This is a genomic window from Phreatobacter aquiterrae (genome assembly GCF_053471285.1).
Genome location: NZ_JBJPHW010000004.1, coordinates 55,053 through 110,002, shown reverse-complemented (window position 1 = coordinate 110,002; position 54,950 = coordinate 55,053). Strand labels below are relative to the sequence as shown.

The window sequence follows — 54,950 nt, the reverse complement described above, 5'->3', positions numbered from 1 at the left end:
GGCGCTCTCGGCGGGCACGGCCTCCCGGTAGGCGGCCGAGAAGGCGTCGCGGTAGCGGGCCATGAGATCGCCGGCCCGGGCAGGCCCGTGGATCAGCGCGATGGCCTCGCCCAGTCCGTCGCTCCAGGTCCTGACGATGCGCGCCACCGCCGCCTCGAGGTCGGCCCGGTCGATGCGCGGCGTCTCGCCCTCGCTGCGGCCGATGATGAAGTGGACGCGCGTCAGCGGCCCGTCGGGGAAGAAGGGATAGAAGGCCGAGACGCGGCCCTGATAGACGGCGGCCAGATGCTGGCCGATGGCGAGACGGACCGTCGTGTCGAATCGGTCGCGCGGCACGTAGACGAGGATCGAGACGAAGCGGTGGAAACGGTCCTCGCGGGGCAGCACGCGCACGCGCGGCCGGTCCTCGAGCTGCATCACGGCGGTCGCGTGCGCAAACAGCGTCTCGTCGTCGATCTGGAACAGTTCGTCGCGGGGATAGCCTTCCAGCACGTTGACCAGCGCCTTGCCGGAATGTCCGTCCGGATCGAAGCCGGCGCGGGTGAGCACCCGGTCCACCTTGCGCCTCAGATAGGGGATGGTGCGCGTTGAGCGGGTATAGGCGGTGGAGGTGAAGAGCCCGACGATGCGCGCCTCGCCGATGAGCTGGCCGTTCCGGTCGAAGCGCTTGACGCCGACATAGTCCATGTAGATGCGGCGATGCACACGCGAGCGGACGTTCGCCTTGGTGATGATCAGCGGAACGGGGCGCATCAGGAACTCGCGCAGTTCCGGCGTCATAATGACGAGATCGGTGCCACGCCTGAGAATGCGGACGTTCTCGTCGCGCAGGATGCCAAGGCCGGAGGTGAATTCCGGCTCCATCTGCCCCTCGGCGACGCCGCCGACATAGGAATAGTCGCGGATGCCGAGCAGGGTGAAATTGTTCGCCGCCAGCCATTCAAGAAACTGGATCCCCTCCGCCATCTCGGTCACGGGCAGGACGGGGTTGGACTTGAGGTCCTCGATGATGGCGCGGACGCGCTCCTGCATCGGTTTCCAGTCGGCGACGCAGATGCGCACGTCGGCGAGGGTGGTCGCGAGTTCTGCCTCGAGCGCTGCCCGCCGCGGTTCGTCGCCGATCCGGTCGATGTGGACGTGAATGAGGCTTTCACGCGTGGCCTGGTCGCTCTGGTCGAGGCCGCGATAGGCGGACAGGGTGCCCTCGTGCTCGCGCTCGACGGTGAGGATCGGGTGGACAACGAGGCGCACCCTCAGGCCCTGTTCGCTCAGCACGCCGAGGACCGAGTCGACCAGGAATGGCATGTTCTCGTTGACGACCTCGATCACCGTGACCGAGGCGAGTTGCGAGGCCGCCGATGTCGGTTCCGGGTCGAACAGCCGGATCGCCGACTGGCCCGGGGGGCGCCTGGCAAAGGCGGCATAGCTCTGCGCGGCGAGGGAGGCCAGGTCGCGGGCGTCGTAAGCGACGACGTCCTCGGGGTCGGCGCGGCCGAACAGGTCGGCGACGTAGTCGGCCGGCACGCTGGCTTCCGTGCCGCGGAGGATGATCCCCGCCTGGTCGATGATGGCCGCGGCCCCCCGCGCGTCCTCGGCCCGATTGCTCATACTGATCTCCTCGACGGGGGATTCGTGTTGTTGCAGGCAGGATGACCACGCGGGCCCTCGGTCGTAAAGACAATTTCGCCCGCCGCAGGGGCCATGCTACGAGCCTTGCGACGCGGTGATGACGGAGCCGGATCGGTCTCGGCCGCGACGACATCGGGAGATGGGTCCATGGCTGCGCGTGCTGCAAAATCCGCTACCAAGCCGGCTGCAAAACCCGGTGAAAAGTCTGCCTCAAAGCCTGCGGCCAAGCCTGCCGCGGCTGCCATGAAGAGCGCCGAGAAGCCGACGAAGACGCGCAAGGCAGTCGCCGAGCCGATCATCGCCCTCGATCTGCCGCAGGCGCCACTCGACGCGGAGATCGAGGCCTATTTCCAGAAGTGTCGCGACAAGATCGGCTATGTGCCGAACGTGCTGCTCGCCTACGCGCACGACCTCGCCAAGCTGAAGGCCTTCGCGGCCATGTACAACGACCTGATGCTGGCGCCCTCGGGTCTCAGCAAGCTGGAGCGCGAGATGATCGCGGTTGCGGTGTCGTCGGTGAACCGCTGCTACTATTGCCTGACCGCCCATGGCGCGGCTGTCCGCCAGCTCTCCGGGGACCCGGAACTGGGCGAACTGATGGTCATGAACTACCGCGCCGCCCGGCTCGATGCGCGCCAGCGCGCCATGCTGGATTTCTCCGTGAAACTGACCGAGGCGCCCTGGACGGTCGACGATCCGGACCGCGAGGCCCTGCGCAAGGTGGGCTTCACCGACCGCGACATATGGGACATTTCGGCCACCGCCGCCTTCTACAACATGTCAAATCGCATGGCGTCCGCCACCGACATGCGGCCCAATCCGGAATATCACTCCACCGCACGCTGATTTGACACAGTCCGGGGCTGGCAGCCGCCTTCGACGCCCCTAGATGACGAGATTGATCCCTGTCGTGGCGCCACGGAGCTGAAGACCATGGGAACCAACGTCACCTATCGCGGCCCGGCCGATCTGCCGGACGTCATCCCGGTGTTTCCGCTGCCGGGAGCCCTGCTGCTGCCGCGCGGCCAGTTGCCGCTCAACATCTTCGAACCGCGCTACCTCGCCATGATCGACGATTCCTTCCTGGCGGGGCATCGGCTGGTGGGCATGGTGCAGCCGGTGCCGGCGGACGAGGATGCGAAGCGGCCGGCCCTGTCCACGATCGGTTGCGTCGGCCGCATCACGCAGATCGCCGAGTCGGGTGACGGGCGCTACATGCTTAGCCTGACCGGCATTTCCCGCTTCCGTATTGTCGAGGAACTGGCGGCAACCACCGCCTATCGGCAGTGCAAGGTCGATTTCGAGCCCTTTACCGGGGATTTCGAGCCGCGCGTTGGCGAGGATGACGTCGACCGGGAGGGCCTCCTGAAGACACTTCGTGAGTTTCTCGACGTCAACGACATGGAGGCCGACTGGGACGGCATCCAGCGAGCGCCGACCGAAATCCTTGTCAACGCCCTCTGCATGATGTCGCCCTGGGGCCTGAAGGAGAAGCAGGCCCTGCTGGAGGCGCCCGACCTGAAGACCCGGGCCGCCCTGCTGGTCGCCGTCACCGAGGTGGCGCTGGCCAAGGACAAGCCGGCCGACGTGAAGCCACCGCTGAACTGAACGGCTGGCGCGCGCGGCGCCGGCAGGCTAGATCAGTCCACAGACGCTCCTTCGAGGGATCGCACCACCATGTCCGAACCATTGCAGCCCGCCGCAGAACCGAGGACCGCCGTTCCGCAGACGCGGCCGGGAACCGTTGATCCGCGCCTGCTCGAGGTGCTGGTCTGCCCGGTCACCAAGGGTCCGCTGGACTATGACGCGGAGGCGGGCGAACTGATCTCGCGCGGCGCGAAGCTCGTCTATCCCATCCGGGAGGGCATTCCGATCATGCTGCCGGAAGAGGCGCGTCCCCTGGACGACTGAGGCTCCTCAGAGCATCGCCGCGCCGGGCGGATGCTGGTCGAGCAGCGCCCGACGCAGCTTCTCCATGGCGCGGCTCTCGATCTGCCGGACGCGCTCCTTGGAGATGCCGAGCTTTTCGCCGAGCGCCTCGAGCGTCGCCGTCTCGTCGCTCAGACGACGTTCCCGGATGATGCCGAGTTCCCTTTCCGACAGGACGTGCAGCGCCTTGCGCAGCCAGACGACACGCCGGTCGCTGTCGATGGCCTCGCCCACCACCTCGTCCGGCAGGGGCGCCACATCGGCGAGATGGTCGAGGCGTTCGGCCGAACCCCCGCCGTTCCCTTCGTGGCTCGGGGCATTGAGCGACAGGTCGGAGCCCGAAATGCGGGCATCCATGACGGCGACGTCAGCCTGCGACACCCCGACGGCCTCGGCGATATGCCGGTGAATGGTGGCGGAGCCGACGCCCGCGCCCATGGTCTGCGACAGCTGCGCCCGCAGCCGGCGCAGGTTGAAGAACAGCGCCTTCTGCGCCGATGAGGTACCGCCGCGCACGATCGACCAGTTGCGCAGGATGAAGTCCTGGATCGAGGCGCGGATCCACCATGTCGCATAGGTGGAAAAGCGCACCTCGCGCTCCGGCTCGAAGCGCGCGGCCGCTTCCAGGAGGCCGACATGACCCTCCTGGATGAGGTCGGCCATGGACAGGCCATAGTGGCGGAAGCGCGAGGCGATGGCGAAGACGAGGCGCATATGCGCCTGGGCCAGCCGGTGAAGGGCTACCTCGTCGTCGCGATCCTTCCAGCGGACGGCCAGGGCGTACTCCTCCTCGCGATCGAGGAAGGGCGCATCCTTCGCGGCCTTCGCCAGATGCGACGCAACGCCGGTACCCTGTGCCATGCCGAATCTCCCTGGGATCGATGCGGCAGGTAATCCTGCTCTTGGCAATCCGGAGGGATTACGACCGTGTTGGCCATGCGGATCAACCGTCAATCACCGTCTTCGCCTCGGTTTTGCGACCTTCTGCCGCAGAGGTGATGGTGGTCGCGCGGGTTGGACTCACGAGTTGTTCTGCAACAGCGCGGGCGACAAAAAGAAAACCCGGCGCGAGGCCGGGTTTCCACTGGTCTTGATCGGAAGGCCGGACTGCGGCCGCGCCGTATCAGGCGGCTTCGACTTCCGGCTCGTCGCTCTCCTCGGCCTCCTCGGCCTCCGCCTTGGCGGGACCGCGGCGCGGACCCTTGGCGAGCTGCGCCTCGATCAGCTTCACGGCCTCGGCCTCAACGACACGCTCGACGGCGGCGAGTTCACGCGCCATGCGGTCGAGGGCCTGTTCGTAGAGCTGACGCTCCGAATAGGACTGCTCGGGCTGGGCGTCGGAGCGGAAGAGATCGCGGACGACCTCGGAGATGGCGATGAGATCGCCGGAATTGATCTTCGCTTCGTATTCCTGGGCGCGGCGGGACCACATGGTGCGCTTGATGCGGGCGCGACCCTTAAGAACCTCCATGGCCCTCGCCATCAGATCGGGCTCGGCAAGCTTGCGCATGCCGACCTGCGCGATCTTGGCGGTGGGAACCCGAAGGGTCATCTTGTCCTTCTCGAAGGTGATGACAAACAGTTCGAGCTTGAAGCCGGCAATGTCCTGCTCCTCGATGGAGACGATCTGGCCCACCCCGTGGGACGGATAGACGATGTACTCGCTCGTCTTGAAGCCCTGACGGGTCTGCGCGTTCTTCTTCACGGTCATGCTGCGCCTTACTCCTCGCCGGCCGGCAACGGCCGCTGGTGATGCCCGTTCCGCGGCTGGCGCCGCATGGGGGCCCGCGGTCGCCCGAGGGCGCCGCGGCGTTTCGCGCGACAAGGGGCTCTGGACGGGAATGCCCGGCGTCCCCTGACGTCAGACGATGAAAAACGACCTTCGGCGGCGCGATCAGCACCCATACGGGCCCTTCGCGACAGTTCATCGGAGTTTTCCGAAAAATAACGCCCCGCACTGAAGGGAGCGTACCGGTGGGACCGCTTCTGTTCGACTGTAGTGGCACCATACCACAAATTTCGCCGAAATCAAAGGCTTGGGCGCAAGACAGCCTTGACCCCGTGGGTTCGCGCCGCCGTTTTGGCGCATGTGGTTACCGCAGGGGCGATCAGTCGCCCTTGCCGGGCTGCTGCGACAGGAGGGGCTCCTTGCCGGCCTTCCCGTCCCAGTCCTTGGCATCGGGAAGGGGGTCGCGCTTCTGCGTGATGTTCGGCCACTTGCCAGCAAGGTCGGTATTGATGGCAAGCCACTTCTCGAGCCCCGGCTCGGTGTCCGGCTTGATGGCTTCCGCCGGGCATTCCGGCTCGCAGACGCCGCAGTCGATGCACTCGTCGGGGTGGATGACGAGGAAGTTCTCGCCCTCGTAGAAGCAGTCGACCGGACAGACCTCGACGCAATCGGTGTACTTGCACTTGATGCAGTTCTCGGTGACCACATAGGTCATGCAGGGTCTCCGGCAGCGAGGCGTCGGTCGATCCCGCCGATTACCAGATCAGGTCGTTCGTACGCAAGCGATCTCGTGGTGCGACGCACGCGCCTCTTGCCGGCGTGTCGCGCGAACACGATCTATGTGCGGAATTCCATGGGGAACGCGCCATGAACTACATGAAGACCGCCATCCTCCTCGCCGCCATGACCGCCCTGTTCATGGGCATCGGCTTCCTGATCGGGGGGCAGGCCGGCATGCTGATCGCGCTGGCCGTCGCCGCCGCGATGAACTTCTGGAGCTACTGGGGGTCCGACAAGGCCGTGCTGAACATGTACGGCGCCCAGGAGGTCGACCAGCAGTCGGCGCCCGACCTCTACCAGATGACCTGGGAGATGACGCAGCGCGCCGGCATGCCCATGCCGCGGCTGTTCATCATCCACGAGGACCAGCCCAACGCCTTCGCCACCGGGCGCAATCCGGAGAATGCCGCGGTCGCCGTCAATACCGGCCTGCTCAACACCCTGACGCGCGAGGAGGTGGCCGGCGTCATCGCCCATGAACTCGCGCACATCCGCAACCGCGACACGCTGACCATGACGATCACGGCGACGCTGGCCGGCGCAGTGTCCATGCTGGCGAACTTCGCCGCCTTCTCCGGCGGCAACAGCGACAACCGCAGCGGCTTCGGCATCATCGGCTCCATCGCCATGATGATCCTCGCCCCGCTCGCCGCGGCCATCGTGCAGATGGCGATCTCGCGCTCGCGCGAGTATGAGGCCGACAAGCTGGGCGCCGAGATCTGCGGCAATCCGGTCTGGCTCGCCTCGGCGCTCGCCAAGATCGCCGGAGCCCATGACCAGACGGTCAACAACACCGCCGAGCATAATCCGCAGACGGCGCACATGTTCATCATCAATCCGCTGTCGGGTGAGCGGATGGACAACCTGTTCTCCACCCATCCGGATACGGGCAACCGCATCGCCGCGCTGCAGCAGCTCGCCCAGGCCTGGGGCACTGGCGGCTATGTGCAGCACCAGCAGCCGCAGGCGGCCCCCTGGGGCAGCAACGCCCGCCGCGGGGGCCCCTGGGGCTGACGCCCTTCCGGCCTGCCGCCTTGCCGCGGGACGGGGCGGGGTCTAGACGGGCGCCATGACCAAGCGCCCGTTTCACCCGGCCCGGCCGAAGACCATCAAGCCAAAGCCTGCCGCCCATCCCGGCCTGCCGGCGCGCAGGCGGGCCTGTGACCTCGTCGAGGCCGTCCTGCTGCGCCGCCGCCCCCTCGACGAGGCGCTGGAGACGCCGACCGAACTGGAGCCGGTCGACCGGGCGCTCGCCCGCAAGATCGCCGCGACGACCCTGCGCCGTCTCGGCACCATCGACCGTCTGCTGGCCGAGCGTCTCGCCAAGGGCCTTCCCGACGGGCTGCCGCGGCTGCAGACCGTGCTCCGGACGGCGGCCTGCCAGATCCTCTTCCTCGACGTCCCCGACTACGCCGCCGTCGACAGCGCCGTGCGCATGGTGGAGGCCGACCGCAAGGCGAAAGGCTTCGCCGGGCTGGTCAATGCGGTGCTGCGCGGCCTCGGGCGCGACAAGGCGGAGGCTCTTGCCTCCCTCGATCCGCTCGACGATCTCGCGCCCTGGCTGCGCGAGCGATGGACGACCGCCTATGGCGCTGAGGTGACCCGCGATATGGCGGCGATCCTCGCCAGTGAGCCGCCCCTCGATCTCACCGTGAAGTCCGATCCGGAAGGCTGGGCCGCCCGGCTGGGCGGTTTCGTGACACCGACCGGATCGGTGCGGCTGAAGCCCGAGGGCGCCATCCCGGAACTCGCCGGCTATGCCGATGGCGAATGGTGGGTTCAGGATGCTGCGGCCGCGTTGCCGGCCCGTCTCCTTGGTGACGTGAGGGGTCTCGCGGTCGCCGATCTCTGCGCCGCACCAGGGGGCAAGACCGCCCAGCTCGCCTGCGCCGGCGCCCGTGTCACCGCCGTCGACCGCTCGGCGCGCCGGCTGGAGCGGCTGACCGAGAACATGGCGCGGCTGAAGCTGGCCGTGGAGACGCGCGCGGTCGACGCGCTGGAGCTCGAAGGGACCTTCGACGCGATCCTGCTGGACGCGCCCTGCTCGGCCACCGGCACGGTGCGCGGCCATCCTGACGTGATGCAGTTGAAGGCGATGGCCGATGTCGAGGGTCTCGCCCGCCTGCAGGCGCGCCTGCTCGACCGCCTTGCCGGTCTGCTGAAGCCCGGCGGCAGGGCTGTCTACTGCACCTGCTCGCTGGAGCCGGAGGAGGGCGAACTGCAGATCGCCGCGCTTCTCGCCCGCGAACCGCGCCTCGCGCTCGATCCCATCCGCCCGGACGAGATCGCCGGCATCGCACCCTTCGTCACGCCGGAGGGGTTCCTGCGGACGCTGCCGTCCCACTGGCCGGACACGGACCCGGCGCGTGCCGGGCTCGACGGCTTCTTTGCCGCGCGGCTTGTCCGCGGGGGCTGAACCGGGGCCGGCACCGCCGACCCCGATCCTCCTCGCCGATCAGGCGGGGCGGTCGCCCTTCTTCATCTTCACCGCGCGGTTGTCGACGCCTGGCAGCATCTTGGCGGGGTCGCGGGTGACGACGACATCGACCACCGACGGCCCGTCATGGGCCATGGCCTCCTGCAAGGCGCCGGCGAGCTGGCCCGGTTCCTCGACGCGCAGCCCGTGGCAGCCGAGCGCGTTGGCGGCCACCGCATAGTTCGTCTCGGCGAGGTCGGAGGCGTGGTAGGCGCCGGGGCCATAGACGAGGTGCTGCAGCGCCTTCACGTAGCCAGACGCGGCGTTGTTCACGACGATGACCGTGAACTTCAGGCCGGTGCGGCGCGCCGTCTCCAGTTCGCCCAGCATCATGTTGAAGCCGCCGTCGCCGGTGAGGCTCATCACCTGCTTGCCCGGCGCGGCCATGGCGACGCCCAGCGCGCCGGGCAGGCCATAGCCGATCGAGGCGAAGCCGCGGTCCGGCACGAAGGCGCGTCCGGCCTGCTTGGTGTCGAAAAGGAGGCCGCCCCAGTGCGCCGCGAAGCCGCCATCAGCGACGAGATAGCCGTCGGCCGGCAGGGCGCGGTTGATCTCGGTGAGCAGGCGGGCCATCGACACCGGCGTCTCGTCGGAGTTGAGGCGCTCAGAGACGCCCTCGCGCCACTCCGCCATCTTCGCCGGCACTTCGGCGGCATAGCCGGAAAGGCGGGCGCGGATTGCGGGAGCGGAGTCCTTCAGGGCAGCATGGAGATCGGCGATGCCGGCGCGGACGTCGCCCCAGAGCGCAAGCGCGGGCTCAAGCGTGCGGCCGAATTCTTCGGCGACAATATCCATATGGATCACCGTCTTGCCCTTGGGCGGCACGGTGAAGCGCTTGGTGGCGATCTCGCCGAGCTTGCAGCCGAGGACCAGGATGAGGTCGGAGGCTTCGATCAGGGCGTTGGCGATGCGGTCGTAGCGGCCGAACAGGCCGGCGCTGATCGGGTCGATGCAGGGCACGGCGCCCTTGCCGCTCATGGTGTGGGCGACCGGGATATTGAAGGCGCGCGCGAAATCGGTCAGCGCCTGCGCCGCGCCCGACAGGTGGACGCCGCCGCCGGCGAGGATGATCGGCCGCTTGGCCTCGGCGATCATGCGCGCGGCCCGCTCGAGATCGGCTAGGTCAGGCCGGCAGCGGATCGAAGGAGCCGCGCCATGGCGCGGATTGACCTTGAAGTCCTCATCGGAGAAGCCGTAGGTGCCGTGGCAGATGTCCTCCGGCACGTCGACGACCACCGGGCCGGGCCGGCCGGAGGTCGCCACCGCGAAGGCGCGGCGCATCAACTCGGGGATACGCTGGATCATCTCGACGCGGATGACCTCCTTGACACAGGGGCGCAGGATGTCGAGCTGGCGGCTCTCCTGCGTCATGTTCTTCCAGGAATGCTCGCGGTTGGTGTCGCCGACCAAGGCGACCATGGGCGTGCCGGCATTCAGCGCCTCGACGAGACCGGTGACGAGGTTGGTGGCGCCGGGTCCGAGCGTCGCGTCGGCAAGGCCGACCTTGCCGGAGACCTTGGCATAGGCGTCGGCGGCAAAGACGGCGGCGCGCTCGTCGTTGATCAGGTGGTGCTGCAGGCCGAGACGTCGCGCGGCGTCATAGAAGGGCAGCAACTGGAAGCCGCCCATGCCGAACATCGGTCCGCCGTCGAAGGCCTGGATCATGCGGGCGAGCGCCTCGCCGCCGGTCATTTCGTTGTCGCTCATTGTGGTTTCTCTCCCGTTGGAATGGATGTGGCGTCGCAAAGCCGCTCAGGCGGCCGCGACGCGCGGATATCTCAGATGGGCGGCGACCACGGCCGCCTCGGCGCGAAGGGCCTGGACGAGTTCGGGGATGCGCTCGGGCGTCATCCGGTCCCGGATCGCAGCGATGGACAGGGCGGCCAGCGGCTGGCCGTCGGCATCGAGGACGGGAACCGCGACGCCCGCCATGCCGGAAACGATGCGGCCGTCGTTCTCCGCGTATCCGCGCGCCCGCGTCTCGGCGACCCGTTCGCGTAAGGACGCCGCGTCGAACCCCTGGAAATCGCGCAGCCAGGTCTCGTTGCGCTTCAGGGCGCGCTCGATGGCCTCGTCCGGCAAGGCGGCCAGCAGGGCCAACGATCCGGCGCCGACGCCGAGCGGCCGGCGGTCGCCGACGGACAGGGTCAGGGTGCGGATCGGGAAGTCGCCGACTTCGCGGGCGACGCAGATGGCAGCGGGTCCCTCGATCGCCGAGGCGAAAGCCGTGTCGCCGCTCAGGCCCGCCAGCCGGACCAGCGAGGCGCGCGCCGCACCGGCGATATCCTGTTCGAAGGCGGTGCGTCCGAGAACGGCTGCCGCGTGGCCCAGGCGATAGTTGCGGGTCGTCATGTCCTGGAAGACGAGGCCGTTGTCGGTCAGCGCGGAGAGAATGCGGTGGGCCGTCGGCTTCTTGAGGGCGAGCGACTCGGCGATCGTCTGCAGGGAGGCGCCACGGTCGTCGCCTGCGGCCAGCACGCGCAGGATCGCCGCGATGCGCTCGACCATCTTGGCGGAAATGTCCTGCACGCGGCGTCCCCGATCCAAGGCGCAGCGAACCCGATGCCGGCCTCGCTCCTTGATATTCCAATTTTCTGGCGCGACAAGCGTCTGTTTTTGGAATTGTCTCTTCCTGCAGGAGTTCGCCCAGCGATCGCAGCCGAGGCATTCCGCGGGCGCATGGCGAGCGTGAAAGCGTCGGAGCGATCGCTGGGGCATCGGAAACGGCAGCGATAAGCACAGCGGAACGCCGGTTGGGAATCCCTGCCGCCGATAGCCGCGAGGGCGCGCACCGACCCCGACCGATCTTTCGTCTTGCATTGCCTGATGAATGAATGAACATTCAGTCAGTGAAAGAAGAGACCGTCGAATGATGCTGCTTAAGGACCGCAGGGCGATCGTGACCGGAGGCGGCCATCCGGCCGGAATCGGGCAGGCGACGGCCCGTCTCCTCGTCGAGCACGGAGCGAAGGTCATCGTCCTCGACCGCGACTTCGCGGAGCCGTTGCTGCCGGCGGGCCAGGTCGGACGGCGGGTCGACATCGCCGATCCGGAGGCCTGTCGCGCCGCCGTCGCGGAGATCGCGGCGGCCTTCGGCGGGCTCGATATCCTCGTGAACAATGCCGGGATCGTGGCGCCGACGCGCATTCCCGACCTCACCGCCGAAGAGTTCGCACGCATGCTGGAGGTGAATCTCATCGGCACGTTCAACATGACGCAGGCGGCGCTTCCGCACCTCAGGCAGAGCCGGCTCTCGCCGGCCATCGTCAATCTCGGATCAATTGCCGCCCAGCGCGGTGGTGGGCTCCTCGGGGGCTCGCACTATGCGGCGGCCAAGGGCGGCGTCATCAGCTTCACCAAGGCGACGGCACGGGAATGCGGGCCGCTCGGCATCCGGGCCAATGCCGTGGCTCCCGGCATCATCGAAACCGGCATGACCGAGGGCAAGTACGACGCCGACCGCAGGCGGGCGATCTGCGAGACGATTCCACTCGGCCGCTTCGGCACGGCGGAGGACGTCGCCCGCGTCATCCTGTTTCTGGCGAGCCCGCTCGCCGCCTACGTCACCGGCACGGTCGTCGACGTCAACGGGGGCTATCACATCCACTGATCGTGCTGCGATGGCACCTGTCGGCCGGATGCGGCCGGCCTACGACAAGAGACGCTCCTGAAGAGCGCGACCCCTGACAGGAAACCCGAGGAAAGCCCGATGTCGAACCCCCTGGCGCTGCGCCCCTATGACCTGACGGGCCGGCGCATCCTGCTGACCGGCGCCGCCGGCGGCATCGGCCGCGCAACGGCTCGTCTCCTGGCTGAACTCGGCGCCGAACTGGTCCTGACGGATCGTGCCGAGGCGTCAGACCTCATGAATGGCCTCTCGTCCGAAGGGCGGAGCCATCGTTTCCTCCCTTGCGACGTGACGTCCCGCAAAGATATCGACGCGCTCTGCGCCGCAGTTGGTCCGATCGATTGCGCGGTGCTCAATGCCGGCATCTTCCCGACCTCGGCCTGGACCGAGGAGCGCTGGGAGGCCGACTTCGATGCGGTCATGGCGGTGAACGTTCGGGCCCCCGCCCAGTTCGCCAGGGCGCTGCTGCCGGGGATGAAAGCGCGCGGTCAGGGCCGCATCGTGCTGATGGGCTCGGTGGCGGCCCATACGGGCGGGACCTATGCCCATTCGCCGCTCCCCTATGCGGCGTCCAAGGGGGCTGTCCACACCATGGTGCGCTGGCTGGCCCGCCGCGCTGCGCCGGAAGTGCTGGTGAACGGCGTCGCTCCGGGTTCGGTGCGCACGGCGATGACCGCGACAGCGGATCCCAATGCCCTGAAGGTCATGCCGGTTCCGCGCTTCGGCGAGCCGGAGGAGGTTGCCTGGCCTATCGCCTTCCTCTGTTCGCCCGGTGCGAGCTTCATCTGCGGCGCGACGCTCGACGTCAACGGCGGCGCCTACATGCACTGACGCAGACCCGGCCATCATCCCCGCCCATTCTCCCCACCCGACACGGATCGTCCCATGACCGATGCACGCACTCCCGCCCTGCCTCTCGCCGGCAGGACCGCCCTCGTCACCGGCTCGGCCCGCGGCATCGGCTGGGGCATCGCGCTGGGGTTGGCGGCGGCTGGCGCCCATGTCGTGCTGAATGACCTCGATCCCGCGGCACTCGAGCCGAGGCTCGCGGAACTGAAGGCTGCGGGCTGGAAGGGCTCGGCGGAGGCATTCGACGTGACGGACGAGGCCGCCGTGACGAAGGGCATGGCGGCGATCGCGGCCTCCGTCGGCGGTCCGGACATCCTCGTCAACAACGCCGGCATCCAGAAGCGCAAGCGCTTCGTCGACTTCAGCTACGACGAATGGCGCGCCGTCATCGACACGCATCTCAACGGCGCCTTCCTCTGCACCCGCGCCGCCATACCCGAGATGACCGCGCGCGGCTTCGGGCGGATCATCATGATCGGCTCGATCGCCGTGCAGGCGCCGAAGGCCGAGATTCCCGCCTATGCGGCGGCGAAGGGTGCAGTGACCTCGCTGGTCAGGGCGCTCGCCATTGAGCTCGGCCCCCTCGGCATCACCTGCAACGCCATCGCGCCCGGCTACATCGCCACCGAGTTCACCCGCGTCCTCCACACCAATCCGGATTTCACGGCGAAGCTCACCGAGCGCGTGCCCAACCGCCGCTGGGGGCGGCCGGACGACATCGCGCCAGCGGCGGTCTATCTCGCCTCGGACGCCGCCAACTTCGTCAACGGTTCGGTGCTGACCGTCGACGGCGGCTACCTGGCCTTCGGCTGAGCGGAGGACCGGCGATCATGCTGCCCAGAACCCCCAGCTTCCGCCTCGACGGCAAGCGCGCCCTCGTCACCGGCGCCGGCCGCGGCATCGGCGTCGCGCTCGCCGCCGCCCTTGCCGAGGCCGGCGCCACCGTCACGCTCGCAGCGCGCACCGCGGGCGAGATCGAGGCGGCGGCAGCCGAAATCCGCGCCACCGGCGGCAAGGCCGACACGCTGGTCATCGACGTCACCGACCTCGTCGCCTTCCGCACCGCAATGGACGCCCGCCCCGCCTACGACGTCTTCGTCAACAATGCCGGCACCAACCGCCCGCGCCCGTTCCTCGAGGTCACCGAGGAGGAACTCGATGCGGTGATCGAGCTGAATGTCCGCGCCGCCTTCTTCGCCGCCCAGGCGGTGGCGCGCCGCATGGTCGCCGCCGGCGTGAAGGGGTCGATTGTCAACATATCGTCCCAGGCGGGCCACATCGCGCTCGCCGCCCGCTCCGCCTACACGACCAGCAAGTTCGCTGTTGAGGGCATGACCAAGGCGATGGCTATCGACCTCGCCGGCTATGGCATCCGGGTCAACAGCCTCTGCCCGACATTCACGGAGACGGCGATGACGCGGCCGGCGCTGAGCGATCCGGCCTTCCGCGCCCACGTCACCACCAAGATCAAGCTCGGCCGCATCGGCACCGTCGAGGACCTGATGGGCGCGACCGTCTTCCTTGCCTCGGACGCCTCGTCGCTGATGACGGGGGCCTCCCTCATCGTCGATGGCGGCTGGACCATCGGCTAGCGCCAGCAGCACACGGGATTGCCCGCCATGTTTCACCACATCGTCCTGATGAGCTTCACGGCCGAAGCCGATGCCGCCTTCTTCGCGAGGGCGCAGCACTATGTCGACCGGATCAGGGCGGAGTGCGACGGCGTCATCGACTATTTCATGCGCGAGAACATCGCGGCGCGCAGCGACGGGCTGACCCACGGCATCGTCGGCGTCTTCACCTCCTCGGCCGCCCACGACGCCTACCAGGTCTCGCCGGCGCACCAGGAGATGAAGGCCTTCATGACGACGCGCATGGCGCGGATCGTCGTCCTCGACACCGACAAGGGAGCCTGAGCCATGGCCGCCAGCCCGTTCCAGCTCGAGCTGTTCATGCAGCGCCATGGCTTCGACAGCTACGAGGCGCTGGTCGAGCGCGCCGACCGCGACCCCGAGTGGTTCTGGCCGGCGGTGATGGACTTCCACGGGCTCGTCTTCTTCAAGCCCTTCGACAAGGTGCTCGACACGTCGAAAGGCATCGCGTGGCCGCAATGGTGCATCGGCGGTACGACGAACCTTGCCTACAACTGCATGGAGCGGCGTCTCGCCGCCGGTCACAGTGACAGGACCGCCATCATCTGGGAGGGCGAGGACGGCGAGACGCGGAGCTGGACCTATGGCCGCCTCGTCGCGGAGGCCGAACGGGCCGCCGCCGGCCTGAAGCGCCTCGGCCTCGGCAAGGGCGACGTGGTCGGCATCTACATGCCCTTCCTGCCGGAGACCATCGCCGCCTTTCTCGCCATCACGCGCATCGGCGGCATCGCGCTGCCGATGTTCTCCGGCTTCGGGCCTCAGGCGGTGATCGAGCGGCTGGTCGATGCGCAGGCGAAGGCTGTGGTCACCGTCGATGTCACCTACCGGCGCGGCAACCCCATCGCCATGGCGGAGATCATCGGACAGGTCCGGCCGCAGGTTCCGAGCCTCGACCATGTCGTGGTCGTGGCCCGCCATCCCGGCAAGGCCGTCGGCGAGGCTATCTGGTGGCACGATCTCGTCGCCGCCGCCGAGGCCTGCCCGGCGGAGGAGATGGAGGCCGACGCCCCGGCCATGATCGTCTACACCTCCGGCACCACCGGCAAGCCGAAGGGCACGGTTCACAGTCATTGCGGCTTCATGACCAAGGTGGCGCTGGACTTCGGCATCATCCTCGATCTGACCGAGAACGACCGGCTCCTGTGGATGAGCGACATGGGCTGGCTCACCGGACCGATCCTCGCTGTCGCCGTACCGTTGGTCGGCGCCTCCATGGTGCTTGCCGAGGGCACTCCGGACTATCCGGACCCGGGCCGGCTCTGGCGCCTTGCCGACCAGCATCGCGTCAGCTTCCTCGGCGTGGCGCCGACCATGGTGCGCAACTTCATCCAGCAACCGCCCGAGGTGGTCGCGGCTTTCGACTTCTCCTCGCTGCGCGTCACCGCCTCGACCGGCGAACCCTGGACGCCGGAGGCCTGGACCTGGTTCCTCGCCCATGTCTGCAAGGGCCGCGCGCCCATCCTCAACTATTCCGGCGGCACCGAGATCGGCGGCGGCATCGTCGCCGGCACAATGCTCGGGCGGGACCTGCCGCCGGGCGCCTTCGTCGGCCCGATCCCCGGCATGGGCGCCGCCGTGGTCGACGACAGCGGCCGCCCGCTGCCGCGCGGTGCGGTGGGGGAACTCGCCCTGACCGTGCCGTCCATCGGCCTCACCCGCGGTCTGTGGCGCGACCCGGACCGCTTCATCGAGGCCTACTGGGCGAAGGTGCCGGGCCTGTGGATTCACGGCGATTTCGCTTCCGTCGATGCCGATGGCCACTGGTTCGTCCACGGCCGCTCCGACGACACGATCAAGATCGCCGGCAAGCGCACCGGTCCCTCGGAGATCGAGGCCCTGCTGCTCGGCACCGGCAAGGTGGGCGAGGCGGCGGTGATCGGCGTGCCCGATCCGATCAAGGGATCGGCGGTGGTCTGCGCCTGCGTGCCGGCGCGCGGCGTCAAGGCGACGCCGGAACTCGCCGAGGAACTACGTCAGGCGGTCGTCGCCGGGCTCGGCGCCTCGTTCCGACCCAAGGCGGTCACCTTCGTCTCGGGCCTGCCGAAGACGCGCAGCATGAAGATCATGCGCCGCGTCGTGCGTTCGGTCTGGCTGGGCGAGCCGGTCGGCGACCTCTCCGGCCTGGTCAACCCGGAGGCGGTGGATGACCTGAAGGCCGCGACGGCGGCGATGCGCGGCTGAGTCCTACCGCGCCGCCCAGCCGAAGCGGCGGGCCGCGTCATCGTGGGCCGGGAAGGGCCGCTCGGCCGCTGCATCGCGCAGGCCGGCGTCGAGCGGAACCGGCAGCGCCGGCATGGACGACTCCCGTCCGGCAACCGTGCGGGCGAAGAGGCCGCGCGCGATGAAGGCGGGATCGCCGGCCGCTTCCTCCAGCGCCGCGACCACCGACACGCAGACATCGGCATTGCCGAAGATGTCGCGCCACTCCGCGGCACTTCGCTGCCGGATGAGATCGGTAACGCGGCGGCGGACGCCTTCGGGGTCAGCGGCGTCGTCCCTTTCGTCCGGGGCAAGGCCGATCCGGTCGCAGAAGACCTGCCAGAACCGCTCCTCGATGGGCGCTGCCGCCAGGTGGCGGCCATCCGCGGTCCGGTAGATCTGGTAACGCGGCGAGCCGCCGGTCACCAGTTCCGCGCCCGGTCGTGGCCAGGCGCCGGCATGACCGGCTGCAAGACCCCAATAGGCGAAGGTGAAGAGGTTGTCGGCCATGGCTACGTCGAGATGGCAGCCACGCCCGGTCGCGGAACGGCCGACCAGCGCCATCAGGATGTTCATCACGGCGGGATAGGCGCCGCCGGCGATGTCTGCGGCGAGCACCGGGGGGAGGACAGGCGCACCGTCGACGCCGCGCGAGAGGCCGAGAAGGCCGGTCTCGGCCATGTAGTTGAGGTCGTGACCGGCTTGCTGCGCCCGCGCGCCGGTCTGTCCGTAGCCGGTGATCGAGCAGTAGATGAGACGCGGATTGTCCGCCGCGAGAACCTCGTAGCCGAGCCCCAGGCGTTCCATGACGCCGGGACGGAACTGCTCGATGAGGATGTCGGCAGAGAGGGCGAGCGCGCGCACGTGCTCACGGTCCCCGGCGTCCTTGAGGTCGGCGGTGAGGCTGGTCTTGCCGCGGTTGAGCAGGGCGAAATTGCCGCCGGCGTCGTCAAAAGGCGGGGCGTAGCCGCGCATCTCGTCGCCGGTTCCGGGCCGCTCGACCTTGATGACCTCGGCGCCGGCTTCGGCCAGAAGCAGCCCGGCCAGGGGACCCGGCAGGAGCGTGGAAAAGTCGAGGACCTTGAGGCCGGCGAGAGGCGGAGCGGAGGGCGGCATGACCTGTCCTCAGGCCGCCTGGCGTCGGCGTATCTCGCGCAGGATGACGAGGTGCTGGATGTCATTGGTGCCCTCGTAGATGCGGGTGACGCGGGCATCGCGGTAGTAGCGCTCGACGGGGAAGTCGGCGAGGTAGCCGTAGCCGCCCATCGTCTGGATGGCTTCCGAGCAGACCCATTCGGCCGCCTCGGAGGCGACGAGCTTCGCCATGCAGGCCTCCATCAGGCAGGGTTGGCCGGCATCGGCGAGGCATGCGGAGTGCAGCACCATCTGCCGCGCAGTCTCGACGCGCGTCGCCATGGCGGCGAGGCGGAAGCCGACCGCCTGGTGGTCGATGATCGCCTTGCCGAAGACCTCGCGCTCGTTGGCATAAGCGAGCGCCGCCTCGTAGGCGGCCCGGGCGATGCCGACCGCCTGCGCCGCGATGCCGATGCGCCCGCCCTGCAGGTTGGAGAGGGCAATGCGGTAGCCCTCCCCCTCCGCGCCCAGACGGTTCTCGACCGGCACGCGCAGGTCGACAAGGGCGATCTGGCAGGTGTCGGAGGAATGCTGGCCGAGCTTCTCCTCCTGCCTGACGACGACGTAGCCGGGCGAGGCGGTGGGCACGATGAAGGCGGAGATGCCTTTGGGGCCGTCCGCGCCGGTGCGGGCGAAGATGAGCGCGACATCGGCGTTGCGGCCGGTGGTGATGAACTGCTTGGCGCCGTTGATGACGTAGTGGTCGCCATCGCGTACGGCGCGGGTGGTCAGTGCGCCGGCATCCGAACCGCCATGGGCCTCGGTGAGAAGGAAGGCGGAGATCATCCGGCCCTCGGCCATGGGCCTGAGGAAGCGCTCCTTCTGGTCGTCGTTGCCGAAGGTGGCCACCGGCATGCAGCCGACCGAGTTGTGGCCGCTCATGACGGTGGAGGTTCCGGCGTCGCCGGCCGCGATCTCCTCGAGAGCCAGGGCCGTCGAGACATAGTCGGCGCCGGCACCGCCCCATTCGGGGGGCACGTTCATGCCCATCAGGCCGAGGCGGCCCATCTCGCGGATCTCGGCCATGGGGAAATGCGACTCACGATCCCAGCGCGCGGCGTTCGGGGCGAGCCGCTCCCGCGCGAACTGGCGCGCCATGTCGCGGATCATCGTCTGCTGTTCGTTGAGGATCATGGCGCGGCGTCCCGATGGTTCAGTTCTGGAATTGGGCGAGGTGAGCGCGGGCGATGACGATCTTCTGCACCTCGGTGGCGCCCTCGTAGATGCGCAGGGCGCGAATCTCGCGGTAGAGTTCCTCGACCTTCTCGCCCTTCTTCACGCCGAGCCCGCCGAAGATCTGGATCGCCCGGTCGATGACCTTCTGGGCGCTCTCGGTGGCCACCATCTTGGCGATGGCCGCCTCCTTGGTGATGCGCGGCTTGCCGCTGTCCTTCTCGTAGGCAGCGCGGAAGATGAGGAGTGCGGAGGCCTCGAGTTCGGCAACCGAATCGGCGAGCGAGGCCTGGGTCAATTGCAGGTCGGCGAGCGGCGCGCCGAACATCTGGCGGCCGAGTGCCCGGCGCGTCGCCTCGCGCAGCGCGCGGTTACCCATGCCGAGAGCGGCCGCCGCGACCGTCGAGCGGAACACGTCGAGCGTCGCCATCGCGATGGCGAAGCCCTGGCCGGGCCGTCCCAGCAGCGCGTCCTCCGGCACCACGCAGTTGTCGAAGCGGAGCCGCGCCAGCGGATGCGGCGCGATGACGTCGATGCGTTCGGCCACCGTCAGTCCGCGGCTGTCGGCCGGCACGATGAAGGCCGAGATGCCGCGGGCGCCCGGCGCTTCGCCCGTGCGGGCGAAGACGACGTAGCGGTCGGCGATGCCGCCGTTGGAGATCCAGGTCTTCTCGCCGTCGATGCGCCAGCCGCCGGCCACGCGCGTCGCCGTCGTTGCCATGGCGGCGACGTCCGATCCGGCGTCGGGTTCGGAGAGCGCGAAGGCGGCGATCGCCGTGCCGTCGCGCACCGAAGGGCAGGCCGCCGCCTTCTGCTGCGGCGTGCCGAAGAGCGAGATCGGCCCGGTGCCGAGCCCCTGCATGGCGAAGGCGAAATCGGCGAGCCCGTCGACATGGGCGAGGGTCGCGCGCGCGATGCACAGCGTCCGCACATCGAGGGCGTCCCGCAGCCCGCCCTGCGATCCGTCGACGCAGGCTTTCAGGATGCCGGCCTTCCCCATGGCGGCCACAAGGCGGCGGCAGGAGCCGTCGACATCATGGTGATCGACAAGTATGGGGACCTCGCGTTCGGCCCATTCGGCGAGGTGTGCGGCAAAGACGCGGTGCTCGTCGTCGAAGAACGGCAGCGCTAGGAGGTCAGGGGAAAGCATGGTCGAACATCCTTGCAGCCGCGGCGGGCCCGATGCCGGCCGTCCGCCATGGTCATGGCGCCAGTCCGCCTTGTGCGGCCGGACAGCGGCCCTGTCGAGGGAAGGCGGGCGCCCGTCTTGCGGCGGACGCCCCGGATCACTTGTCAGTCGCCGGCGAAGACCGGCCTCTCCTTGGCGACGAAGGCGCGGTACGCGCGGCCATAGTCCTTCGTCTGCATGCAGATGGCCTGGGCCTGGGCCTCGGCCTCGATGGCGGAATCGACGTCCATGGCCCATTCCTGATGCAGGCAGGTCTTGGTGATGCCGTGGGCGAAGGTCGGGCCGTCGGCGATCTCGGCCGCGAGCGCCTGGGCGTTGGCCACGACCTCCTCCGGCGCGACGAGACGGTTGAAAAAGCCCCAGCGCTCGCCTTCATCGCCGCTCATCGAACGGCCCGTATAGAGCAGTTCGGAGGCCCGGCCCTGGCCGATGATGCGGGGCAGGATCGCGCAGGCGCCCATGTCGGCGCCGGCAAGGCCCACGCGGACGAAGAGGAAGGCGGTCTTGGCGCGCAGCGTGCCGATGCGGAGATCCGAGGCCATGGCCATGATGGCGCCTGCGCCGGCGCAGATGCCGTCGATCGCCGCGATGATCGGCTGCGGGCAGTGGCGCATCGCCTTGACGAGGTCGCCCGTCATACGCGTGAAGCGCAGCAGGCCCTGCATGTCGTCTGCCTCCTGCATGCGGACCAGCGGGCCGATGATCTCGTGCACGTCGCCGCCGGAGCAGAAATTGCCGCCGGCGCCGGCGATGACGATGGTCTTGACGTCGTCGGCATGGGCGAGGTTGCGGAACAGGTCGCGCAGCTCGGCATAGCTCTCGAAGGTCAGCGGGTTCTTCCGCTCCGGCCGGTTGAGCGTGATCGTGGCGACCTTGCCCGACACCTCCCAGAGGAAGTGAGTGGCCTTGTAGTCGGCGGCTTTGAACGTCTGCACGGGTCGATGCTCCTGCGGTTGTCGGGGCCGGCTCAGGCCATGGTCAGGCCGCCAGAGACGCTGAGCGTCTGGCCGGTGATGTAATCCGAGCGGTCGCCCGCAAGGAAGAGGATCGCGTTGGCGACCTCGGCGGGCCTGGCGAAACGCCGCATCGGGATGGCGCGCTTGAAGGCTTCCAGATGGTTCTCCGGCAGGGCCATGAGCATGGGCGTCTCGGTTGGGCCGGGGCACACGCAGTTCACGTGGATGGAATAGCGCGCCATCTCGCGGGCGAGCCCCTTGGAAAAGGCGATCAGGCCGCCCTTGGCGCCGGAATAGACGGTCTCGCCGGAGGAGCCGACGCGGCCGGCATCGCTCGCCACGTTGACGATCTTGCCTGCGCGCCGCTGGATCATCGGGTCGAGCAGGGCACGGATCAGCTTGACCGGTCCCATCAGGTTGATGTCGACGACACGCTCCCAGAAGGCGGCATCGTTGTCGACGAAGGGCTGGCCCTTGCCATAGCCGGCGACGTTGGCGACGACGTGGACCTCGCCGTGGCTCAGCGCGGCCTTCGCGAAGGCGGCGATGGACTCGTCGGACGCGACGTCGATCGGGATGAAGATCGCCTTCAGTCCCTCGGCGCGCAGGCGGGCGGCTTCCTTTTCACCGTTGTCGGCGGAGAGGTCGGCCAGGATGACTTCGGCGCCGGCCCTGGCGAAGGCCTCGGCGGTTGCGCGTCCGATGCCGGATGCGGCGCCCGTGACCACGACGGTCTTCCCAGCGAATTCCATTGTTCGGTCCTCAACGATCGAGAAAGGCGGCGACGCGCCTGCGGGTGTCGGGCGTGTCGAGCAGCTTGCGGGTTTCCAGACGCTCGACGAGGAGGCCGGGATCGAGGCTCGCGTCGATCACGCCGAAGCAGCGCTTGCAGGCGGCGAGAGCCCCCGGCGAAAGCGCCGCGATGCGCTGTGCCGTGGCCTCGGCGTAGGCGGCGAGTTCTGCGGCCGGAACGGCCCACTGGACGAGGCCGAGCGCGCGGGCCTCGGAGCCGGTGACGACCTCCGCCGACAGGATCATGCGGCGGGCGATGCCGGGCCCGGCAAGGCGCGAGAGGCGCTGCGTCCCGCCGGCGCCGGGCAGCAGGCCGAGCCGCGTCTCCGGCAGGCCGAGCGGCGCGGTCTCGGCGGCAATGCGCAGGTCGCAGGCAAGCGCCAGTTCGAAGCCGCCGCCATGGGCAGCACCGCCGATCTCGGCGATGGACACCTGGGGCAGCGCCTCGATCCGGTCGTACAGGCTCTGCATGCGGCGAACCGTCTCGACCATGGCGTCCGGACCATCCTCGGTCGAGAAGCACTCGCGCATCAGCTTCAGATCGGCTCCGGCGGAGAAGGTTCGCTCGGAGGAGCGGATCAGCAGGACGGAGATTCCCGCATCGCCTGCGATGTCGTCGAGAACGTCGCCGAACCCATCGATCCACGCGCGGTTGATCGCGTTGACCGGCGCGCGGGCCATGGTCAATGCGACGACCGCGCCGCTCCGCTCGATCTTGAACATCTGCTCACCGAATGAATGCTCATTCATTCTTCAACGGATATTGGAACCGGGGGGGAGCGTCAAGCTTCTTGGGTCAGTCTCCGTGGCCGTCAGGCTCGGTCATTCGCGGGAGATGGCCTGCATCCGGCAGGTCGCGGCCGGCCGGGGAGTCTCGCCCCTGCCATGGGGCGCGGGCATTGCGCGGGCCGGGGCGGGTTGAGCTTGGCCGCCGCTGTCAGGCTGCCGAGATCTGCGACTGCGTCAGCCCGTCGTGGGTGCTTTGGCGCGCGATGGGGCGGCGGACTTCGCAGTCTTCGGCGCGCGCTTTCCGGCGGCCGGGCGGGCCGCCGCCTTGCCTGTGGGTTTTTCTCCCGCCGGCGGTGTCTTCGCTGCAAGGTCTTCCGCGCGGCGGTCCTTCCGGAACTCCGCGTACTTCTCGAGGCCCTTAGGCGTCGCCATGGCGTGGACGAAGAAATCGAAGCCCTGGGCGATGTAGCCCTCGATGTCGGTGAACTGCGACAGGCGCCAGTGCTTCAGCGCCCAGGTGTGGGCGTAGAGCACGAACTGGTAGGTCACGAGTTCGACATGGATCGGGCGGAACAGCCCCGCATCGATGCAGTCGCGCAGGGCCTTGGCTATCAACTCGTTGGTCTCCAGTTCCACCTGCTTCAGGAACTGGCGGTGTTCGCGCGGCAGCGACTTGGTGGAGCGATAGGCCAGAACCGCGGCGTTGCGCGCCCGGTCGACCACCCGGCAATAGGCGGCGAGGGAAGCCCAGAGCACGTCGAGCGGATCTGTCCTGCCGCTCGCGGCGTCCGGAATGCCCTGCTTGTAGGTCTCCATCACGCTCATCAGCGACAGGAGGAGGATGTCCTCCTTCGTCTGCGCATACTGGTAGATGAGCCCGATGCTCACCCCCGCCTTGCGCGCGATGTCCTGGATGGTGGTGCGGTAGTAGCCCCGCTCCGAGAACAGTTCGACCGCAGCCGCCACGATCTGCTCGCGCCGTTTCGAGACGAGCTTCTCGTCCGTGACCTGGCTCTTCACGAAGGACGGGTCAAAAGCTCTGCCGTTGTCGGTGGGCTTCTTCATCACGTTGCGTCCGTTTCCCTGGCCGAGGGCCCCGAGGGTGTTCAGTTATCCTGCTTGTGATGTTGTAGCCTTTTCCAGATGCCGCTGGCAGTCAGAATGACGCGTTCTCCACGACGCAACGTGCCCTGCACGAAGACGATGGATCCGGTGATGCGGGTCACGCGGGCCTCACCCTCGACGAGGTCGCCGGGAAAGGCTGCCTCGACAAAATCGCAGTTGAGGTTGACCGTCGCCGACAGCGTCTGCCCGGTCGCCTGATAGACGGTCAGGCCCAGCACCTGGTCGGCGAGCGAGAGCAGGACGCCGCCGTGAACGGCGCCGCGGGGATTGCGGTGACCCGGCCGCATGCGGCAGGCAAAGCCCGATCCGTCCGGTCGCATGAAGAGCGTGCCCAGACTGTCACCGAAATCGCCGACCGGCAGCGGGCAGGGCACATAACCCTCCGGCGCCGGGTCGGGCTGGTCTTCGTCCCATCGGCTGTGCCTGGTCCGGCTCATGCCATGGTCATCCCGGCGGGACCCTGCGGCTCGGCTTGGCCGCGCCCGGTGAGCAGGACAACCTTGCCGTGCGCCCGGCGGGAGACGATCAGGTCCATGGCGGCGGCCATCTCGGCGAGGGGCAGTACGGCGCAAACCGGCGGATCGAGGCGGCCCGCGACGGCATCGGCGAAAAGCTGGGTCTGGACGGCGCGCACCTTGTCAGGGCACCGCTCGAGATAGTCGCTCCAGTGCAGGCCGGAGACGGTGATGTGCTTGATCAGCAGGTAGTTGGCCCTGACCTGGCCGGCGCTGCCGCCGGTGAAGCCGACCACAACCAGCCGCCCGCTCCATGCCAGCGCGCGCAGGCAGGCCTCGAAGACCTCGCCACCGACATTCTCGATGACCACGTCGGCGCCGTGGCCGCCGGTGGCGGCGTGGACCTGCGCCCGTACCCGTTCCTTCAGATCGCCGCCGCTCATGTCGATGACGGCGTCGGCGCCCTGCTCCAGGACAAAGTCGTGCTTGTCGGGGCTGCCGATGCCGGCGAGGACGCGGCAGCCGGCCGCCTTGGCGATCTGCATGGTGGCGACGCCGATGCCGCCACCAGCGCCCGTCACCAGCACGGTCTCGCCGGCCTTCATCTGGCCGCGGTCGAACAGGCCGAACCATGAGGTCTGGTAGGTCAGTCCCATGGCGGCCGCCTTCATCAGGCTGAGCCCCTCCGGTACCACGAAGCAGCGGGTGGCCGGCACGGCCACGCGTTCGGCAAAGGCGCCGTTCTCGCATTGCGCCATGATCCGGTCGCCTGCCGCGAATCCGGTGACGCCGGGGCCCACCGCCGCGACGATGCCGGCGAGTTCCTTGCCCGGTACGAAGGGCAGGGGCGGCAGGATCTGGTAAGTGCCGGCCGCCACCAGAACGTCGGGGAAGTTCAGGCCGACGGCGTGGACGTCGACCAGCACCTCGCCCGGGCCGGCCTGCGGCTCCGGCCAGTCGCGATGGACGAGATCGGCAGGGGGGCCGAACTTCTCGACGACGATCGCCTTCATTCCAGCCTTCCCCGCATGCGTCAGCCTCCGCGCTTCAGGCTCCTCGCCATGTCGCGCAGGACGAATTTCTGGATCTTGCCGCTCGCGGTGCGCGGCAGCTCCGCCACCACCTCGAGGTGCTCGGGCAGGTAGTTCTTCGAGACATGCTGCTGGCCGAGATAGTCGACGACGCTCTGCAGCGAGAGCGTGGCTCCGGGCTTCGCCGTGACGAAGGCGCAGGCCCGCTCGCCCAGCCGCTCGTCGGGCATGGCGACGATGGCGACGTCCTGCACGTCCGGATGCTTGTAGATGAGGCCTTCGATCTCTACGACCGGGATGTTCTCGCCGCCGCGGATGATGATGTCCTTGGCGCGGCCGGTGATGCGGACATAGCCGTCGGCATCGATGCGGGCGAGGTCGCCGGTATCGAACCAGCCCTCGGCGTCGACGGCGTCGAGGTCGGGTCGCCTGAGATAGCCGACGAAATTGGAGCAGCCGCGCACCTGAAGCCGGCCCTCTTCGCCGGCCGGCAGCGGCCGGTCGCCGGTGTCGACGGTGCGCACCTCCATGCCGGGCAGCGGCGTGCCGTCGGTCTCGAAGGCCTTTTCCGGCGGGTCCCTGGGGCGGGTGACGGTGACGGCTCCGTTCTCGGTCATGCCCCAGCCCGAGGCGATGGTGGCGCCGAGATTGTCGGTTGCCCGCCGCACCAGGACGCGCGGAATGGGGGCGCCCGCCGCCAGGAAGATGCGCAGCGAGCCGAAGGCTTCCGGCCGCCTTTCGGCCTCTTCGGTGAGGTCGGCGAGAAAGGGGGTCGAGGCCATGGTGTAGGTGGCCTTCTCCTCGGCGAAGAGATCGGCCGCCACCGCCTTGTTCCAGATGTCCTGCAGCACGACCGGCACACCGAGGACGAAGGGCATCATCAGGCCGTACATGAAGCCGGTCTGGTGGGCGAGCGGCGAGGCCATGAAGACGATGTCGCGGTCCGAGAGATTCAGGCGCTCCCTGTAGGGACCAAGATTGCTGATCAGCGTGTTGGACGTGTGCATCACGCCCTTCGGCTCGCCCGTGGTTCCGGAGGTGTAGAGAACCTGGATGATGTCGTCAGGGGACGGACGCCGTTCGGCGAAGAGACGCTCGGCCTCGGCGCGGTCGACCGGGGCGGCATATAGGCGCTCGAAGGCGGCATCGCCCTCTCCGCCGATCACCAGGGCATGCTTGAGGTGCGGCAGCACATCCCGCATGCCGGCGATCATCGCCGCATAGTCGAAGTCGCGGAAAACCGACGGCGTGACCATCACCTTCGACTGCGCGTGGTTCAGCATGAATTCCAGTTCGCGCCGGCGCAGGATGGGCATCATAGGGTTGGTGACCGCGCCAATCCTCAAGCAGGCGAGGTGCAGGGCGACGAACTCCCAGCGGTTGGGGAGCTGGTAGGAGACGACATCGCCCGCCTCGACGCCGAGCCGGGCGAGGCCGACGGCGATGCGTTCGACCCTCGTGCCGAGCTCGCCGTAGGTCAGGCGCGCGCGTGCGCCCGTCGTCACGTCATGGGCGACGATGGCCAGCGCCTCCGACCTGTCGCGCAGCAGTGCGTCGAAGTCGTCGAGAAGGATGCGGTCCTTCCAGAAGCCGGCGGCGATCATGGCCTCGCGCCGCGCGGGATAGCCGTTGTGCTGCATGGTCCTGTCGCCGCTCACAGGGGTGAACTCTCGGGAAAGGCGGGCTTGCGCTTCTCGACATGGGAGGCGAGACCCTCCTTCACGTCGGGGCCGCTGAAGCCCATGAACTCGAGGGCGAGCGAGGTGTCGAAGGTCGGCCCCATCATGCGCAGCCAGTTGTTCAGCGCATACTTGGTCCAGCGGATGGCGTTGGGCGCGCCCTCGGCGAGGCGGGTCGCCACCTCGACCGCCTTGGCGTCCAGTTCGCCGTCGTCGACGGCCAGCGAGACGAGGCCGATGCGCTCGGCCTCGGCGCCGGAGATCGGGTCGCAGAGGAGGAGATAGTACTTCGCCTTGGCCATGCCGCAGAGCAACGGCCAGATGATCGCGGCATGGTCGCCGGCGGCGACGCCGAGCCGGGTGTGGCCGTCGATGATGCGGGCATCCTTGGCCGCGATCGAGATGTCGGCGAGCAGGCCGCAGACGAGGCCGGCCCCGACGGCGGGGCCGCGGATGGCGGAAATGACCGGCTTCGAGCAGTTGATGACGTTGTAGACGATGTCGCGCGCCTCCTTCCAGTTCCGGGCGCGCGTCTCGAAGTCGTTGATGATCTTGTCGATCATCTTGAAGTCGCCACCGGCCGAGAAGGCCTTGCCGTGGCCGGTGAGGATGGCCGCCGACACCGTCGGATCCTTGTCGACGTCCTGCCAGATGGCGGCGAGTTCGCCATGCATGATCTCGTCCGCCGCATTGAGGCGCTCGGGATTGTACATGGTGATGCGAAGCACGCGCGGATGCGGCCGGTCGAATTTCAGGCGCTGGTACCTGGCATAAACGTCGGACATGGCATTGTTCCTTCCAATGGGTGGCGTGACCGGCAGTCGGCTCACACCGCCACGTGTTTCTTGAGGCTTTCCTTCGACAGTCCCGCCAACTGGCCCTGCTCCACCACCGCGCCCTTGGAGAGCACGTAGTATCGCTCGGCCACCACGTGAACGAGGCTGAAATTCTGCTCGATGAGCAGGATGCTGGTGCCGCCGGCCGCGAGCCTGACCAGGGTCTCGCCCAGTTCGTCGATGATGACGGGGGCCAGACCTTCGCTTGGTTCGTCGAGCATCAGCAGATCGGGATTGGCCATCAGAGCCCGGCCGATGGCGAGCATCTGCTGCTGGCCGCCGCTCATCGCGGTGCCCGGCGTGTCGGCGCGCTCCCCGAGAACCGGAAACAGGTCGAAGACCGTCTCGAAGGTCCACGGACCCTTGCGGTTGACGGCCGCGCCGAGCATCAGGTTCTCGCGCACCGTCAGGCCGGGGACGATGCGCCGGCCCTGCGGCACCACCGCGATGCCCGACCGTGCCGCGGTGAAATGGCGGATCGGCGATATCGGTACGCCGGCAAAAGATATGGTGCCGGCGCGCACCCGCGCGATCCCGGTGCAGGCGTTGACCATGGTGGTCTTGCCGACGCCGTTGCGGCCGAGGATGGCGACGCGCTCGCCGCGGCCGACGTCGATCGAGACGTCGTGGAGCACCTTGGCCTCACCGTAATAGGCATCGACGCCTTCGAAGCGGAGCAGGGTCATGCGATGCTCGTCCCCAGATAGGCCCGCACCACCTCGGGATTGGCGCGGATCTCCTCGCCTGGCCCGTCGGCCAGCAGCTTGCCGAGATGCAGGACGGTGATGCGGTCGGAGATGGAGAAGATGACGTCCATGTCGTGCTCGACGATGAGCACCGTGACGCGCCAGCTCGCCACCAGCTCCTTCAGAAGGCGGGCCAGGGTGATGGATTCGCTCATCGACAGGCCGGCCGCGGGCTCGTCGAGCAGCAGCACCGAGGGTCGTCCGACGAGCGCCAGCGCCAGGTCCACCCGGCGCTGGTCGCCATAGGAGATGTCGGCGGCGCGGCGGTCGGCATGAGCGGCCAGCCCCAGCGCCTGCATCACCTCGATCGTGTTGTCGTGCTCCGCCGCCTGGGCGGCGAGTTCGATCTGCTCGCGCACCGTGAGGGCGGGGAAGATGTTGGTCTTCTGGAACGAGCGGGCGAGGCCTGCCCGGCGCCGGGCGCGCGCCGAAAGCGCGCTGATGTCGCGCCCCTGGCAGTGCACGGTGCCACCGCTCGGCCCGCCGCGACCGCAGAGCACGTCCATCAGCGTCGACTTGCCCGCGCCGTTGGGGCCGATGAGGCCGCGGATCTCGCCCGGACGCAGCGAGAGCGAGACATTGTCGAGGGCGGTGAAGCCACCGTAGCGGCGGGTGAGGCCGATGCCTTCGAGGGCGGGGACGGTCATCTGAACCTCGCCTTGAGCCTGGAGACGAGGTCGGTGATGACCCCGCTGATGCCGTGCGGCAGCAGCACGGTGACGACGATCAGCGTGCCGCCGATGATGGCCGGCCAGTGTTCGGTGAAATCGCCGGCCGCGTCCTTGAACAGGAAGAAGATGACGGCGCCGAGGGCCGGCCCCCAGATGGCCTGGGTGCCGCCGATGACGGCCATGACCAGAGCCTCGCCGGAGAGCACCCAGTGCAGTGCGCCGGGCGAGACGAAGGCGTTGTAGAGGACGAAGAGCACGCCTGCGAGGGCGCCGACCGCCGCCGACAGCGCGTAGATGATGGCCCGCGGCACGAGGGTCTCGTAGCCGATGTAGCGCGTGCGCTCCTCGTTCTCGCGGATGGCCAGGGTCAGGAGACCGAAGCGGCTGCGGCTGATGGTCCAGAGGAGGGCGATGACGATGAAGAGCGCCACCCAGCAGACCACGAACATGGTGGCCGGCTGCTGGAAGACCTCGACCTCCAGTCCGAACAGGCGCGAGGGCAGGCGCACCGCCATGCCGTCGTCGCCGTTGGCGAGGTCGCGCCAGCGCAGGAAGATCTCGTGCACCGCCTGGGCGACGGCCAGCGTCAGCATGGAGAAGGCGAGCCCCGGAAGGCGCACGATGACCAGGCCGGCGAAGAAGGCGAGGATCGCTGGAACCGCGATGGCGAGCAGGATGGCGATCTCGGCCGGAAAGGTGCCGAACTTGCCGTTGAGACCGACCGCGTAGGCAGCGAGGCCGAAGAAGGCGGCATGGCCGAAGCTGGTCAGACCGTTCTGCCGGATCATGAAGCCGATGGCGGTGGCGAGCACCGCGTTGATCACGGCTTGCGTCATCAATGTCAGGGCGAGCTGCGAACTTACGACCATCGGCACCAGCACGCCGCCGGCGGCGACGATGAGGAGGCCGATGATGAGGGGCACCGGGCTCGCCTTGCGGGCGGCGAGATCGGGAACGTCGGTCGGAGACTGGTCAGCGCTTTGCATGGTCATTTGCCTGCGCCCGCCAGTCCGCCCGGGCGCAGGGTGAGCACCGCGGTCATGATCAGGAGGGGGATCATCGAGGCCAGTTCCGGCACGAAGACGATGCCGAGATTGTGGACCTGGCCGATCACCAGCGCGGCGATGAAGGCGCCCGTGAAGCTGGTCAGGCCGCCCGTCACCACCACGACGAAGCAGTCGATGATGATGTAGCCGCCCATCGAGGGCGACAGCGCCAGGAGCGGCCCGGCGATGGTGCCCGACAGGCCGGCGAGGCCGGTTCCGATGGCGACCACAAGGGCGCTGAGCCGGTCGGTATCGACGCCCTGCATGCCGGTGGTCACGGGATCGACGCTGGAGGCGCGGACATAGAGGCCGACGCGGCTGTGGCGCAGCCACAGGGCCAGCACCAGCGCCACCACCATGGCGACCGCGATGACGAAGAGCCGGTAGACCGGGAAGGTCGTGCCAAACAGCGGCACCACGCCCGAGAGGATTTCTGGCGGCTGCACAGTGATGAAATCCTTGCCCCACACCGTGCGGACAAAGTCCTCGATGACGAAGAGCAGGCCGAAGGTGACGAGAAGCGTCACGATCGGCTCCTGATTGGAGAGCGGGCGGAACACGAAGCGGTCGAGCAGAACGCCGAGGCCGGCCAGCGCCGCGACCGAGACGAGGAGCCCGGCCCAGAAGCCGAAATGGACCGAGGCCGCATAGGCGAAATAGGCGCCGAGCATGAACAGGCCGCCATGGGCGAAGTTGGTCACCCGCCTGAGGCCGAAGATCAGCACCAGTCCTACCGAGAGAAGGTAGAGAAAGCTGCCATAGACGAGGCCGTTGATGATCTGGATCACGCGCCGGACTCCCCGGTGTCGTGGCCGGAAAGGCCCGGCATCGCGATCGATGCCGGGACCCGGCCGGACCTGCCCCACGCCTGTTGTTTCATAGTCGCGTCTCCGTGAGGCGCATGAATTCGCGGCCCCTGAACGAATGGCTGTCCATTCAGGGGTCTGTCCGATCCCGCCGTCCGGGCAGGTCTGCCGCCCGGACGCCGCCGCAGCGTCTCAGAGCTTGCAGCTTCCGTCGGGCGCAGGGGTGGCGATGTTGGCCGGCACAGTCATCGTGATGACGGGGCGGAGCACGCCATTGTGCATCTGCACCGCGCCGAAATAGTTCGGCCCGACGAGCTGATGGTCCTCCTTGCGCATGACCTGCGTGCCGAGGATCGTTTCGAACGACGCCCCTTCCATCGCCTTGGCGACGTCCGCGGGGCGAAGCGAACCCGCCTTCTTCACCGCCTGGAAGATCACCTGCATGCCGAGATAGGTCTCGCCCTCGAAATTCGTCGGCTGGGTGCCGGGGTACTTTACCGCCCAGTCGGCGACGAACTTCTTGTTGCCCGGCGTGTCGAGAGTCGAGGAGTAGTTGATGATGGTGTGGATACCCGTCACCACGTCGCCGAGCACCTTCACGGTGCCGTCCGTGGTGAAGCTGGTGCCGCCCGTGACGACCTTCTCGAACAGACCGAACTGCTTGGCCTGCTTGGCGAAGTTGATGGCGTCGCGGCCGGCGAGAGCGACCCACATGGCCTCGGCGCCGGAATCGGCCACCTTCTGGATGTGGGCGGCGTAGTCGTTGCTGCCGAAGGCCGGATAGTTCTCGGAGACGATCGTCTTGCCGGTGGCGTCGGCGGCCTTGCGGAAGCTGGCGCCGGAATTGCGACCCCAGGCGATGTCGGCGGCCATGATCGCCCACTTCTTCTCGGCGCGGGTGGCGAGCCAGGGCTGGACCACGGCCGCGTCGGAATTGTCGGGCCGGTTCACGCGGAACATGCGCGGCTGGCACTGCTTTCCGGTGATGTCGTCGGCCTTGTTGATGGTCGACACGTAGATGGCGTTCCAGCGGGCCAGCATCGGACCCATGGCCAGCGCCTCGCCGGAGGCGATCGAGCCGGTCAGCAGGTTGTAGCCGGCGAGCGCCAGCTTCTCGCCCTGCTGGCGTGCCAGTTCCGGCTTGGCCTCGGTGTCGAGGTAGCGCACCTCGACCTTGCGACCGTCGACGCCGCCGGCGGCATTGGCCTCGGCGACGGCGAATTCGATCGCCCGCTTGGCCTCGTCGCCGAGCTGCGCGTAGGTGCCGGTCAGCGCCGTCGGCACGCCGATCTTGATAGGGTCCTTGGCGAAGGCCACCCGTCCGGCGGTGGTCGCAAAGGCGGCTGTGGACGCTCCGATCAGCAGAGTTCGCCGCGTGGTTCTCATGGCATGTCCTCCCGTGGTTTCTTGTGTCGAATGAATGTTCATTCAATCTAGGAGTCCTGCCCTTGTCAACAGGCCGACACCATCGACTGTCGGGGTGGCGGCGCGGCGGGCCAGACCCCCGCGGGCGGGCGCTTTGCCACTGCGGAACGCGGATTCGGCCCTGAGCCGCGCCATCGTGCGTTGCGGGGACATGCATCCGGTGCATTTCGCTGTATGCATGGCGGACGTGATTTCAATCGGTGTCGCAGCGCCCCGCTGCCCCCGGATCACCGTCGAATCGGCCGGAGGATCCTTGTTGAAACGTGCGCGCGACCATGGGCTGATCTGCGGCCAGCTGCCTCCCGGCCCGCTCAACGCCATCACCGACGTGGCGGGGGTCCGCGTCGGTCATCGCACCCTGCGCGAGGTGGACGTGCTGACCGGCTTCACGGCGGTACTGCCGCATGACGGCGACCTGTTCCGCGACAAGGTCCGGGCCGGCGTCGAAGTGATCAACGGCTTCGGCAAGAGCGCCGGCCTGATGCAGGTGGCCGAACTCGGCCAGATCGAGACGCCGATCCTCATCGGCAACACCTTCTCCGTCGCCGTCGGCATCGAGGCCCTGGTCGGGCGGGCGCTCGACGCCAATGCGGAGATCGGCCGCAGCACCGGAACGCTCAACGCGCTGGTGCTCGAATGCAATGACGGGTTTCTCTCCGACATCCGTCAGCGGCGCCTGACGGTTGCCGATGCCGAGGCGGCGCTCGATGCGGCAAACGACGGTCCCGTCGAGGAGGGTTCCGTCGGCGGCGGCACCGGCATGAGCGCCTTCGGCTTCAAGGGCGGCATCGGCACGGCCTCGCGGGTCATCGACCTCGACAGCCGCGCCTATACGGTCGGGGTGCTGGTGCAGGCGAATTTCGGCAATGCCGGCGACCTCGTCCTCCCGGACGGCCGCCGGCCCGCGCCGCCATCAGCGGAGGCGCATCCGCCGCCGGAACGGGGCTCGGTCATCATCGTTCTGGCGACCGATGTGCCGCTCGAAAGCCGCCAGCTCACACGCATCGCGCGCCGGTGCGGAGCCGGTCTTGCGCGGCTCGGCGCCTTCTGGGGCCATGGCAGCGGCGACATCGCCGTCGCCTTCTCCACCGCCGACCGGATCGCCCACCACGGCGAGGGCGACATCCTGCCTCTGCGCGTCCTCCACGAGAACCGGATCGACCTCGCCTTCCGCGCCGCCGCCGAGGCGACGCAGGAGGCGGTCCTCAACGCCATGCTGGCCGGGCCCGAGACGATCGGGCGGAACGGCCATCGCCGGCCGTGCCTCGCCGACTGGCTGTGAGGGCGGGGCGGGTGCGGACCCTGCGGTCCGTCATGATGCGCTGATGCCGTTTCCCCCTCTCGCAGTTGCGCACGTCATCCGTTATGGTTCGCGCGCTCATTCGCGTGAGGGCTTCGCATTGACCATTTCGATATCCCGCCGCTCCGCTTTCCTGCTGATCGCCTCTGGCGCGGTGGCGCTCGGCGGCTGCGGCCGCAGGGGCGGGCTGGAGCTTCCCGGCGAGACGCCGTCGCCCGTCGGCGGACCGACCCCGCCGAACCTGCCGCCGCGCGCCGAGGCCCCGGCCGATCCGGCGAACCCGCCGCAGCGCGCTGCGGGTGCCGAACCGCGCCGCGACTATGATCGCAACCGCCCCGCCGGCCGCGGTCAGCTCCTGCCCAACGGCCAGTTCGTCCTCGATCCGCTCCTGTGAGGCGCGGGCGGCGTCGCCCTGAATCGGCGCGCCATCTGTCGCCCTGCCCCCTGCAAAGACCCGACCATGCATCATTTCGCCTATCGTGACGGCAGGCTCCATGCCGAGGACGTGCCGCTCGAGACCATCGCGGCCGAGGTCGGAACGCCGTTCTACTGCTACTCCACCGCCACGCTGGAGCGGCACTACCGCGTCTTCACCGAGGCCTTTGCCGGCACGGATGCGCTGGTGTGCTACGCGATGAAGGCCAATTCCAACCAGGCGGTGATCCGGACGCTGGCGGCACTCGGCGCCGGCATGGACGTCGTCTCGGGGGGCGAATTGAAGCGGGCGCTCGCCGCCGGCGTTCCCGGCGAGCGCATCATGTTCTCCGGCGTCGGCAAGACGGAGGCCGAGCATGCCGCAGCGCTCGAGGCCGACGTTTTCTGCATCAATGTCGAGAGCGAGCCGGAAGTGGCGCAGCTCTCGCGGATCGCCACCTCGATGGGCCGGACCGCGCACGTCTCCTTCCGCGTCAATCCTGACGTCGACGCCAGGACCCACGCCAAGATCTCCACCGGCAAGAAGGGCGACAAGTTCGGCATCCCCATCTCGACGGCGCGCGAAGCCTACGCCCGCGCAGCGAAGCTGCCCGGCATTCATATCGCCGGCGTCGACATGCATATCGGCTCGCAGATCATCGACCTGCAGCCCTTCGACGACGCCTATGCGCTGCTCGCCGAGTTCGTCGGAACGCTGCGCGCCGACGGTCACGTCATCGACCATGTCGATGTCGGCGGCGGCCTCGGCATTCCCTATCGCGACGACAACGAGCCGCCGCCCGAGCCGCTGCGCTATGCCGAAGTGGTGAAGCGCCGGCTGGCAGGCCTCGGCACACGGATCATTCTCGAGCCCGGGCGCATGATGGTCGGCAATGCCGGCATCCTCGTCACCCGCGTCATCTATGTGAAGGAGACGGAGGGCCACATCTTCGTCATCGTCGACGGCGCCATGAACGACCTGATCCGCCCGACGCTCTACGAGGCGCACCACGAGATCAGGCCGGTGATCCAGCCGCAGCCGGGCGCGCCGAAGCCGAAGGTCGACGTGGTCGGACCCATCTGCGAGAGCGGCGATTATCTGGCGCTCGGCCGCAAGCTGCCCGAAGCCAGCCCCGGCGACCTGCTCGCGGTGATGACCGCCGGCGCCTATGGCGCGGTCCAGGGCAGCACCTACAACACCCGCGCCCTGTCGCCGGAGGTGCTGGTGAAAGGCGCCGACTACGCCGTGGTTCGCCCCCGCCTCGACGTCGACGCCATCATCGCGCTGGATCGGCTGCCCGGCTGGCTGTAGGGCATTGTCGCGCGAAGCCAGTGCCGGTTCGCCTCAAGACAATGCGCCGCGACGCGCTCTGATGCTGCGCCGCCGAAGGATGGGATTGACCTTCGGCGCGGGACGGTCTTCAAGCGCGGGCTTCATCCAGCGCAGGAGCCCCCCATCATGCTGCCGCAACGTCTGGTCGATGGCTATGCCGCCTTCCTCGAAGACCGCTTTCCGCAGGTCTCCGAGCGCTACCGCCGCCTCGGCGAGGATGGCCAGAGCCCCAAGACCATGGTCATCTCCTGCTGCGACAGCCGCGTCTCGCCGGAGGTGATCTTCGACGTCGGGCCGGGCGAATTCTTCATCGTCCGCAACGTTGCCAATCTCGTTCCGCCCTATGCGCCGGACGGCAGCCAGCACGGCACCTCGGCAGCGCTCGAATTTGCCGTCCAGGCCCTGCGCGTCACCGACATCGTCGTGCTCGGCCATGCCCGCTGCGGCGGCATCCGCGCGGCGGTGGCCGAGGATGCCGAGCCTTTGTCGCCGGGCGACTTCATCGGCAAGTGGATGTCGATGATCGCACCCGCCATCGACCGGGTGGGGCCGCGCGGCAGCCGCAGCATGGACGACTATCTCAAGGCGCTTGAGCACGGTTCCGTCGTCAACTCGCTCGCCAATCTCCGGACCTTCCCCTGCGTCCGCATCCTCGAGGAGCGCGGCAAGCTGAAGCTGCACGGCGCCTTCTTCGGCGTCGCCACGGGGGTCCTCAGCGTGCTCGACGAGGCGAGCGGCGAGTTCCGTCCGATCATGGAAGGGGCGGGCAAGGTCTTCTCCTGCGCGCCGGTGGGGTGAGGGGAGCCTACAACCTCACCTCGCCGTAGCAGGGCGCCTTGCCCCAGAGGGCGAGGCGATAGCCCTTGCGCAGGCCGAGGGTGAAGTAGGGATCGGCCTCGACGAGGCGCACCGCCTCCTCGCGGCTCTCCACCTCCATCACCCAGAGCCCGCCCTCCCACCAGGCGTCGGGCTCGGGCCTCAGGCCGCCGCCGATGACGATGCGGTCGGCATGGTCGGCGAGATAGTCGAAATGCGCCTGGGCGTGGCTCTTCCGCATCCATGCGGCATCGGGACTGTCGTCGAACAGGGCAATCCAGCGGGCCACGAAGGCTCTCCAATGAAAAACGGCGGGCTCTTGGGCCCGCCGTCGCACAGATGATTGGAATGCGAAGGGAAGGGAGGCGATCAGGCCGCCGCTTTCGCCCGCGGCTGGATCAGCTTGCGGTTGACCAGCACCTCGGCAATCTGCACCGCGTTCAGCGCCGCGCCCTTGCGCAGGTTGTCCGAGACGCACCAGAAGGCGAGGCCGTTCTCCACCGTCGCGTCCTCGCGGATGCGCGAGATGTAGGTCGCGTCCTCGCCGGCGGCGTCGAGCGGCGTCGCGTAGCCGCCGTTCTCCTGCTTGTCGATGACGAGGATGCCCGGCGCCGCCCTCAGGATCTCGCGCGCCTCATCCGGCGTGATCGGCTGCTCGCACTCGATGTTGACGGCTTCCGAATGGCCGATGAACACCGGCACGCGCACGCAGGTGGCGGTCAGCCGGATCTTAGGGTCGAGGATCTTCTTGGTCTCGACCGTCATCTTCCACTCTTCCTTCGTGTAGCCGTCCTCCATGAACACGTCGATGTGCGGGATGACGTTGAAGGCGATGCGGGCCGGGAACTTCTTCGTCTCCGGGTCCTTCATCGAGTAGAGCGCCTTGGTCTGGCGGTCGAGCTCGTCCATGCCGTCCTTGCCGGCGCCGGAGACCGACTGGTAGGTCGAGACGACGACCCGCTTGATGCCGAAGCGGTCGTGCAGCGGCTTCAGCGCCACGACGAGCTGTGCGGTCGAGCAGTTCGGATTGGCGATGATATTGCGCTTGTTGAAGCCGATGATGGCGTCGGCGTTCACCTCCGGCACGATCAGCGGCACGTCGGAATCATAGCGCCAGGCCGAGGAGTTATCGATGACGACGCAGCCCTGCGCGCCGATCTTCGGCGACCATTCCTTCGACACCGCGCCGCCGGCCGACATCAGGCAGATGTCGGTGTCGGAAAAGTCGTAGTGCTCAAGGGCCTTCACCTTCAGCGTCTTGTTGCCGAACGACACCTCCTGGCCGAGCGAGCGGCGCGAGGCGAGCGGCACGACCTCGGACACGGGGAAACCGCGCTCCTCGAGGATGGCGAGCATTTCGCGGCCCACATTGCCCGTGGCGCCGGCGATCGCGACCTTGTAACCCATGATGTCTGGCCTCTTTGGCTTGCAACTCTCCCCCGGATCGGGCCCCGTCATCGGGTCCCGTGGCGCCCATCTCCCCGTCGGGGGAGCACCCGGTTGCGAGGACGAAGCGTCAGCCTGCCGTGCCGCCTTTGGCGGCCGGCGTGGTTTTCGTCGTCGTTTTGGTGCGACCGAAAGCCATGGTCCGGAGAGGTGTCCTCGGCGAAAGTGCCGTGAGGGCAGCGAAAAACACCAGGTGCGGCGAAATGTCAATCGCGCTATGGCCTTGGCGCTGGCAAAGGCACGAAGGCGCCCAACATTCGCCGGGAATGCCGTGCCATCAGGGACGCCTCACTTGCCGCATGCCGAGAGCCCGATGATCCATACCCTCAACCGCCGCAACCTGCTCACCATCGCCGCGGCGGCAGGCCTTGCTCCCGTGCTGTCGGGCAAGGCCAGTGCGGCGACGCCGCTGCGCTACGGGCCAGCGAAGCCTTTCTCCTATAACGGGCTGAAGGAAGAGGTCGCCGCGCGGGCCGGCAGGCCCTATGCGCCGCCGACCCGCCCGAACCCCGAGATCGTCGAGCGCATCGACTACGACAACCACGGCAAGCTGCGGTTCGACAAGGACAACGCCCTGTTCGGCGAGGGGCCTGGCGCCTATCCCGTGACCTTCCAGCATGTCGGGCGCTATTTCCCCAAGACCGTCCACATGCACGTGGTACAGGGCGAGACGGCGCGCGAGATCGTCTATGACCCGCGCTATTTCACGATTTCTGCCGATCATCCGGCCGCCGCGCTGCCGCCGGAGCCTTCCGCCTTTGCCGGCCTCTGGCTGCAGGAGGCGAAGTCCGGCCCGTGGAAGACGCAGGAGCCCTGGGCGACCTGGCTCGGCGCCTCCTACTTCCGCGGAGTCGGCGAACTCGGCCAGGTTGGCCTTTCCGCCCGCGGGCTCGCCCTGTCCCCAGGTCAGGGTCCGGGGCCGGAGGAGTTCCCCGATTTCGTCGGCTTCTGGATCGTGCCGGCCGAGAGCGAGAGCGATCCCGTCACGCTCTATGCGCTGATGGATTCTCCTTCGCTCTCCGGCGCCTACCGGTTCCTCTGCCGGCGCACCTCGGGCGTCGTGATGGACATCGAGGCGACGCTGCATTTCCGCCGCACGGTGACCCATGTCGGCATCGCGCCGCTCACCTCCATGTACTGGTATTCGGAGACGGCCTCCTCGCGCACCATCGATTGGCGGCCGGAGGTGCACGATTCGGACGGCCTCGCCATCTGGACCGGCGCCGGCGAGCGCATCTGGCGCCCCCTCAACAATCCGCCGCGCACCATGACCTCGAGCTTCGTCGACGAGAAGCCGCGTGGCTTCGGCCTCTTGCAGCGCGACCGCGAGTTCCTGCACTACCTCGACGGGGTGAAGTACGAGAAGCGGCCCTCGGCCTGGGTCGAGCCGCAGGGCGACTGGGGCCGCGGCGCGGTGCAACTCGTCGAGCTCAACACCGACGACGAGATCCACGACAACATCGTCGCCATGTGGGTGCCGGAAACGCCGGCCGAGCCCGGCCAGCCGCGGGAATTCCGCTACCGCCTGCACTGGCTCGCCGACGAGCCCTATCCGACGCCGCTCGCCCGCGTGGTGGCGACGCGGCTCGGACGCGGCGGCCAGCCCGGTCAGCCGCGGCCGCAGGGCGTCCGCAAGTTCCTCGTCGAGTTCAAGGGCGGGCCGCTCGTCAACCTGCCGAAGGGCACCATTCCCGAGCCGGTGCTCTGGACCTCGCGCGGAAGTTTCGGTGACTACAAGTACACCGAGGCCGTGCCGAACGACGTGCCCGGCCACTGGCGCACGCAGTTCGATCTCAAGGTCGAGGGCAACGAGCCGGTGGAAATGCGCTGCTACCTGAAGGTGGGCGATCAGGTCGCCTCGGAGAGCTGGCTCTACCAGTACCATCCGGGGGCGTGACACAGCGCCCTGCCCCCGTTGGGGGTCGGACGGTCACCCGAAGGACAGCCGGACACCCCATGACCAAGTTCCGCGATCTCGCCAACACCATCATCGGCGCCGCCATCATTGTCGTGCTGATGCGGTCCTTCGCCTTTGCGACCTACCACATTCCCTCCGAGAGCATGGTGCCGACGCTCGAGGTGGGCGACCGGGTGGCGGCGCTGAAGTTCCCGCTGGGCTTCTCGCGCTATTCGCTGATGGGCGGCCAGTACCTGCCGCGCTTTCCCGGCGAGACCGGCCGAATCCCTGGCGCCATGCCGGCGCGCGGCGACGTGGTGGTGTTCCGCCATCCACGCACGGGCGAGGACTTCATCAAGCGCGTCGCCGGCCTGCCGGGCGACCGGGTGGCGATCCGCGAGGGCCGGCTCTGGCTCAACGGTGAGCCGGTGCCGCTCACCGAGACCGGCCGCTGGAGCTATCGCGAGACGGACGGGGGCATCGCCGCCGTCACCGCCTATCGGGAGATCTTTCCCGGCGCCGAGCCGCACACGATCCTGCTGCGGGAGCGCCGCTCGGCGACCGGCGACATGGCCGAGCAGGTGGTGCCCGAGGGGCGCGTCTTCATGCTCGGCGACAACCGCGACAATTCCTCCGACAGCCGCTTCGCCTCCATGGGCTTCATCCCGCTGGAGAACCTGATCGGTCGTGCCGGCGCCATCCTCTATTCGCTGGCGAGCTGCGGACACGAGCCGGGCCTCCGCTGTCCGCCGCGGCGGATACTGGAGAAGGTGGAGTAGTCTGGATCAGTCCCGCCGGCCGCCATATTGCGGCAGGGACCAACTGCGGGCGATGGCGAGCCCGCGAATGGTGAAGACCACGGCGAAGCCGAGAAGATCGTCGAAAGCGGGCGACAGGAACCGGTTTGCCAGAACAAAAGCGATGGCGCCGGCGAGCGAGGCCGTGACATAGACGTCACGTCGCAACGCCAGCGGCACGTCGCCGGCAAGAATGTCGCGGATGATGCCGCCGAAGGTGGCGGTCACGACCCCGAGCAGAACCGCCGAAATCGCCGGAGCGCCGGCCTCGAGGGCCTTGGCCGTCCCGGTCACCGTGAAGAGCGCGAGGCCCATTGCGTCGGCCCACAGGATGGTGCGGGCGCGGCCCTCACGCTCGAAATGATGGGCGGTGAAAAAGGCGGCGAGCGCCACGACAGCGCAGATGATCACCACCGTGGGATCGAGGATCCACGGCACCGGCCGCGCTCCGAGCAGCACGTCGCGCAGCGTGCCGCCGCCGATTCCGGTGACGGTGCCGAGAAGCGCGAAGCCGAAGGGGTCCATCTGCTTGCGCGCCGCGACCAGCGCACCGGTCAGCGCAAACACCGCCACTCCCGCCCATTCAAGCCAGGGCAGGAGCCCGGTCATGGCCGTCAGCCTTCCCCGGTGGGGGCCGGCTGCGGCGCCGCCTTGGGCCCACCGGTGGAGACGCCGACGAGGGCGGGCCGTAGCACGCGCTCGCCGATGACGAAGCCGGCCTGCACGGTCTGCACCACGGTGCCCTTGGGCAGTTCGGCGTTGGGAATCTCGAACATGGCCTGATGCAGGTTCGGGTCGAACTTCTGGCCGTCCGGCTCGATCTTCTTCACGCCGTGCTTCTCCAGCGTCTTGAGAAGTTCGCGCTCGGTCAGGTCGATGCCCTCGACGAAGGCTTTGAGCGGTCCGTCGGCCGGTCGGGCGTCCTCGGGGAGGGTGTCGAAGGCGCGGCGCATGTTGTCGGCGACGTTGAGCATGTCGCGGGCGAAGGAGGTCACGCCGTAGGTGCGGGACTCCGCCACCTCGCGCTCCGTGCGCTTCCTCAGGTTCTCCATCTCCGCCAGGGTGCGAAGCATGCGGTCCTTCATGTCGCGCGCCTCGGCGCGGGCGGCCTCCAGCAGGGCCGGGCCGGCATCGGCAAGCGTCGCTTCGGTTTCGGCGGCCTCGGCGCTCTGGTTCGCCTCGTCGATCGGCACTTCGTCGTGCCCGTTCTTCGGGTTGGTCATGGCAACTCGCCTGTGGTGAAAAGGTTGGCCCGGATATCGAGGCTTTGCGCCGCAAAATCAAGAGTTCCGCGAGGCCGCAGCCATCCATGACCGGTCAGGGACCATGCTCACCGCGATCGAGGAGCTACCATCAGCAATGGACGCACCCGCCTTGCAGCCAGCCGGCCGCAACTCGGGCGCGCAGATCCGTCAGCTGCAGGGATTGGCCCTGAAGGTGCAGGTGTGCCGCCTGTTGGGCGTGCTGCCCGTCGTCGAGCACACCGCTGCCTGCTTCTGCTGGGCCCTGACCCAGCGTGCATAGGCGGCACCGTACTGGTTGCCGGCGTTGAGCTGCCAGGCCGCGCGGGCGGCGAGCTGTGCCGCTGCATTGGTGCGTGAGGGCAGTCCCTGCCCACTGACCTGCGGCTTGCAGTCGGCGAGCGCTACCGTGGACGTCAGGGTCAATGCGGCGATGACGACCAGACATGGCCGTATCATGCGCCGGCCGAGACCTGCGTGAGGAAGAGCGGTCATTGTTGTGATCCTTCTCGGGCTGTCCCCGAATGGGGCGGAGCCACCTCGACGCAGCGCCCTTTCGCCCCGGATAGCAAGCTGAATGCGCCAGGCCGGATGCCCGCACGGTCCATGGGTTGTCGACGGGCTCAGCGGGCTGCCGAGACGTGCCGCAAGAGTTCGGCTCCCGTCATCCGCAGGTCCGGGCGATGGCGTTTGACGAGCGCCGCCACCCGGGCATTGGCCGGAGCCTTGCCGCCACGGGCCTCGGCCAGCCTGACCACCGCCCCGGAGAGATCGTCGATCTCGGTCGGGCGTCCCGCAGCCACGTCGTCGGCCATGGAGGAGCGCGCCGTCGGGGCAATCGTCAGCATGCCGGCGGCGATGCGCGCGAAGGCCCAGGTCGGAAGCCGCAGGATGAAGGGGATGAGGCGCGGCGGTGCAGCCCCGACCTTCGCCGGATGGATGCCGGCCGCCTTCATGGCGGCGAGGGCCTCGTCCTGCAGCAGGGCCAGCACGCGCCGGTGGTCGCGGTCCATGAGTTCCTCGCGCAGCGGCAGGCCGGAGAGGGCGTTGACGGGATTGTTGAGGTTGAGAAGCAGCTTCCCCCACTGCACGGAGGTCATGTCGGCAACGCAGTGAAGCGGCAAACCCGCCCTGTCGAAGACGGGGGCGATGGCGCGCGTCGAAGCATGGTCCTCGGCGTGAAGGACGCCAGAGGTGGTGCGGCGGGCGACCAGGCGGCCGTTCGCATCCGGGTCGAGCGTGACGTTGAACGGCACCATGCCTGCGAGAGCGACGAGGCCGGGGGCGGCCGCGCGGATGCGCGCGCCATTGTCGACGCCGTTCTGCAGCGACAGGATCGGCGTGCCGGCGGCGAAGGCGCGGCCCGCCTCGCCGGCGGCGTCCATCGTTGCGCCGCCCTTGGTGCAGAGGATGAGGAAGGGGTCGGCGCCGGCCAGCGCGGCGGCCTCCGGCACTGTGGTGGCGACCCTGTAGCGGTGGGGCGACAGGGCAGTCTCGCGCCCGTCGATGTCGCCGACGACGAGGCCCCGGCGGGCGAGAGCTTCGTGACGCGCGCCGCGGGCGACGAAGACGACGTCTGCGCCGGCTGCCGCCAGCAGGCCGCCGACATGGCATCCGATGGCGCCGGCTCCGATGATGACGAAGCTCTGCGCCATGGCGGCTCCCATCAGGCCGTGAAGCGCGGGCGCTCCAGCCCTTCGCGCAGGTGGGCGGCGGTGACCGTGTTGGCCATCAGCAGCGCGATGGTCATGGGACCGACGCCGCCCGGCACGGGCGTGATAGCGGCGGCATGCACGGCGGCTTCCGCCGTGGCGACGTCGCCGACGAGGCGCGTCTTGCCTTCGCCGCGCTCGGGCGCGGGAATGCGGTTCACGCCGACGTCGATGACGACGGCGCCCGGCTTCACCCAGTCGCCGCGGATCATCTCGGGGCGTCCGACGGCGGCGACGAGAACGTCGGCGCCGCGGCAGACGGCGGGAAGGTCGGCGGTGCGCGAATGGGCGATGGTCACCGTCGCATCGCGCTGCAGCAGGAGCTGGGCGACCGGCTTGCCGACGATGTTGGATCGGCCGACGACCACGGCGTGCTTGCCGGCGAGCGAGGGGCCGAGGACGCTCTCGATGAGGATGAGGCTGCCGGCCGGTGTGCAGGGCACCAGCGCCCTGGCGGTGGCGCCCGATCCCAGCAGCCCGACATTGATCGGGTGGAAGCCGTCGACGTCCTTGGCCGGGTCGATGGCCATCAGCACCGTCTCGGCGTCGATACCCTTCGGCAGCGGCAACTGGACGAGGATGCCGTCGATACCGGGGTCGGCGTTCAGGCGGGCGACAAGGGCGAGAAGATCGGCCTCGCTCGTCGTGTCCGGCAGCGTGTTCTGCTCAGAGCGGAAGCCGGCGGCATCCGCCTCGCGGCCCTTGTTGCGGACATAGACCTGACTCGCCGGGTCCTCGCCGACCAGCACCACGGCAAGACCGGGCGGGCGTCCCTTTGTGACGCGGAAGGCGTCGGCTGCCGTCTTCACCTGCGCCAGCACGCGGGCGGCGACGGCCTTGCCGTCGATGATCGTCGCGGCCACCGGTCAGACCCGCATCGGCATCAGCACATAGAGCGCGCCGGGGCCCGCGGGGTCATGGATCAGCGTCGGCGAACCGGGATCGGCGAGCTTCAGCTCCACCGTGTCGCCATCGATCTGGCTGGTAATGTCCAGCAGGTAGCGCGAGTTGAAGCCGATATCGATGCCGTCGGCCTCGTAGGAGACCTCGATCTCCTCCGTGGCGCTGCCTGAATCCGGGTTGGTGACCGACAGGGTCAGCTTGCCGTCGGTCGCGGAGAGCTTCACGGCGCGGCCGCGCTCGGAGGAGACGGTCGAAACGCGGTCGACGGCGGCGGCGAACTCACCCTTCTCGACGGTGAGGATCTTGTCGTTGGCCAGCGGAATGACCCGGGCATAGTCGGGGAAGGTGCCGTCGATGAGCTTGGAGGTCAGCACCGTCTCGCCGAAGCGGAAGCGGATCTTGGCGGTCGACAGCTCCACCGTCGCCGAAGCGTCCGGGTCCTCGGCGAGGCGCTGCACCTCCGCCACCGTCTTGCGCGGCACGATGACGCCCGGCATGCCGACGGCGCCGGCCGGGGCCTCGAACTCCACCTGCGCCAGGCGGTGGCCGTCGGTCGCCACCGCGCGGATGAGGCTCTGTCCGCCCTTCTCGACGACATGCAGGAAGATGCCGTTCAGGTAGTAGCGCGTCTCCTCGGTGGAAATGGCGAACTGCGTCTTGTCGATGAGCCGCTTGAGGTGACCGGCCGGGACCTGGAATTTGTGGCTCATCTCGCCGGCGGCGATGTCGGGGAAATCGCTCTCGGGGATGGTCTGGAGGGTGAAGCGGGAGCGCCCGGCCTTCACCACGAGGGTGCCCTTGTCGCCCAGCATTTCCAGTTGCACCTGCGAGCCGTCGGGGAGCTTGCGGACGATGTCGTAGATCATGTGGGCGGGAACGGTGGTTCCCCCGGCGCTCGCCACCTCGGCCGGCAGTGTCTCCACCACCTCGATGTCCAGATCCGTCGCCTTCAGGCGCAGCGAAGCGCCATCCGCCTTCATCAGCACGTTGGAGAGGACGGGAATCGTGTTGCGGCGCTCGACGACGCGATGCACGTGGCCGAGGGATTTCAGGAGCTGGGCCCGCTCGACGGTGACCTTCATCAACAATGCTCCAACAGACGGCCGGGCGCGGACGGCGCCCCGCCCCGAAAACAAGGGGCGTCAGTCAACCCCGCGCCGCAACATGATGCAAGGGCAACTCCGCCGGCGAGCGGCCTATCCACGTGCTTTTCGCCCTGAAGGCGGCCTGTCCCGCCCGCCTGCGGCCCCACAGTGGGTACTCGCGCGCTGAAACGCGGTGCCTCCCTTGCCGCCAAACACCCGACACACGATCTCTCTATCGAGAGAAGCGCATCTGCCAACCTCTCGGGGGCGAGAAGGAGACAGTCATGTCCAGTCATCGTATGCCAATCCGTCCCGGCCTCGCGGCCGCGGTTCTGGCCGGCGCCCTGGCGCTTGCCGGCGCCGTTTCGGCCCCCGCCACCGCCCAGTATTACGGAGGCGGCGGCGCCCATAGCGGGCGAGGAGATACCGACTCCCGCAACAACCGCGTGACGGTTTCGATCCGTGTTGTCACGGTCGGCGACTTCTGCGTCAGGGCCATCGAGGCGGTCGGCTACGACCCCCGCCTGAACACGCGGCTGTATCGCATCGGCTTCGATTCCGGGCCGATGACCTCGCTCGGCGTCACCGCCTACGAGAACGCCTTCTCAAGCGCCCGCACCCAGGGTGACGCGATGGCGGCGCTGTCGGCGGCACATTATGACGCGCGGCCCTATCGCCGCGGACCCGGCGCGTGCTGAACCCGCCGGTAGCCGCTGCTCGCCGCGATTCCTGACGCGTCGCCTCAGTCGTTGAGGCGGCGCTTCAGCACTTCCACCTCTTCGCTCAGTGCGGGGTCCTGGCCCACCAGGCCCTCGATCTTGCGCACGGCATGCAGAACGGTGGTGTGGTCGCGCCCGCCGAAGCGCCGGCCGATCTCCGGCAGCGAGCGCAGCGTCATGGTCTTGGCCAGATACATGGCGATCTGGCGAGGCCTCACCACCGTGGCGGTGCGGCGCGCGGACAGAATGTCCGAGCGGCTGACATTGTAGTGCTGCGCCACGATCTTCTGGATGTCCTCGATCTTGACGCGCTTCGGCTCGGCGATGCGGACGAGATCGCGGATCGAACGCTCGGCCATCTCGATGGTCACCGGCTGGTTGGTCAGGCGATTGGTGGCGATCAGGCGGTTGAAGGCGCCGTCGAGGTCGCGGCCGTTCTGCGTCACGTTCTTGGCGACATAGGACATGACCGCCGGGGGGACGTCGAAACCCGGATGCTGGGCGCGGGCATGGGTGAGCTTCTGCCGGAGGATGTCGAAGCGCAGGTTCTCGTCCAGCGCGCCGATCTCGACCGTCAGGCCGCCGGCGAGGCGCGAGCGCACCCGTTCGTCAAGGTTCTCCAGATCCGACGGCGGACGGTCGCCGGCGACGACGATCTGGCGGCCGGCATCGATCAGGGCATTGAGCGTGTGGCAGAACTCCGCCTGCGTCTGCTTGCCCTGCAGGAACTGCAGGTCGTCGATGATCAGGAGGTCGATGTTGCGAAGCGCCTCCTTGAAGGCGATGGCCGTCTGGTTCTTCAACGCTGCGACGAAGCCGAAGGTGAACTTCTCTGCCGTCAGATAGAGGACGCGCCGCCCGCCGGCCTGGGCCGTGCCGGCCACGGCCTGCAGAAGGTGCGTCTTGCCGAGCCCGACCCCTGCATGGATGTACAGCGGATTGAACAGCACGGCGTCGGTTGGACGCGACTGGGCGACCTGAAGCGCCGCGGCGCGGGCGAGTGTGTTGGAGCGGCCCTGGACGAAGGTCTCGAATGTGAGGCGCGGGTCGAGCGGCGAGCCGCCGAGCGTGTTCTGCGCCGCCGACAGATGCGGGCCTGCCGGAGCGCGTGTCGCCACCGGCTGGGACGACGCGCGGGAGGCGTCCTCAACCACGCGCGGCCGGATGACCGTGCGGGCGCTTGCCGCCGTGCGGACCGTCACGTCGATGGTGATCGGTTGACCGGCTTCCTCCGACCAGCGTGCGATGATCCGGTCCTTATAGTGATGGTCGATCCAGCTCTTCAGGAAGCGGGTCGGGACCGACAGGCGCACCGCGCCATCCGTTGCGGAATCGATCTCGATGCTCTTGAACCAGCTGGAGAAGACATCCTCTCCAAGCTCGGCGCGAAGGCGCCGGCCGACCCGCTCCCAGATTGCTCCTGCGCGCATGGCATCGCTCATCGTATCGGTCTTGTTTTCGTTCGGTTCGCGGACGGGTTCGGGACTGGCAAACACGGGGTTCTCCAAGAGAGTCCGGTGGACATGAAACGGGGTACGCGGTGATCGTCGAAGGTCGGGGAGGAGGCCGGGTCGCCGACTAGGGCTGGACCCAGGGCAGGCCCTCGGCCTTCCATCCGGCCTTGGTGCCCCGCCGCCTCTCGGCGTCATGAGGACCTTCGAACCCTCCGGCGACGTTATAGCAGCGGGCAAAGCCCGCCGCGGTCACCGCGATGGCTGCGGCCTTGGACCTGACGCCCGAGCGGCAGAGGAAATAGAGCGGCGCGTCCGCGGCGACGGCGCGTGCCGCAAGCTCGCGGCGCAGGTTTTCGACGAAGTCCGGGTTCACCGTCATCGACGGAAAGACCTGCCATTCAATGCGGATCGCATCGCGGGAGGCCCCGGAGAGATCCGGCGAGCCGACATAGGCCCACTCGGCCGTGGTGCGCACGTCGACGAGCTGGGCGGATGTGTCCCGCATCAGCGCGTCCAAGCTTTCGCCTGGCGTTGCGTCACCGGCATAACCGGCTTCGGTCGAAAGCGACATTCATCCCCCGCGCGGCCGTCAACCGCCCGCGCGCCCCCTGTCAGATGCAGTTGTTCAGCTCGATTGCCAGAGCCGGCTGCAGTCGATCGACCGCAGCGCGGATCATCTGCCTCCAGGCTCCATCGCGAATACTGGCGCTGTTGGTGGGATGGATCGTCCTCTTCAGAGACAAAGCATCCCCGGACCCGTTTTACCGGGTTCCACACGCCAACTCTTCGATGAAGCCCGGGGTGGCCCCCCCGAGTGACTTGATTGATACACAGGGGCCTTCGGCGCGGCAACGGATTTCCATTAACAAATGGTTAAAGCGCCGTGCTTGACTCCCTGCCGATTTTGAGGTTGCGGGACCCGCCCCAACAAGCCTCTGATGAATCGGCAAGTTTCAGGTTCCCTTTGCCGGCGTCAGTCCTCGCCGGTGCCCCGGGAGGGCTCGACGAGGCGGTGTGCCAGGCCCGGGATTCCCGATGTTACGGGACCGGAACGACCGTCCCCCGGCTAAGCATCTGATTTTCATCCTCTTTGCCGGTTCGTGCTTAGCCGGATCAGCGACACCCTCCGTGCCACGGAAGGGGTCGGCTCAAAAAAAAAGGGTTGACCTGACTCTGTTGCGGAATCGCCACGGCTCCCCAGCGTCACCCTCCGGCGCATGCCGCAACGACAAAAAAGCCCGGCGCAGCGCCGGGCTTTCGGGTGGGCTTGAAAGGAGTATTGCCGCGCCCGCAGGCGCCGGCGCTCAGGCGCCGATCTTGGCGACCCGGGTGGCGAGGCGGGAGACTTTCCGCGAGGCCGTGTTCTTGTGCAGCACGCCCTTCTGGGCGGCGCGCATGATCTCGGGCTGGGCGGCCTGGAACGCGGCAGAAGCTGCCGTCTTGTCGCCGGTGGCGATGGCCTCCTCGAGTTTGCGCAGGAAGGTGCGCATGCGCGAGCGGCGGGCCTGGTTGACTGCAGTGCGCCGCGCGATCACGCGGGTAGCCTTCTTTGCGGAAGCCGTATTGGCCATCGATAGTGTCCCGGCGCTGGCCCCGCATCGATCGGGGCGCAATAAAACGAGTGCGGCGGCACGGGGCCACCACGGATCGGCGTGTATAGTCGCGTGGTTTTCGGCCGTCAACCGCAGACTTCGGCCGTCAACCGCAGAAGGGGACCGATCTGCGAAAATCGCGCGGGACCGGACCGACGGCGCTGACTAGAACAATGGCCCCGTCTCTCGCGCCCCGAGCCCGCATGTCCGCCCCCCCGCAGCGCAACTTCGTCATGGTGGTGTTCTGGATGGCGGGGACGCTCCTGTCCTTCTCCGCCATCGCCCTGTCCATCCGCGCCCTGCACGGAACCTATACGGTGTTCGAGATCCTGGCGCTGAGGAACATCGGGGGGCTCGTCATCCTGCCGGCCATGGCGCTGCTGGCGCCGGAGGCGGGGCAGCGCCTGGCGGCCACCCGGCCCGGCATCCACCTGATCCGCAACACCATCCATTTCGGCGGGCAGGCGCTGTGGGCCTACGGGCTGACGGTCCTTCCGCTCGCCACGGTCTTCGCGATCGAGTTCACCACGCCGACCTGGGTGGCGATCTTCGCCGTCCTCTTCCTCGGCGAGCGGATGACGCTGCCGCGGCTCGCCGCCCTCGTGCTCGGCTTCGTCGGCGTGCTGGTGATCCTGCGGCCCGGCCTCGACAGTTTCCGGCCGGAAGCGCTGGCGGTCGCCGCCGCGGCGATCTGCTTCGGCGTGCAGCAGACGACGACCAAGTTCCTCACCGCCTCCAACTCCACCTGGACCATCATGCTGTGGATGAACCTCATCCAGCTGCCGCTCAACCTCGTCGCCAATGCCGTCATCGGCGAGCCGGTGTGGTTTCTCGGCAAGATGGATGTCGCCCAGTGGCTGCCGCTTCTCGGCATCTTCATCTGCGGCTTCACCGCCCACTACTGCCTGACCAACGCCTTCCGCCATGGCGACGCCATCGTCGTGACGCCCATCGACTTCATGCGGGTGCCGCTGATCGGCCTGATCGGCTGGCTGGTCTATGCCGAGCGGCCGGAGCCGGCGGTGCTCCTCGGCGCGGCCATCGTCGTCGCGGGCGTGCTGATCAATATCGTCTTTGAATCGCGCACGCGCGGCCGTGCGCAGGCGCCGACGCGTCCCGAACCGGGACCGAAAGGTTAAGGCGCGGACCGGGGCGGGTCGTGGCGGGGCTTGCAGCGCCGGGCAGCCGGTGTGTCCTGCTGGCGGAAGATCTGATCTTCGGTTCGCATGAACGGACCCGCAACAGAGCCGCGTCAGCGATTCGGTCATGCTCCGTTCCCGTCCCGGTCCGCAGGTTAACTGTGGGGCGGAGCACGGCCCCGCCCCGACTTCTTCCTTGCATCCGGCCCCCCGGATCGGTTAGGCAGGAGCAACCGCGGTCCAGAACCGCCTTGTCGAGGAACGTCCGTGCCGATCGTCCGTGCGCCCGCACCGATCAGCCTTCGCGCTTTCAGCGCCACGCCCTCGCTTTCCCTCCTTCTGCTTATCCGCCCCTGAGCACCGGCAGGGCCTTATGGCCTTGGCGCTCAGGGGATCACACCACCGCAACCCGCAACGAGGGGCATGCGAAGTGAGGCGTTGATCGCCGCCGCGGCCCGCAGCAAGGACTGGTACCATGACCACCACCACGAGCGCTTCCGGCAAGGACCGCGTGTTCATCTTCGACACCACCCTGCGCGACGGCGAGCAGTGCCCCGGCGCGACCATGACGCTGGAGGAGAAGCTGCAGGTCGCCGATCTCCTCGACGAGATGGGCGTCGACATCATCGAGGCCGGCTTCCCCATCGCCTCGATCGGCGATTTCGAGGCGGTCGTGGCGGTGGCCAAGCGGGTGAAGAACGCGGTCGTGACCGGCCTCGCCCGCGCCGGCATGAACGACATCGACCGCGCCGGCGAGGCGGTGCGTCATGCCCGCCGCCCGCGTATCCACACCTTCCTGTCCACCTCGCCCGTGCACATGAAGCACAAGCTGCAGAAGGAGCCGGACGAGGTCCTGGCCATGGTGGTCGCCTCGGTCACCCGCGCCCGCAACCTGGTCGAGGACGTCGAGTGGTCGGCCGAGGACGGCACCCGCACCGAGCATGATTTCCTCTGCCGCTGCGTCGAGGCGGCGATCAAGGCCGGCGCCACGACCATCAACATCCCCGACACGGTCGGCTATACCGCGCCGCAGGAGTACCAGGCGCTGTTCGAGATGGTGCGCGCCCGCGTTCCGAACGCCGACAAGGCGATCTTCTCCGTCCACTGCCACAATGACCTCGGCATGGCCGTTGCCAACACCATCGCCGGCGTTCAGGGCGGCGCCCGGCAGATCGAATGCACCATCAACGGCATCGGCGAGCGGGCCGGGAATGCCGCGCTGGAAGAGATCGTCATGGCGATCAGGACGCGCAACGACATCTTCCCCTATGAGACCGGCATCGACGCGAAGATGCTGACGCGCGCCTCCAAGCTGGTCTCGACGGTGACGTCCTTCCCCGTCCAGTACAACAAGGCCATCGTCGGCCGGAACGCCTTCGCCCACGAGAGCGGCATCCACCAGGACGGCATGCTGAAAAACACCCAGACCTACGAGATCATGACGCCCGATTCCGTCGGCGTGAAATCGACCTCGCTGGTGATGGGCAAGCACTCGGGCCGCAACGCCTTCAAGGACAAGCTGAAGAACCTCGGCTACCAACTGTCGGACAACCAGCTGGAAGACGCCTTCGTCCGCTTCAAGGAACTCGCCGACCGCAAGAAGGTGATCTACGACGAGGATATCGAGGCGCTGGTGGACGAGAAGATCGCGCACAGCCAGGACCGCATGAAGGTCATGTCGCTGCTGGTCGTCGCCGGCACGATGGGGCCGCAGGCTGCGACCCTGACTCTCGACCTCGACGGCGTGCACAAGACCGTGCAGGCCTCCGGCAACGGCCCGGTCGATGCCGTGTTCAACGCCATCAAGGCCATCGTGCCGCACGAGGCGGTGCTGGAACTCTATCAGGTGCATGCCGTTACCCAGGGAACGGATGCGCAGGCGGAGGTTTCGGTGCGGCTGCAGGCGGACGGCAACACCTTCACCGGCAAGGGCGCGGATCCCGACACGCTGGTCTCCTCGGCCAAGGCCTATCTGTCGGCCCTGAACAAGCTGATCGCCAAGCGCGAGCGCCTGCATCCCCAGCACGGCACCGTCGCGGCGGAGTAGGCAGACCCGGATGCGTATCGGCATCGATCTCGGTGGCACCAAGATCGAGGTCCTGGCCCTGGATGACCAGGGCCGGGAGCTCCATCGCCGCCGGGTGCCGACGCCGCGGCACGACTATGGCGCCATCGTCGCGGCGATCGCCGGTCTGGTGACGAGCGCGGAGAGCGAACTCGGCATGACCGGCACTGTCGGCGTCGGCATTCCCGGGTCGATCTCGCCGGCCACGGGCCTCGTCAAGAACGCCAACACGACGGCCCTGATCGGTCATCCGCTGGACAGGGACCTGGAGGCGGCCCTCGGCCGTCCGGTACGGCTGGAGAACGACGCCAACTGCTTCGCCCTGTCCGAGGCGGCGGACGGCGCGGCCGCCGGCGCCGGCGTCGTCTTCGGTCTGATCATCGGCACCGGGGCCGGTTCCGGCATCGTCATCGACGGCAAGGTGCTGCGCGGCCGCCACCTGATCGGCGGCGAGTTTGGGCACAATCCGCTGCCCTGGCCCTCCGTCGACGAGGTGGTGACGGCCCCGGCCTGCTATTGCGGCCAGAAGGGCTGCCTCGAGACCTGGGTCTCGGGCACCGGCTTTGCCGAGGACTACCGACGCGCCACCGGCGAGGCTGTGCCGGCGCCGGAGATCGCCGCCATGGCGATGGCGGGGGCTGCGGCGGCGCGCGCCTCCTACGAGCGCTACGTCTCGCGCCTGGCGCGCGGCCTCGCCCATGTTGTCAACCTGATCGACCCGGATGTCATCGTCGCCGGCGGCGGCATGAGCAATGTCGCCTCGCTCTATGCCGACCTGCCGCCGGCCATGCGCCCCTATGTCTTCTCCGATTCCTGCACCACGCCCATCGTCAAGGCACGGCACGGGGATTCGTCCGGGGTTCGCGGCGCGGCCTGGCTCTGGCCGCCCGGTAACCCTGCCGGGTGAGCCGCCGCAGGCCGTGGCAAAAAAGCGTCAGGCATTCTGGACAGGGTGCATCGCCTCTGCTAGTGACCCGGCTCCCGCGCGGCAATGCCCTGCGGGCGTGGGTGATTAGCTCAGTTGGTAGAGCAGCTGACTCTTAATCAGCGGGTCGAAGGTTCGAGTCCTTCATCACCCACCAAACATCATTGTCGTTCACGTCAGACTTTCGATCGCGGACAGCGCGGGCATCCCTGCGCACCATCGCATGGCGTGTCGCCCCTCAGGGCGTCGCGCATCAGCAATATTGTGCAACTCCCGTTCATGCATGGGCCGAAGCCGGCAAGGGCTTCGCCGCCGTCGCGAGAGATGTGAGGCTGCCCTCCCGCACAATCGACTCCATCCCGGATCGTCCCGTCGCACATTCCGCTGCTGCTGCCGTAGAGCAAAAATCCCCAGATCCACCTCGCATCGACCCCAACGGCACCCGTCGGGGGGCAGGGTGAAGACATTTCCGGAACCGGCATTGTGACGGATTGGAATTTCCCAGTCGGCACCGCGCCAGAAAAAACCGCCTGCACGGCCGTTTGTCTTACGTAGGGTTAACGCACGTTTCATCTGTTTGATGCATTTATCAACCATTCTTCTATGTACGGAGCCGTACGAATGTTTGGATTTGGAAGCGGTAAGGACAGTGCGGCGAAACTGGCGGCGCTCGACCGGTCGCAGGCGATCATCGAATTCGAGCCCGATGGAAAGATCGTTACGGCGAACCGGAATTTTCTGGACGCACTCGGCTATACCCTCGGGGAGATCGAGGGCAAGCATCACTCGATGTTCGTCGATGCCGGGGAGCGCGACAGCGCCGCATACCGAAGCTTCTGGGACGAGCTGCGCGCCGGCAAGTTCCAGCAGGCGGAGTACAAGCGCATCGGCAAGGGCGGCAAGGAGATCTGGATCCAGGCCACCTACAATCCGCTGCTGAATGCCTCCGGCAAGGCCTATAAGGTCGTCAAGTTCGCCACCGACGTGACGGCCGAGAAGCTCAAGAACGCCGATGTCCAGGGCCAGCTTCAGGCTATCCATCGCGCCCAGGCGGTGATCGAGTTCGATCTCACCGGCAAGATTCTCACCGCCAATGACAACTTCCTGAAGACCCTCGGCTACGGCCTCGAGGAGGTTGCCGGCCAGCATCACCGCATGTTCGTGGCGCCCGAGGACCGCGACAATGCGGCCTATCGCGAGTTCTGGGCCGCACTCGCCCGCGGCGAGTTCCAGTCGGCGCAGTACAAGCGCATCGGCAAAGGCGGACGGGAGGTCTGGATCCAGGCGACCTACAACCCGATCTTCGACATGAACGGCAAGCCGTTCAAGGTGGTGAAGTTCGCCACCGACATCACAGCCGAGATCAAGGAACAGCACAGGCGCAAGCAGGTGCAGGGTCAGATCGACACCGACCTCGAGGCCATCGGCGAGTCCGTGACCAGCGCGAC

Annotated in this window: 55 protein-coding genes and 1 tRNA gene (2 of these 56 cut by a window edge); 23 read left to right on the top strand and 33 right to left on the bottom strand. The window is 68.1% G+C overall.

Translation table 11 applies throughout. The features are described from left to right. A protein-coding gene (locus tag ACJ4V0_RS08040) for an NAD-glutamate dehydrogenase (protein ID WP_448299056.1) crosses the window boundary here: on the bottom strand, window positions 1-1,608 show its 5' end (the start). It extends 3,225 nt beyond the left edge of the window; the window shows 1,608 of its 4,833 coding nt (coding positions 1-1,608); the start codon lies at window positions 1,606-1,608; the stop codon falls past the left edge of the window. Between the two features lie 264 nt (window positions 1,609-1,872). Here ACJ4V0_RS08040 and ACJ4V0_RS08035 point away from each other — a divergent pair, with 264 nt between their 5' ends. The 3 genes from ACJ4V0_RS08035 (at window position 1,873) to ACJ4V0_RS08025 (ending at window position 3,540) form a co-directional block, all read left to right on the top strand. Next, the gene (locus tag ACJ4V0_RS08035) at window positions 1,873-2,475 is read left to right on the top strand and encodes a peroxidase-related enzyme (RefSeq protein ID WP_448299055.1); all 603 of its coding nucleotides are present in this window, start codon (window positions 1,873-1,875) and stop codon (window positions 2,473-2,475) included. An 87-nt stretch (window positions 2,476-2,562) separates the two neighbouring features. Then, on the top strand, window positions 2,563-3,237 hold the full coding sequence (locus tag ACJ4V0_RS08030; RefSeq protein ID WP_448299054.1) for an LON peptidase substrate-binding domain-containing protein: 675 nt from the start codon (window positions 2,563-2,565) through the stop codon (window positions 3,235-3,237). A 69-nt stretch (window positions 3,238-3,306) separates the two neighbouring features. After that, window positions 3,307-3,540: a Trm112 family protein gene (locus ACJ4V0_RS08025; RefSeq protein WP_448299053.1), complete on the top strand. Its 234-nt coding sequence runs from the start codon at window positions 3,307-3,309 to the stop codon at window positions 3,538-3,540. Between the two features lie 6 nt (window positions 3,541-3,546). On the opposite strand, the gene ACJ4V0_RS08020 is transcribed toward ACJ4V0_RS08025, so the two are convergent. From ACJ4V0_RS08020 to fdxA, 3 genes are all read right to left on the bottom strand, one after another. Then, entirely contained in the window at window positions 3,547-4,419 is an 873-nt protein-coding gene (locus tag ACJ4V0_RS08020) for an RNA polymerase factor sigma-32 (protein ID WP_448299052.1), read from the bottom strand. 262 nt (window positions 4,420-4,681) lie between these two features. Then, the gene (locus ACJ4V0_RS08015; RefSeq protein ID WP_448299051.1) at window positions 4,682-5,269 is read right to left on the bottom strand and encodes a CarD family transcriptional regulator; all 588 of its coding nucleotides are present in this window, start codon (window positions 5,267-5,269) and stop codon (window positions 4,682-4,684) included. Between the two features lie 397 nt (window positions 5,270-5,666). Next, the gene (gene fdxA / locus ACJ4V0_RS08010) at window positions 5,667-6,002 is read right to left on the bottom strand and encodes a ferredoxin FdxA (RefSeq protein ID WP_448299050.1); all 336 of its coding nucleotides are present in this window, start codon (window positions 6,000-6,002) and stop codon (window positions 5,667-5,669) included. A gap of 152 nt (window positions 6,003-6,154) precedes the next feature. Between fdxA and htpX the strand changes: the two genes are divergently transcribed. Next, a complete protein-coding gene (htpX, locus tag ACJ4V0_RS08005; RefSeq protein WP_448299049.1) occupies window positions 6,155-7,081 on the top strand; it encodes a zinc metalloprotease HtpX in 927 nt (308 codons plus the stop codon). Window positions 7,082-7,136: 55 nt separating this feature from the next. Continuing rightward, window positions 7,137-8,483 carry an RsmB/NOP family class I SAM-dependent RNA methyltransferase gene (locus tag ACJ4V0_RS08000; protein ID WP_448299048.1) on the top strand — a complete coding sequence of 449 codons (1,347 nt, stop codon included), beginning with the start codon at window positions 7,137-7,139 and terminating at the stop codon, window positions 8,481-8,483. 39 nt (window positions 8,484-8,522) lie between these two features. Here the strand turns inward: ACJ4V0_RS08000 and ACJ4V0_RS07995 are convergent, their stop codons facing one another. Both ACJ4V0_RS07995 and ACJ4V0_RS07990 read right to left on the bottom strand, forming a co-directional pair. After that, window positions 8,523-10,250, bottom strand: a complete 1,728-nt coding sequence (locus ACJ4V0_RS07995) for a thiamine pyrophosphate-binding protein (protein WP_448299047.1) — start codon at window positions 10,248-10,250, stop codon at window positions 8,523-8,525. A 45-nt stretch (window positions 10,251-10,295) separates the two neighbouring features. Then, the gene (locus ACJ4V0_RS07990) at window positions 10,296-11,072 is read right to left on the bottom strand and encodes an IclR family transcriptional regulator (protein WP_448299046.1); all 777 of its coding nucleotides are present in this window, start codon (window positions 11,070-11,072) and stop codon (window positions 10,296-10,298) included. A 340-nt stretch (window positions 11,073-11,412) separates the two neighbouring features. Here ACJ4V0_RS07990 and ACJ4V0_RS07985 point away from each other — a divergent pair, with 340 nt between their 5' ends. The 6 genes from ACJ4V0_RS07985 to ACJ4V0_RS07960 all read left to right on the top strand — a co-directional run bounded on the left by ACJ4V0_RS07985 (window position 11,413) and on the right by ACJ4V0_RS07960 (window position 16,853). After that, on the top strand, window positions 11,413-12,153 hold the full coding sequence (locus tag ACJ4V0_RS07985) for an SDR family NAD(P)-dependent oxidoreductase (protein ID WP_448299045.1): 741 nt from the start codon (window positions 11,413-11,415) through the stop codon (window positions 12,151-12,153). 99 nt (window positions 12,154-12,252) lie between these two features. Further along, a complete protein-coding gene (locus ACJ4V0_RS07980; protein WP_448299044.1) occupies window positions 12,253-13,002 on the top strand; it encodes an SDR family NAD(P)-dependent oxidoreductase in 750 nt (249 codons plus the stop codon). A gap of 54 nt (window positions 13,003-13,056) precedes the next feature. After that, the gene (locus tag ACJ4V0_RS07975; RefSeq protein ID WP_448299043.1) at window positions 13,057-13,833 is read left to right on the top strand and encodes an SDR family NAD(P)-dependent oxidoreductase; all 777 of its coding nucleotides are present in this window, start codon (window positions 13,057-13,059) and stop codon (window positions 13,831-13,833) included. Window positions 13,834-13,850: 17 nt separating this feature from the next. Then, complete coding sequence (locus ACJ4V0_RS07970) at window positions 13,851-14,612, top strand: SDR family NAD(P)-dependent oxidoreductase (protein ID WP_448299042.1); 762 nt, start codon at window positions 13,851-13,853, stop codon at window positions 14,610-14,612. Between the two features lie 27 nt (window positions 14,613-14,639). Further along, a complete protein-coding gene (locus ACJ4V0_RS07965) occupies window positions 14,640-14,936 on the top strand; it encodes a Dabb family protein (protein ID WP_448299041.1) in 297 nt (98 codons plus the stop codon). A gap of 3 nt (window positions 14,937-14,939) precedes the next feature. After that, entirely contained in the window at window positions 14,940-16,853 is a 1,914-nt protein-coding gene (locus tag ACJ4V0_RS07960; RefSeq protein WP_448299040.1) for an AMP-binding protein, read from the top strand. Between the two features lie 3 nt (window positions 16,854-16,856). On the opposite strand, the gene ACJ4V0_RS07955 is transcribed toward ACJ4V0_RS07960, so the two are convergent. The 16 genes from ACJ4V0_RS07955 to ACJ4V0_RS07880 form a co-directional block, all read right to left on the bottom strand. Beyond that, window positions 16,857-17,987 (bottom strand): CaiB/BaiF CoA transferase family protein, encoded by a 1,131-nt coding sequence (locus ACJ4V0_RS07955; RefSeq protein WP_448299039.1) that lies wholly within the window; start codon window positions 17,985-17,987, stop codon window positions 16,857-16,859. Between the two features lie 9 nt (window positions 17,988-17,996). Continuing rightward, the gene (locus ACJ4V0_RS07950; RefSeq protein ID WP_448299038.1) at window positions 17,997-19,139 is read right to left on the bottom strand and encodes an acyl-CoA dehydrogenase family protein; all 1,143 of its coding nucleotides are present in this window, start codon (window positions 19,137-19,139) and stop codon (window positions 17,997-17,999) included. A 19-nt stretch (window positions 19,140-19,158) separates the two neighbouring features. After that, complete coding sequence (locus ACJ4V0_RS07945; protein ID WP_448299037.1) at window positions 19,159-20,328, bottom strand: acyl-CoA dehydrogenase family protein; 1,170 nt, start codon at window positions 20,326-20,328, stop codon at window positions 19,159-19,161. A gap of 143 nt (window positions 20,329-20,471) precedes the next feature. Beyond that, a complete protein-coding gene (locus ACJ4V0_RS07940; protein ID WP_448299036.1) occupies window positions 20,472-21,302 on the bottom strand; it encodes an enoyl-CoA hydratase family protein in 831 nt (276 codons plus the stop codon). 32 nt (window positions 21,303-21,334) lie between these two features. Beyond that, on the bottom strand, window positions 21,335-22,075 hold the full coding sequence (locus ACJ4V0_RS07935; protein WP_448299035.1) for an SDR family NAD(P)-dependent oxidoreductase: 741 nt from the start codon (window positions 22,073-22,075) through the stop codon (window positions 21,335-21,337). 10 nt (window positions 22,076-22,085) lie between these two features. Beyond that, window positions 22,086-22,865, bottom strand: a complete 780-nt coding sequence (locus ACJ4V0_RS07930) for an enoyl-CoA hydratase/isomerase family protein (protein ID WP_448299034.1) — start codon at window positions 22,863-22,865, stop codon at window positions 22,086-22,088. A gap of 213 nt (window positions 22,866-23,078) precedes the next feature. Next, window positions 23,079-23,909 carry a TetR/AcrR family transcriptional regulator gene (locus ACJ4V0_RS07925; RefSeq protein ID WP_448299033.1) on the bottom strand — a complete coding sequence of 277 codons (831 nt, stop codon included), beginning with the start codon at window positions 23,907-23,909 and terminating at the stop codon, window positions 23,079-23,081. 41 nt (window positions 23,910-23,950) lie between these two features. Beyond that, window positions 23,951-24,406 carry a PaaI family thioesterase gene (locus ACJ4V0_RS07920; protein ID WP_448299032.1) on the bottom strand — a complete coding sequence of 152 codons (456 nt, stop codon included), beginning with the start codon at window positions 24,404-24,406 and terminating at the stop codon, window positions 23,951-23,953. Next, window positions 24,403-25,437 (bottom strand): NADPH:quinone oxidoreductase family protein, encoded by a 1,035-nt coding sequence (locus ACJ4V0_RS07915; protein WP_448299031.1) that lies wholly within the window; start codon window positions 25,435-25,437, stop codon window positions 24,403-24,405. Before ACJ4V0_RS07915 ends, ACJ4V0_RS07920 begins: the two co-directional genes overlap by 4 nt. Window positions 25,438-25,457: 20 nt before the next feature. Further along, complete coding sequence (locus ACJ4V0_RS07910) at window positions 25,458-27,113, bottom strand: cyclohexanecarboxylate-CoA ligase (RefSeq protein ID WP_448299030.1); 1,656 nt, start codon at window positions 27,111-27,113, stop codon at window positions 25,458-25,460. Further along, the gene (locus ACJ4V0_RS07905; protein WP_448299029.1) at window positions 27,110-27,919 is read right to left on the bottom strand and encodes an enoyl-CoA hydratase/isomerase family protein; all 810 of its coding nucleotides are present in this window, start codon (window positions 27,917-27,919) and stop codon (window positions 27,110-27,112) included. The genes ACJ4V0_RS07910 and ACJ4V0_RS07905 overlap by 4 nt, the downstream gene beginning before the upstream one ends. Window positions 27,920-27,960: 41 nt before the next feature. Then, window positions 27,961-28,656, bottom strand: coding sequence for an ABC transporter ATP-binding protein (locus ACJ4V0_RS07900; RefSeq protein WP_448299028.1), 696 nt, complete (start codon window positions 28,654-28,656; stop codon window positions 27,961-27,963). Next, entirely contained in the window at window positions 28,653-29,363 is a 711-nt protein-coding gene (locus ACJ4V0_RS07895; protein ID WP_448299027.1) for an ABC transporter ATP-binding protein, read from the bottom strand. Before ACJ4V0_RS07895 ends, ACJ4V0_RS07900 begins: the two co-directional genes overlap by 4 nt. Next, window positions 29,360-30,379 carry a branched-chain amino acid ABC transporter permease gene (locus ACJ4V0_RS07890; protein ID WP_448299026.1) on the bottom strand — a complete coding sequence of 340 codons (1,020 nt, stop codon included), beginning with the start codon at window positions 30,377-30,379 and terminating at the stop codon, window positions 29,360-29,362. The genes ACJ4V0_RS07895 and ACJ4V0_RS07890 overlap by 4 nt, the downstream gene beginning before the upstream one ends. Next, window positions 30,376-31,221: a branched-chain amino acid ABC transporter permease gene (locus ACJ4V0_RS07885; protein WP_448299025.1), complete on the bottom strand. Its 846-nt coding sequence runs from the start codon at window positions 31,219-31,221 to the stop codon at window positions 30,376-30,378. The genes ACJ4V0_RS07890 and ACJ4V0_RS07885 overlap by 4 nt, the downstream gene beginning before the upstream one ends. A 210-nt stretch (window positions 31,222-31,431) precedes the next feature. Further along, window positions 31,432-32,625, bottom strand: coding sequence for an ABC transporter substrate-binding protein (locus ACJ4V0_RS07880; protein ID WP_448299024.1), 1,194 nt, complete (start codon window positions 32,623-32,625; stop codon window positions 31,432-31,434). 295 nt (window positions 32,626-32,920) lie between these two features. Between ACJ4V0_RS07880 and ACJ4V0_RS07875 the strand changes: the two genes are divergently transcribed. The 4 genes from ACJ4V0_RS07875 (at window position 32,921) to ACJ4V0_RS07860 (ending at window position 36,509) form a co-directional block, all read left to right on the top strand. Further along, window positions 32,921-33,946, top strand: a complete 1,026-nt coding sequence (locus ACJ4V0_RS07875) for a DmpA family aminopeptidase (RefSeq protein WP_448299023.1) — start codon at window positions 32,921-32,923, stop codon at window positions 33,944-33,946. A 43-nt stretch (window positions 33,947-33,989) separates the two neighbouring features. After that, on the top strand, window positions 33,990-34,358 hold the full coding sequence (locus ACJ4V0_RS07870; RefSeq protein ID WP_448299022.1) for a hypothetical protein: 369 nt from the start codon (window positions 33,990-33,992) through the stop codon (window positions 34,356-34,358). Between the two features lie 66 nt (window positions 34,359-34,424). Then, window positions 34,425-35,690, top strand: a complete 1,266-nt coding sequence (gene lysA / locus ACJ4V0_RS07865; protein WP_448299021.1) for a diaminopimelate decarboxylase — start codon at window positions 34,425-34,427, stop codon at window positions 35,688-35,690. Window positions 35,691-35,837: 147 nt separating this feature from the next. After that, entirely contained in the window at window positions 35,838-36,509 is a 672-nt protein-coding gene (locus ACJ4V0_RS07860) for a carbonic anhydrase (protein WP_448299020.1), read from the top strand. Window positions 36,510-36,516: 7 nt separating this feature from the next. Here ACJ4V0_RS07860 and ACJ4V0_RS07855 read toward each other — a convergent pair whose 3' ends face one another. Together ACJ4V0_RS07855 and ACJ4V0_RS07850 are read right to left on the bottom strand one after the other, a co-directional pair. Continuing rightward, entirely contained in the window at window positions 36,517-36,816 is a 300-nt protein-coding gene (locus tag ACJ4V0_RS07855) for a YciI family protein (protein WP_448299019.1), read from the bottom strand. Between the two features lie 80 nt (window positions 36,817-36,896). Next, entirely contained in the window at window positions 36,897-37,934 is a 1,038-nt protein-coding gene (locus ACJ4V0_RS07850) for an aspartate-semialdehyde dehydrogenase (RefSeq protein ID WP_448299018.1), read from the bottom strand. A gap of 352 nt (window positions 37,935-38,286) precedes the next feature. Here ACJ4V0_RS07850 and ACJ4V0_RS07845 point away from each other — a divergent pair, with 352 nt between their 5' ends. Both ACJ4V0_RS07845 and lepB read left to right on the top strand, forming a co-directional pair. Continuing rightward, window positions 38,287-39,870: an OpgD/OpgG family glucan biosynthesis protein gene (locus ACJ4V0_RS07845; protein ID WP_448299017.1), complete on the top strand. Its 1,584-nt coding sequence runs from the start codon at window positions 38,287-38,289 to the stop codon at window positions 39,868-39,870. Between the two features lie 59 nt (window positions 39,871-39,929). Continuing rightward, window positions 39,930-40,649, top strand: coding sequence for a signal peptidase I (gene lepB / locus ACJ4V0_RS07840; RefSeq protein ID WP_448299016.1), 720 nt, complete (start codon window positions 39,930-39,932; stop codon window positions 40,647-40,649). 6 nt (window positions 40,650-40,655) lie between these two features. On the opposite strand, the gene ACJ4V0_RS07835 is transcribed toward lepB, so the two are convergent. From ACJ4V0_RS07835 to dnaN, 6 genes are all read right to left on the bottom strand, one after another. Next, the gene (locus ACJ4V0_RS07835; protein WP_448299015.1) at window positions 40,656-41,276 is read right to left on the bottom strand and encodes a trimeric intracellular cation channel family protein; all 621 of its coding nucleotides are present in this window, start codon (window positions 41,274-41,276) and stop codon (window positions 40,656-40,658) included. Window positions 41,277-41,281: 5 nt separating this feature from the next. Beyond that, window positions 41,282-41,890: a nucleotide exchange factor GrpE gene (grpE, locus tag ACJ4V0_RS07830; RefSeq protein WP_448299014.1), complete on the bottom strand. Its 609-nt coding sequence runs from the start codon at window positions 41,888-41,890 to the stop codon at window positions 41,282-41,284. A gap of 189 nt (window positions 41,891-42,079) precedes the next feature. Beyond that, window positions 42,080-42,403, bottom strand: a complete 324-nt coding sequence (locus tag ACJ4V0_RS07825) for a hypothetical protein (protein ID WP_448299013.1) — start codon at window positions 42,401-42,403, stop codon at window positions 42,080-42,082. Between the two features lie 128 nt (window positions 42,404-42,531). Continuing rightward, window positions 42,532-43,563 carry a 2-dehydropantoate 2-reductase gene (locus tag ACJ4V0_RS07820; RefSeq protein ID WP_448299012.1) on the bottom strand — a complete coding sequence of 344 codons (1,032 nt, stop codon included), beginning with the start codon at window positions 43,561-43,563 and terminating at the stop codon, window positions 42,532-42,534. Window positions 43,564-43,574: 11 nt separating this feature from the next. Continuing rightward, the gene (gene folD, locus ACJ4V0_RS07815; RefSeq protein ID WP_448299011.1) at window positions 43,575-44,483 is read right to left on the bottom strand and encodes a bifunctional methylenetetrahydrofolate dehydrogenase/methenyltetrahydrofolate cyclohydrolase FolD; all 909 of its coding nucleotides are present in this window, start codon (window positions 44,481-44,483) and stop codon (window positions 43,575-43,577) included. Window positions 44,484-44,486: 3 nt separating this feature from the next. After that, window positions 44,487-45,605, bottom strand: coding sequence for a DNA polymerase III subunit beta (dnaN, locus tag ACJ4V0_RS07810; protein WP_448299010.1), 1,119 nt, complete (start codon window positions 45,603-45,605; stop codon window positions 44,487-44,489). A 287-nt stretch (window positions 45,606-45,892) separates the two neighbouring features. Between dnaN and ACJ4V0_RS07805 the strand changes: the two genes are divergently transcribed. Beyond that, window positions 45,893-46,306, top strand: a complete 414-nt coding sequence (locus ACJ4V0_RS07805) for a hypothetical protein (protein ID WP_448299009.1) — start codon at window positions 45,893-45,895, stop codon at window positions 46,304-46,306. Between the two features lie 44 nt (window positions 46,307-46,350). Here the strand turns inward: ACJ4V0_RS07805 and dnaA are convergent, their stop codons facing one another. The 3 genes from dnaA to rpsT form a co-directional block, all read right to left on the bottom strand. After that, window positions 46,351-47,757, bottom strand: coding sequence for a chromosomal replication initiator protein DnaA (gene dnaA / locus ACJ4V0_RS07800; protein ID WP_448299008.1), 1,407 nt, complete (start codon window positions 47,755-47,757; stop codon window positions 46,351-46,353). Window positions 47,758-47,905: 148 nt separating this feature from the next. After that, window positions 47,906-48,352: a rhodanese-like domain-containing protein gene (locus tag ACJ4V0_RS07795; RefSeq protein ID WP_448299007.1), complete on the bottom strand. Its 447-nt coding sequence runs from the start codon at window positions 48,350-48,352 to the stop codon at window positions 47,906-47,908. Between the two features lie 733 nt (window positions 48,353-49,085). Then, window positions 49,086-49,352: a 30S ribosomal protein S20 gene (gene rpsT / locus ACJ4V0_RS07790; protein ID WP_448299006.1), complete on the bottom strand. Its 267-nt coding sequence runs from the start codon at window positions 49,350-49,352 to the stop codon at window positions 49,086-49,088. Window positions 49,353-49,576: 224 nt separating this feature from the next. Here rpsT and ACJ4V0_RS07785 point away from each other — a divergent pair, with 224 nt between their 5' ends. The 5 genes from ACJ4V0_RS07785 to ACJ4V0_RS07765 all read left to right on the top strand — a co-directional run. Continuing rightward, window positions 49,577-50,512 carry a DMT family transporter gene (locus tag ACJ4V0_RS07785; RefSeq protein WP_448299005.1) on the top strand — a complete coding sequence of 312 codons (936 nt, stop codon included), beginning with the start codon at window positions 49,577-49,579 and terminating at the stop codon, window positions 50,510-50,512. A 475-nt stretch (window positions 50,513-50,987) separates the two neighbouring features. Next, entirely contained in the window at window positions 50,988-52,559 is a 1,572-nt protein-coding gene (locus ACJ4V0_RS07780) for a 2-isopropylmalate synthase (protein WP_448299004.1), read from the top strand. 10 nt (window positions 52,560-52,569) lie between these two features. Continuing rightward, window positions 52,570-53,484, top strand: a complete 915-nt coding sequence (locus ACJ4V0_RS07775) for an ROK family protein (protein ID WP_448299003.1) — start codon at window positions 52,570-52,572, stop codon at window positions 53,482-53,484. A 99-nt stretch (window positions 53,485-53,583) separates the two neighbouring features. Then, window positions 53,584-53,659, top strand: a tRNA-Lys gene (locus tag ACJ4V0_RS07770). 464 nt (window positions 53,660-54,123) lie between these two features. Further along, a protein-coding gene (locus ACJ4V0_RS07765) for a methyl-accepting chemotaxis protein (protein ID WP_448299002.1) crosses the window boundary here: on the top strand, window positions 54,124-54,950 show its 5' portion. Its footprint extends 655 nt past the window's final position; the window shows 827 of its 1,482 coding nt (coding positions 1-827); the start codon lies at window positions 54,124-54,126; the stop codon falls past the right edge of the window.

Excerpts from the sequence above, each read along its gene's own strand:
- ACJ4V0_RS07890 (WP_448299026.1), bottom strand. The coding sequence starts at position 30,379 with ATGACCATGCAAAGCGCTGACCAGTCTCCGACCGACGTTCCCGATCTC.
- ACJ4V0_RS07820 (WP_448299012.1), bottom strand. The coding sequence starts at position 43,563 with ATGGCGCAGAGCTTCGTCATCATCGGAGCCGGCGCCATCGGATGCCAT.
- dnaN (WP_448299010.1), bottom strand. The coding sequence starts at position 45,605 with ATGAAGGTCACCGTCGAGCGGGCCCAGCTCCTGAAATCCCTCGGCCAC.
- lepB (WP_448299016.1), top strand. The coding sequence starts at position 39,930 with ATGACCAAGTTCCGCGATCTCGCCAACACCATCATCGGCGCCGCCATC.
- ACJ4V0_RS07930 (WP_448299034.1), bottom strand. The coding sequence starts at position 22,865 with ATGAATGAGCATTCATTCGGTGAGCAGATGTTCAAGATCGAGCGGAGC.
- ACJ4V0_RS07975 (WP_448299043.1), top strand. The coding sequence starts at position 13,057 with ATGACCGATGCACGCACTCCCGCCCTGCCTCTCGCCGGCAGGACCGCC.
- ACJ4V0_RS07980 (WP_448299044.1), top strand. The coding sequence starts at position 12,253 with ATGTCGAACCCCCTGGCGCTGCGCCCCTATGACCTGACGGGCCGGCGC.
- ACJ4V0_RS07825 (WP_448299013.1), bottom strand. The coding sequence starts at position 42,403 with ATGACCGCTCTTCCTCACGCAGGTCTCGGCCGGCGCATGATACGGCCA.
- ACJ4V0_RS08025 (WP_448299053.1), top strand. The coding sequence starts at position 3,307 with ATGTCCGAACCATTGCAGCCCGCCGCAGAACCGAGGACCGCCGTTCCG.
- ACJ4V0_RS07870 (WP_448299022.1), top strand. The coding sequence starts at position 33,990 with ATGCCGTTTCCCCCTCTCGCAGTTGCGCACGTCATCCGTTATGGTTCG.
- ACJ4V0_RS07780 (WP_448299004.1), top strand. The coding sequence starts at position 50,988 with ATGACCACCACCACGAGCGCTTCCGGCAAGGACCGCGTGTTCATCTTC.
- rpsT (WP_448299006.1), bottom strand. The coding sequence starts at position 49,352 with ATGGCCAATACGGCTTCCGCAAAGAAGGCTACCCGCGTGATCGCGCGG.
- ACJ4V0_RS07880 (WP_448299024.1), bottom strand. The coding sequence starts at position 32,625 with ATGAGAACCACGCGGCGAACTCTGCTGATCGGAGCGTCCACAGCCGCC.
- lysA (WP_448299021.1), top strand. The coding sequence starts at position 34,425 with ATGCATCATTTCGCCTATCGTGACGGCAGGCTCCATGCCGAGGACGTG.
- ACJ4V0_RS07970 (WP_448299042.1), top strand. The coding sequence starts at position 13,851 with ATGCTGCCCAGAACCCCCAGCTTCCGCCTCGACGGCAAGCGCGCCCTC.
- ACJ4V0_RS07960 (WP_448299040.1), top strand. The coding sequence starts at position 14,940 with ATGGCCGCCAGCCCGTTCCAGCTCGAGCTGTTCATGCAGCGCCATGGC.
- ACJ4V0_RS07915 (WP_448299031.1), bottom strand. The coding sequence starts at position 25,437 with ATGAAGGCGATCGTCGTCGAGAAGTTCGGCCCCCCTGCCGATCTCGTC.
- ACJ4V0_RS07775 (WP_448299003.1), top strand. The coding sequence starts at position 52,570 with ATGCGTATCGGCATCGATCTCGGTGGCACCAAGATCGAGGTCCTGGCC.
- ACJ4V0_RS07895 (WP_448299027.1), bottom strand. The coding sequence starts at position 29,363 with ATGACCGTCCCCGCCCTCGAAGGCATCGGCCTCACCCGCCGCTACGGT.
- htpX (WP_448299049.1), top strand. The coding sequence starts at position 6,155 with ATGAACTACATGAAGACCGCCATCCTCCTCGCCGCCATGACCGCCCTG.
- ACJ4V0_RS07925 (WP_448299033.1), bottom strand. The coding sequence starts at position 23,909 with ATGAAGAAGCCCACCGACAACGGCAGAGCTTTTGACCCGTCCTTCGTG.
- ACJ4V0_RS07805 (WP_448299009.1), top strand. The coding sequence starts at position 45,893 with ATGTCCAGTCATCGTATGCCAATCCGTCCCGGCCTCGCGGCCGCGGTT.
- ACJ4V0_RS07950 (WP_448299038.1), bottom strand. The coding sequence starts at position 19,139 with ATGATCCTCAACGAACAGCAGACGATGATCCGCGACATGGCGCGCCAG.
- ACJ4V0_RS08035 (WP_448299055.1), top strand. The coding sequence starts at position 1,873 with ATGAAGAGCGCCGAGAAGCCGACGAAGACGCGCAAGGCAGTCGCCGAG.
- ACJ4V0_RS07795 (WP_448299007.1), bottom strand. The coding sequence starts at position 48,352 with ATGTCGCTTTCGACCGAAGCCGGTTATGCCGGTGACGCAACGCCAGGC.
- ACJ4V0_RS07860 (WP_448299020.1), top strand. The coding sequence starts at position 35,838 with ATGCTGCCGCAACGTCTGGTCGATGGCTATGCCGCCTTCCTCGAAGAC.
- ACJ4V0_RS07905 (WP_448299029.1), bottom strand. The coding sequence starts at position 27,919 with ATGTCCGACGTTTATGCCAGGTACCAGCGCCTGAAATTCGACCGGCCG.
- ACJ4V0_RS07850 (WP_448299018.1), bottom strand. The coding sequence starts at position 37,934 with ATGGGTTACAAGGTCGCGATCGCCGGCGCCACGGGCAATGTGGGCCGC.
- ACJ4V0_RS07945 (WP_448299037.1), bottom strand. The coding sequence starts at position 20,328 with ATGCTTTCCCCTGACCTCCTAGCGCTGCCGTTCTTCGACGACGAGCAC.
- ACJ4V0_RS07835 (WP_448299015.1), bottom strand. The coding sequence starts at position 41,276 with ATGACCGGGCTCCTGCCCTGGCTTGAATGGGCGGGAGTGGCGGTGTTT.
- ACJ4V0_RS08030 (WP_448299054.1), top strand. The coding sequence starts at position 2,563 with ATGGGAACCAACGTCACCTATCGCGGCCCGGCCGATCTGCCGGACGTC.
- ACJ4V0_RS08000 (WP_448299048.1), top strand. The coding sequence starts at position 7,137 with ATGACCAAGCGCCCGTTTCACCCGGCCCGGCCGAAGACCATCAAGCCA.
- fdxA (WP_448299050.1), bottom strand. The coding sequence starts at position 6,002 with ATGACCTATGTGGTCACCGAGAACTGCATCAAGTGCAAGTACACCGAT.
- ACJ4V0_RS07985 (WP_448299045.1), top strand. The coding sequence starts at position 11,413 with ATGATGCTGCTTAAGGACCGCAGGGCGATCGTGACCGGAGGCGGCCAT.
- ACJ4V0_RS07920 (WP_448299032.1), bottom strand. The coding sequence starts at position 24,406 with ATGAGCCGGACCAGGCACAGCCGATGGGACGAAGACCAGCCCGACCCG.
- dnaA (WP_448299008.1), bottom strand. The coding sequence starts at position 47,757 with ATGCGCGCAGGAGCAATCTGGGAGCGGGTCGGCCGGCGCCTTCGCGCC.
- grpE (WP_448299014.1), bottom strand. The coding sequence starts at position 41,890 with ATGACCAACCCGAAGAACGGGCACGACGAAGTGCCGATCGACGAGGCG.
- ACJ4V0_RS08015 (WP_448299051.1), bottom strand. The coding sequence starts at position 5,269 with ATGACCGTGAAGAAGAACGCGCAGACCCGTCAGGGCTTCAAGACGAGC.
- ACJ4V0_RS07955 (WP_448299039.1), bottom strand. The coding sequence starts at position 17,987 with ATGCCGCCCTCCGCTCCGCCTCTCGCCGGCCTCAAGGTCCTCGACTTT.
- ACJ4V0_RS07845 (WP_448299017.1), top strand. The coding sequence starts at position 38,287 with ATGATCCATACCCTCAACCGCCGCAACCTGCTCACCATCGCCGCGGCG.
- ACJ4V0_RS07900 (WP_448299028.1), bottom strand. The coding sequence starts at position 28,656 with ATGACCCTGCTCCGCTTCGAAGGCGTCGATGCCTATTACGGTGAGGCC.
- ACJ4V0_RS08020 (WP_448299052.1), bottom strand. The coding sequence starts at position 4,419 with ATGGCACAGGGTACCGGCGTTGCGTCGCATCTGGCGAAGGCCGCGAAG.
- ACJ4V0_RS07935 (WP_448299035.1), bottom strand. The coding sequence starts at position 22,075 with ATGGAATTCGCTGGGAAGACCGTCGTGGTCACGGGCGCCGCATCCGGC.
- ACJ4V0_RS07785 (WP_448299005.1), top strand. The coding sequence starts at position 49,577 with ATGTCCGCCCCCCCGCAGCGCAACTTCGTCATGGTGGTGTTCTGGATG.
- ACJ4V0_RS07965 (WP_448299041.1), top strand. The coding sequence starts at position 14,640 with ATGTTTCACCACATCGTCCTGATGAGCTTCACGGCCGAAGCCGATGCC.
- ACJ4V0_RS07995 (WP_448299047.1), bottom strand. The coding sequence starts at position 10,250 with ATGAGCGACAACGAAATGACCGGCGGCGAGGCGCTCGCCCGCATGATC.